This is a genomic window from Dryocola baronae, from assembly GCF_051297175.1.
GTDB lineage: Bacteria > Pseudomonadota > Gammaproteobacteria > Enterobacterales > Enterobacteriaceae > Dryocola.
The window spans coordinates 4,910,346-4,967,761 of record NZ_JBINNY010000001.1; the positions used below are offsets into that span (position 1 = coordinate 4,910,346).

Sequence of the window (57,416 nt, forward strand, 5' to 3'; positions counted from 1 at the left end):
CCCGCCGTGGAAGGTGGCAATTTCGTCCATGCCGTCTTTGTGGCGGCCGTAGCTGTGGTCGTTGTTCGGGTTGCCGTTTTCGAAACGGTCGGTCAGCACGAAGTAGACCGTCGCGTTGTGCCAGCTAAACGGCGCGATTTTCTCCGTCGACGCGCTTTCCAGCAGCAGCAGTCCGTTGCCGTTTGCCGCAGGCATCATGCTTATCTGGCCCTGCTTAACGGTGGCCGTCTGGCCGCTGTAGAAATCACGCACCCGCTGGCCTTCGGCGAAAGTTTTGCTGACGTCCAGCGTCAGGGGCTTGCCGTCCCATTTCGGGCACTGGCGGGTGACGTCAACGGGCGCGGCGGCTGCGGTGCTTTTTACGCTCAGCATCAGGGTTGGCGTGCCGCTTCGCGTGTCGATTTGCACCTGATAGTCCCCGGCGCGGAAAAGCTTCCACTGCGGCGCGTCGCCTTCACAGGGTTTGAGCGAGAGCATCTGATTGAGCCTGATGGTTTCGGCGGGCTGCCAACATGCCTGGTCAAGCTTCAGGCTAAGCGGCAGCGCCCCTTTTTCAAGCTTTGAATCGCTCACAAATAGCCCAGGGCTTTGTTCTTTAAAGCTTTCCAACCCCGCAGCGGACCAGTTGGCCAACGCGAGCCCCGGGAACAGCAAAAGCAGCAGAGGAATTTTTTTCATTTTTTTTGCCCATGGGTATCTTTTAACCAGTGTGGCATTGTTTTCGCTTGGGATATTCATCCTGAAAAGGGGCTGCGGAGGGAGGAGAGAGCAGGATGAGTGATCTGGGTATCATTTCGTTAAAATATGCGATAACTCTCGCATATTGCGATACTTTTCGCCGTCATAAGAAGATCGTACGTGACAACGTTTCAGATTGGGATTATTTCTTTTGGTGCCCTGGCAGGTTATTTTTGTTAGTATTCGCCTTTACTTTTTCCGAATCCTTTGACGATTAAGGCACACGAGACGCAACGATCCGCCCAGGAGATCTAATGATATCAACCCCAATCCGACGATTTGGGGCTGCGATACTTATGTTACTCACCTTCAGTTTTTCAACTGGGGTAATAGCAAGTAAACATGAGCCAAAATCGCATAAAGCCCATGTAGTTAAAACAAAAAGTACCAAGATACACAGCACGAAAAAACCAAGTAAGAAACTGGCAAGTAGTAAGAAAGAGTATTCTCGCAATAGTGAATTGGCATCGCTCCCTGATTTGCGAAAATACCCTTCCGGAACACCTAGAAAAAAAGCGTTTCTCCGGACGGTCATGCCATACATTACTAGTCAAAATGCTGCTATCACCGCCGATCGTAACTGGCTTGTCTCTAAGCAGTACGAAAAGCGCTGGTCGCCGTCTGAGCGCACGCGCCTGAAAGGCATTACTCAGCGCTACAAAATTGCATGGAACGGTAATACCAGCCGTGTGCCGTGGAATCAGCTGATGGAAAAAGTCGACATCATCCCTACCAACATGGTGGCAACGATGGCGGCGGCTGAGAGCGGTTGGGGTACGTCCAAACTTGCGCGCAGCAACAATAACCTTTTCGGCATGAAATGCGGCACGCGTCACTGCAACAGCGGTTCCGGCAAGGTAAAAGGTTACCAGCATTACGATTCAGTGAAGGAAGGCGTGAGCGCTTACGTTACTAATCTGAATACGCATGCGGCATACAAATCATTCCGTAAATCGCGCGCGCAGCTGCGTAAAGCCGATCAGGAAGTAACGGCCAGCAATATGATTCATAAGCTGAAAGGCTACTCGACGAAAGGTAATAGCTATAACAATTATCTGTTTGCTATGTATCAGAGTAACCAGCGATTAATGGCTGCTAACTAATTACAAAAATAGCGTTGTTAAAACTAAGTTAATAATAATAGATACATTTGAACGCCTTCCTTCAGAAGGCGTTTTTTTTTATTTAAACCATAATCTCGCTGTAGCGTTCGCGGTGATCTTTCGGCGTGGCGTCATACTCTTTTTTAAATACCGAATAGAAATACTGCAAAGACGGATAGCCGCACATTTGCGATATCTCGTTGATCGACAAGGACGTGGAAATCAATAAACTCCGCGCTTTCTCAAGCTTTTCCGCATGAATGACCGCGTGAATGGTTTCACCCACCTCTTCTTTGAAGCGCTTTTCCAGATTGGACCGTGAAATGCCCACCGCGTCCAAAACCTGCTCCACCTTAATGCCCTTGCAGGCATGATTGCGGATGTAGTGCATCGCCTGAATCACCGCCGGATCGTGCAGCGAGCGGTAATCCGTCGAGCGCCGTTCCACCACCCGCACCGGCGGCACCAGCACCCGTTGCAGCGGCAGCGCTTCGTTATCCAGCAGGCGATGCAGTAGTTTGGCGGCCTGATAGCCCATCTGCCTGGTGCCTTGCGCCACGGAAGACAGCGCCACGCGCGACAGGTAGCGCGTCAGCTCCTCGTTATCAATACCGATAACGCACAGCTTTTCCGGCACCGGAATATGCAGATGCTCGCAGACCTGTAGCAAATGGCGCGCCCTGGCATCGGTGACCGCGATAATCCCCGTCTGCGGCGGCAGGGTTTGCACCCAGTCTGCCAGCCTGTTTTGCGCGTGCTGCCAGTTTTCCGGCGCGGTTTCGATTCCCTGATACACCACGCCGCGATACTTTTCCTCCGCAACCAGCTCGCGGAAGGCGTGTTCACGCTCGACGGCCCAGCGCTTATTGCTGGAGCCAGGCAGCCCGTAAAACGCGAAACGATGCACGCCCTTTTCTTTCAAATGCAAAAACGCGCTCTGCACCAGGGCATGGTTGTCCGTGGCGATGTAATGCACCGGCGGATAATGCTCAGGCCGATGGTAGGAGCCGCCTACGCCGACAATCGGCACGTTAGCGCCTTTGAGCAATCTTTCAATTTCCGTATCGTCGAAATCTGCAATCACGCCGTCGCCCAACTCCTTTATGTTGTCGATACGCGCGCGAAAGTCCTCTTCGATAAAAATGTCCCATTCTGATTGAGACGCCTGCAAATATTCGCCCACGCCTTCGACCACCTGGCGGTCGTAGGCCTTATTGGCATTGAATAACAACGTAATGCGATGACGTTTCTCAAACATGCTAAAGATTCCCAAAATCACCCCGTGTTTGAATACCACAGCGACGGCAAAGCCGGGGAAGATTGCCCCGGCATTGTGATCGCTTACACACTCTCAGGCCCGGCGTTTCGTTGCCGAGTCCATCCATACCGCCAACAGCAAAATGGCCCCTTTGACGATGTACTGCCAGAACGTCGGGACGTCCATCATACTCATGCCGTTGTCGAGAGAGGCCATAATAAATGCGCCCATCACCGCTCCGGCGACGCTGCCCACGCCCCCGGCGAGGCTGGTGCCGCCAATAACGCAGGCGGCGATAGCATCCAGCTCGGCGATGTTCCCCGCCGAGGGAGAACCGGCCCCCAGGCGCGAGCTGAGGATCAGCCCGGCGATTGCCACCATCAGGCCATTAATGGCAAAGACGGCGAGCTTGGTGCGCTCAACGTTGATGCCCGAAAGGCGCGCCGCCTCGATGTTGCCGCCGATGGCGTAGATTCTGCGGCCAAAGGCGGTACGCGTCGCCATAAACATGCCCGCAAGCAGCAGCAGCGCCAGAATCAGCACCGGCGTCGGCACGCCGCGATAATCGTTCAACAGCCAGATAGCGCCAAGCACAATAACCGCGGTGATAGCCTGACGCCCGACCACGCCGGTGGACGCAGGTGCAGCAAGCCCAAGCGCCTGGCGACGTACCCGCAGCCTCCACTGCCACGCCACGAACGCCATCAGCCCCAACACGCCGACGCCGAAACCTATCCCATCCGGCAAATAGCTTTGGCCAATCTGCGACATCGCCGCGCTGGTTGGCGAAACCGTGGTGCCGTTGGTGATCCCAATCAGCACGCCGCGAAACGCCAGCATGCCTGCGAGAGTCACAATAAAGGATGGAACCTTGCGATACGCCACCCACCAGCCGTTCCAGGCCCCCAACAGCAGGCCGAGCGCGAGCGTCACCGCGATGGTCAGCGGCAGCGGCCAGCCCAGCCAGACGTCGAAAATCGCCGCCACGCCGCCCAGCAGGCCCATCATCGAGCCAACCGACAGGTCGATTTCCGCCGAGATAATCACAAACACCATGCCGACGGCTAGAATCCCGGTGATCGCCGTCTGGCGCAGCAGGTTGGAGATGTTACGCGCGCTGAGATACGAGCCGTCCGTCATCCAGGTAAAAAACAGCATGATGACGATAATGGCGGCAATCATTACAAACACCTGCAGGTTCAAGGACTTCAGGCCGCCAAACGACAGCCCCGGCCCGGACGCGGCAAGTTTGATTTCAGACGGGTTGGTTTTCGACATGATGGTCACTCCTCAGTGCCGCTTCCATGACCTGTTCCTGGGTCAGGTTGTGGTTAATCAGGTTGGCTTTGATACGCCCCTCGTGCATTACCAGCACCCGGTCGCTCAGGCCGAGCACCTCGGGCAGTTCGGAAGAAATTACAATCACCGCAATTCCCTGCTGAACCAGGAGATTAATGAGCTTGTAGATTTCGTATTTCGCGCCAATATCGATGCCGCGCGTGGGCTCATCAAGAATGAGAATGCGCGGGTTAAGCAGCAGGCAGCGGGCAAGAATCGCCTTTTGCTGATTGCCGCCGCTAAGCCGCCCGATGGCCAGCGCCGGGGAAGACGTTTTAACCTTCAGCCGCTGGATGAACTGCAAAATGCAGTTCTGTTCTGCGGCGTCGTCAAGGTGGCTCAACGCGCCGGAGAACTGGCCGAGCGAGGCGAGCGTGATGTTCTGCCCCACCGCCATCACCGGCACGATGCCATCTCTTTTGCGATCTTCCGGCACCATGGCGATACCGTGGGCGATAGCCTGCTGGCAGCGGGTAATAGTGACCGGCTGGTTGTCGATGTAGACCTTTCCTTCCGATTTACCCGGCCATACGCCAAACAGGCACTGCACCGCTTCGGTACGCCCCGCGCCCACCAGCCCCGCGATGCCGAGAATTTCCCCCTTGCGCAGCGAGAACGAAATATCGTTTACCCGTTTGATGTGCCGGTTAACCGGGTGCCAGGCGGTAAGATGCTCAACGCGCAGAATCTCCTCGCCCGTTTGGTGCGGTTCGCTCGGGTACAGCGCCGTCAGTTCGCGGCCCACCATCATGGTGATAATGTCCGCCTCGCTCATGAGCTCCGCATCGCGCGTGCCGATGGGCTGCCCGTCGCGGATCACGCAGATGGAATCCGAGATGGCTTTCACTTCATTGAGCTTGTGGGAGATGTAAATGCAGGCGATGCCGTGATCCTGCAAATCGCGGATTATCCGCAGCAGCACCGCCGTTTCCTGTTCGGTCAGCGAGGCCGTTGGCTCATCCAGAATCAGCAGGCGCACCTGTTTGTTCAGCGCTTTGGCTATCTCAACAAGCTGCTGTTGCCCAAGGCCTAAATCCCCCACGCGGGTATCCGGCGAAAGCGTCAGGTTTACCTGCGCCAGCAGCTTCTGGCAGCGCAGCGTCATGCTGTCATAGTCCAGCACGCCGAAACGCGACATTTCCGCGCCGAGGAAAATATTCTCCAGAATGGTCAGATGCTTCACCAGCGCCAGCTCCTGGTGAATGATGGCGATCCCTTTGCGTTCGGTATCGCGGATGTGGCTCGCCTCAAGCTTCTCCCCGGCAAACCAGATTTCGCCCTCATAGCTGCCGTAGGGATAGATGCCGCACAGCACCTTCATCAGCGTCGACTTGCCGGAGCCGTTTTCGCCGCACAGCGACATCACTTCCCCGGCGTTAACCGCAAGGCTGACGTTATCCACCGCCTTCACCACGCCAAAAGCCTTGGTGATATTTTTCATTTCCAGCAGGTAAGCCATAACTCCCCCGTATTTAAAGATTGCCGCCCGCAGCGGACCGCGGGCGATATGGGTTAGAGCTCGCTCTTTTTATGGAAGCCGTCGGCAACCACGGTGCTGTCGATATTGGCTTTATCCACTTCGACAGGCGTTAACAGGCGGGACGGAACGTCTTTCAGGCCGTTATTAAGCACGGCGTCGGACGCGGGCTGCTTGCCTTCGCCTAATTCCACGGCAATTTCCGCGGCGGTATTTGCCAGTTTGACGATGGGCTTATAGACCGTCATAGTTTGCGTTCCGGCGATAATGCGCTTCACGCCCGCAAGATCCGCATCCTGGCCGGATATCGCCACCTTGCCCGCCAGCCCCTGCGCGCTCAGCGCCTGAATTGCACCGCCCGCCGTGGCATCGTTGGAGGCGACAACCGCATCGATTTTGTTATTGTTCGCCGTCAGGGCATTTTCCATAATTTTCAGCGCGTTTTCCGGCAGCCAGCCATCCGCCCACTGATCGCCGACAACGTTAATTTTTCCGCTGTCGATATAGGGTTTTAATACTTTCATCTGGCCTGCGCGGAACAGTTTGGCATTATTATCAACCGGCGAGCCGCCCATTAAGAAATAATTCCCGGACGGGACTTTATCGACGAGACTTTGCGCCTGTAATTCACCAACTTTTTCATTATCAAACGAGATATAAAAATCGATATCCGCGTTATTAATCATGCGGTCATAGGCTAATACTTTTATGCCCTCGCGCTTTGCTTCGGCGACAACGTTACTTAATACCTGGCCGTTGTAGGGAATAATAACCAGCACGTCTACGCCACGATTGATCATGTTTTCAATTTGCGACATTTGGGTTTCTTCGTTGCCGTTCGCCGACTGGACAAATACTTTTGCGCCCAGCGACTCGGCCTTTTTAACAAAAATATCGCGGTCCTTCTGCCAGCGCTCAAGGCGCAGGTCGTCTATCGCCATGCCGATTTTCACTTCTTTAGCGATGCCGCTCATGCTGGTAAGAACGAGCGAGGCACACAGAGTCAGTAAGATGTTCTTAATCTTCATATTATTTTTACCTGTAGGGTGGCCCGTTATACTTCGAGCTGTAGGGGTGTTAGCTACTCTCACTTACCCCAGTCACTTACTGAAGTAAGCTCCTGGGGATAAGCTCCCTTGCCGCCAACCTACAACTTGAAATATTTAGGGCCTGATTATTCGGATTTAAGAATGAAATATTTCCGCAGACCGAACGAATTGTTGTCGCTGAATGAAAAAGCGGCAATTACAGATTTTCATCTTCCCATTATGGAATTTGGTTTAATTCTCAATTTATGATGGGGATCTTCTTTTAAATTAGCGCGCTCATCATTTTGCTTAATTTTTGGAATAGAGCTCGAATGATTTCTTTGTATATTTTCACCAGTTTTTGCGAGGTGGCGCACATTTGGGTATTCTCTAAAGCGCAGTGTGAAATAACGTAATTGAGCAACGGCGATGGAAAACCCAGGATAAGTACACATTCGCCTGGCAGCAGTTTTCCTGATTACGGAGTCCACTATGCAAGCCTATTTCGACCAACTCGATCGCGTTCGTTTCGAAGGCACCAAAACCACCAACCCGCTGGCGTTCCGCCACTACAACCCGGACGAGCTGGTGCTCGGTAAACGCATGGAAGAACACCTGCGCTTTGCCGCCTGTTACTGGCACACCTTCTGCTGGAACGGCGCGGATATGTTCGGCGTCGGTGCCTTTGAGCGCCCATGGCAGCAGGCCGGTGACGCAATGGCGCTGGCAAAACGTAAGGCCGACGTCGCCTTTGAATTTTTCCACAAGCTGAACGTGCCGTATTACTGCTTCCACGACGTGGACGTGTCGCCGGAAGGTGCCTCCCTCAAGGAATATCAAAACAACTTCGCGCAGATGACCGAAGTGCTGGCGCAAAAACAGCAGGAAACCGGCGTGAAGCTGCTGTGGGGCACGGCAAACTGCTTTACTAACCCTCGCTACGGCGCGGGTGCGGCCACCAACCCGGACCCGGAAGTGTTCTCCTGGGCGGCTTCGCAGGTGGTTGCGGCGATGAACGCAACGCACCAGCTGGGCGGCGAAAACTACGTGCTGTGGGGCGGGCGTGAAGGCTACGAATCCCTGCTGAATACCGATCTGCGTCAGGAACGCGAGCAAATTGGCCGCTTCATGCAGATGGTGGTTGAACACAAACACAAAATTGGCTTCCGCGGCACTCTGCTAATCGAACCGAAACCGCAGGAACCTACCAAGCACCAGTACGATTACGACGTCGCGACGGTGTACGGCTTCCTGAAACAGTTTGGTCTGGAAAAAGAGATCAAGGTAAACATCGAGGCGAACCACGCCACGCTTGCAGGCCACTCTTTCCATCACGAAATCGCCAGCGCCATTGCCCTGGGAATCTTCGGCTCGGTGGATGCCAACCGTGGCGATGCGCAGCTGGGCTGGGATACCGACCAGTTCCCGAACAGCGTTGAAGAAAACTCGCTGGTGATGTACGAGATCCTCAAGGCGGGCGGCTTCTCCACCGGCGGGCTGAACTTTGATGCCAAAGTGCGTCGCCAGAGCACCGACAAATATGACCTGTTCTACGGCCATATCGGCGCGATGGACGTGATGGCGCTGTCGCTGAAAATCGCCGCGCGCATGATTGAAGACGGCGAGCTGGATAAGCGTGTCGCGAAACGTTACGCAGGCTGGAATGGTGAACTGGGCCAGCAAATTCTGAAAGGACAGATGTCGCTGGCGCAGATTGCGCAGTACGCTGAACAGCATAATCTGGCACCACAGCACCAGAGCGGCCACCAGGAGCTGCTGGAAAACCTGGTAAATCACTACCTGTTCGACAAATAACCCCAGGCCTTAGTAGCGGTGGATGGCGCTAACGCTTATCCACCCTACGAATATTTCATAGGTCGGGTAAACGAAGTGCCACCCGACATGATGTGGTAGATGGCACTAAAGTTTATTCACCCTACGGATATTTCATAGGTCGGGTAAACGAAGTGCCACCCGACATGATGTGGTAGATGGCACTAAAGTTTATTCACCCTACGGATATTTCGTAGGTCGGGTAAACGAAGTGCCACCCGACATGATGTGGTGGATGACACTAACATTTATCTACCCTACGGATATTTCGTAGGTCGGGTAAACGAAGTGCCACCCGACATGATGTGGTGGATGACACTAACATTTATCTACCCTACGGATATTTCGTAGGTCGGGTAAACGAAGTGCCACCCGACATTTAGCGCCAGGCCTTCAGCAATCTAGTCGGTTTTAAGGAACTGCCATTATGTATATCGGAATCGATCTCGGAACCTCGGGCGTAAAAGCGATTTTGCTCGGCGAGCAGGGCGAGGTATTGGCCTCGTGCACTGAACCGCTAACCGTTTCGCGCCCGCATCCGCTGTGGTCGGAACAGGATCCAGAGGACTGGTGGCAGGCAACCGACCGGGCAATGAAAGCGCTTGGCGAACAGCATTCTCTTACGGGCGTGAAAGCGTTGGGTATTGCCGGGCAAATGCACGGCGCAACGCTTATCGACAGCAAGCAGCAGGTGCTGCGCCCGGCGATTTTATGGAACGATGGCCGCAGCGGCGAAGAGTGCGCCCTGCTAGAAGCCAACGTTGAAGATTCCCGCAGCATCACCGGCAACCTGATGATGCCGGGCTTTACCGCGCCAAAACTGCTGTGGGTTGAACGCCACGAGCCGGATATCTTTGCGCAGATCAACAAGGTTCTACTGCCGAAAGACTATCTGCGCATGCGCATGACAGGCAAGTTCGCAAGCGACATGTCCGATGCGGCTGGCACCATGTGGCTGGACGTGGCAAAACGCGACTGGAGCGACACCATGCTCGACGCCTGTCGCCTGAGCCGCCAGCACATGCCAGAACTCTTTGAAGGCAGCGAAATCACCGGCGTTCTGAAAGCCGAGGTGGCCGAGGCGTGGAAAATGTCTGCCGTGCCCGTGGTGGCCGGCGGCGGCGATAATGCAGCAGGCGCCGTTGGCGTTGGCATGGTAGACGCGGGCCAGGCGATGCTATCGCTCGGTACGTCCGGCGTTTATTTCGCGGTCAGCGACGGTTTTCGGAGCAAGCCAGAAAGCGCGGTGCACAGCTTCTGCCACGCGCTTCCCAACCGCTGGCATTTAATGTCCGTGATGCTCAGCGCCGCGTCCTGCCTGGACTGGGCGGCAAAACTCACCGGCTTAGGCTCGGTTCCCGCCCTGCTGGCGGCGGCGGAAAAAGCTAACGAAGATGCGGGCGTTGTCTGGTTCCTACCTTATCTGTCCGGGGAACGTACACCGCACAATAACCCACAGGCAAAAGGCGTGTTCTTTGGCTTAACGCATCAGCACGGCCCGGCGGAGCTTGCGCGATCGGTGCTGGAAGGCGTGGGCTACGCGCTGGCAGACGGCATGGACGTAGTGCATTCCTGCGGCATCACGCCGAAAAGCATTACGCTTATCGGCGGCGGCGCGCGCAGCCCGTACTGGCGGCAAATGCTGGCGGATATCAGCGGGCAAACGTTGGATTACCGCACCGGCGGCGACGTAGGCCCGGCGCTCGGCGCGGCGCGCCTGGCGCAAATTGCGATGTCACCGGGAAAATCCCTGCAATCTCTGCTGCCACAGCTGGAGCTGGAACAGCAGCACATCCCGGATATGGCACGTCACCAGCGCTATGCCGGGCGTCGGCAGGTATTTAACCAGATTTACCAGCAGCTTCTGCCGCTGATGTCCTGATTTAACCCGTAGCGGTGGATGGCGCTTGCGCTTATCCACCCTACAAAATCCTCGATTCCGTATAACCGTAGGTCGCGTAAGCGCAAGCGCCATCCACCCTACAATACCCTCGATTCCGTATAGCCGTAGGTCGCGTAAGCGAAGCGCCATCCACCCTACAAAATCCTCGATTCCGTATAGCCGTAGGTCGCGTAAGCGAAGCGCCATCCACCCCACAAAATCCTTGATTCCGTATAGCCGTAGGTCGCGTAAGCGAAGCGCCATCCACCCCACAAAACCCTCGATTCCGTATCGTCGTAGGTCGGATAAGCGCAAGCGCCATCCGACACTGCCACAAGCAAATCCGCAAACTCGTCCCGATTCACCCTCACCCTGTCCGTTTTTGGTATTAGCAACCGCGATACCCCTTGTCACAATGTAATCCTACCCACCGACGAGGAGTCCGAAAATGTCACGTTCCGCGCTTATTAATATTGATACGCAGCAGTCCTTCTTTCACCGTGACTACTGGCAGGAGGACGACGTGCCGGCTTTTCAGCAGGCGATTTTGCGGCTGATTTCCGGCTGTCAGGATTTGGGCGTGCCGGTGGTGGATATCTTCCACGTTGATGATGAAGGCCCGTTCTCGCTGGCCTCGGGCTCGGTGAAGGCGATGCCGTTCCTCAGCCATAAAGCGGACGTCACGTTCGAGAAGCACGTGCACAACGCGTTTACCGATACCGGGCTGGATTACTGGCTGCGGACGCAAGGTATCAACCACCTGATTATCTGCGGGCTGCGCACGGAACAGTGCTGCGAAACCACAACCCGCGTGGCGTCGGACCTCGGCTATCGCGTTTCTTTTGTCAGCGAGGCTATGCTCACCTTCCCGATGCGCTGGAAAGGCGTTACGCTGGACGCCGCAACCCTGCGCCACCGTACTGAAACGGTGCTGGCGGGGCGTTTTGCGGATGTTCAAACCGTCGCCGAGTGCCTGGAGTCTTTATCGTGAGTGTTGGGGTCTGGTTCGTTGTTTTGCCTGGTGTACTGTCGCTCGATCTCACGGGGCCTGCGGAAACGCTGACGCTTGCCGGGGACGCGTTTCACCTGCATTTCATTGGCCCCGACCCGCAGGTAACAACCTCTATCGGGCTGAGCTTTGGCGGCATTGAACCGCTGCCGGAAAGCTTCCCGCCCGGTAGCCTTCTTGTGCTGCCGGGCGTTTGCGACTCCAACCGCTATTTTGATACCCCTCAGGCCGAGGAGGTGCGCCGCTGGCTCACCCGCCTGCAGCCGCAGATCCACAGCCAGCGGCTCAATCTGATGTGCGTTTGCTCCGGCTCGCTTCTGGCGGCGAAGGCCGGGCTGATGAACGGCGTGCAGTGCACCACCCATCACGACGTGCTGGCAAGGCTGCGCGCCGCAGCCCCCACCGCTCAGGTGAAAGATAACCGTATTTTTGTTGAAGACCGGAGCATCTGGACCAGCGCGGGGATCACTTCAGGCATTGATCTGTCGCTGCACCTGATAAACCGCTACTGCGGGCCGAAAGCGGCGCTGGACGTGGCCCGCGAGATGGTGGTGTGGTTCCGCCGTTCGGGCGACGACCCGCAGCTTTCGCCGTGGTTGCGCTATCGCAATCATATTCACCCGGCGGTGCATCGCGCGCAGGATCTGCTTTCTGCCGCCCCGGAACTGGCCTGGGGCGTAGAGGAAATAGCCGATAAGGTGCACGTAAGCGCGCGCCATTTATCGCGGCTTTTTCAGCAACATCTTGGGATATCGGTGCGGGACTATCTTGAACAGCTTCGTCTGGCGGTCGCCGAACAGCGTTTATTGCAGGGCCAGCGCATGGAGCAGGCGGCGGTGGCGGCCGGGTTTTCCTCACCTCGCCAGCTGCACCGCGCCCGCGCCCGTAATGCCTAACTCACCAGCTTGCGCGTGTCGATGCGCTGTAATCCCATCGACAGCAACAGGCTACAGGCCAGCGTCATGCCGAAGATCCACAGAATATCCAGCACCGGCGAGCCGGTGATTTGGTAGCCGTGGGTGCGCAGGAAGTGAATAATCAGCGCGTGAAACCCGTAGATGCCGAGCGAGTGGCGCGAGATAAACGCCAGCCCCGGCAGCGGGCGGGAGTTCAGCGTGTTCTTCACCAGCACCAGCAGGCTGATAGCGGCGATAAAGACCAGCGGGCCACAGTAAACGTAAAAGGTATCCGCAAAATTACCGTTGATTTCCAGCTGCTTATGCGTGCCCATTGATATCGACACCACGCAAAGGGCGAACAGCCCGCCCGCCAGTCCGCTGATCCAGCCCTTTTCGGTTTCAAGCATGCCTATCGCCCGGCCCAGCAGGCCATACAGCACGTAATAGAAGGTGTCGCCGCGAATGTAGAGGTTGATCGGCAGCCATTTTACGCCTTCCAGCGTCTGCGGCACGGTGTTGGGGTTGGCGATAACGCCCAGCAAAACCATCAGCCCGAGCACGGTCACGGCGCTGACTTTTTTCACCTGTATCAGCGGCGAGAGCAGGTAAATCACGATAATCGCGAAGAAGAACCACAGGTGATAAAACACCGGTTTTTGCAGGATGTAGCGCAGAGAAAGCCCGGCGTTAATCGGCGTGAAGAAGTGGATATAAATCAGCGAAATGACGCTATAAAACAGCAAACATAGCGCAATGCGCAGGAAATGGCGCTGCTGGGCGCTGCGTTCGCCGAAGAACAGGTAGCCGGATATCATAAAGAACAGCGGCACGCTCACCCGCGAGGCGGAATTCAGCACGTTGGAGAAGTCCCAGCTAAACGGAGTGACAAGGCTCGCGTTGGTGATGTACCAGCTCGTGGTGTGAATCATCACCACCATCAGACAGGCGATGCCGCGAAGGTTATCAATCCAGTTAATTTTTTGCTGCATGCGTTCCTCTGTTCGCAATCTACAAAAGCAAAAGGGCGTTTTGCGTTTGCAGAATATAAATAGCTGGTAAATAGTGAATAACAATAATTATTTTAACGTAGCGTAAGCTAATGATGATGCGACAGATAAAAAATACCCGTTGGGCGTTAGCCCTTACCGTTTTCCTGCTGAGCGCCTGTAGTTCGCCGGAACAGCACACCCAGTTTGCCCAGCAGGCTCACGCCCCAGCGGTACAAAGCAGCGCAATGGTGGAAACCTGCAAGCAGGAGGCCGCGCACCGTTATAACACCCGCGCCCAGCGGGTAAGCGTCATTGATATCGAACAGTACCAGGGAAGTTACGAGATAAAGGGCAGCACCGCGCGTCAGGAAGGTTTCACCTGCTCCTTCGACGAAAGTGGTCAATTCTTACACCTTTCGACGACATAAAGCCGCAACCATAGGCAAACAGCCCCTTAATGCGCGCGGATTCGGGCTGTATATCTTGCGGTCAACGGGTATACTGACCGCTTCTCTTTAAACCCACTCGAACGCGTGCGAAATCAACATGCAAAAGTTTGATACCAAGACCTTTCAAGGCCTGATCCTGACTTTACAGGACTACTGGGCTCGCCAGGGCTGCACCATTGTTCAACCTCTGGACATGGAAGTCGGCGCCGGTACCTCTCACCCAATGACCTGCCTGCGGGCTTTAGGGCCAGAACCGATGGCTACCGCCTACGTGCAGCCGTCCCGCCGTCCTACCGATGGCCGCTACGGTGAGAACCCGAACCGCCTGCAGCACTACTATCAGTTCCAGGTGGTGATTAAGCCGTCACCGGACAATATTCAGGAACTGTACCTCGGGTCTCTTAAAGAGCTGGGTATGGATCCGACCATTCACGATATTCGCTTCGTAGAAGACAACTGGGAAAACCCAACGCTGGGTGCCTGGGGTCTGGGTTGGGAAGTGTGGCTCAACGGCATGGAAGTGACGCAGTTCACCTACTTCCAGCAGGTTGGCGGCCTGGAATGTAAGCCTGTCACCGGGGAAATCACCTACGGTTTAGAGCGCCTGGCGATGTATATCCAGGGCGTGGACAGCGTTTACGATCTGGTCTGGAGCGACGGCCCGTTGGGTAAAACCACCTACGGCGACGTGTTCCACCAGAACGAAGTTGAGCAGTCCACTTATAACTTCGAACACGCCGATGTGGATTTCCTGTTCTCCTGCTTCGAGCAGTATGAGAAAGAGGCGCAGCACCTGCTGGCGCTGGAAAACCCGCTGCCTCTGCCAGCTTACGAACGCATTCTGAAAGCGGCGCACAGCTTTAACCTGCTGGATGCGCGTAAAGCCATCTCGGTAACCGAGCGTCAGCGCTACATTCTGCGTATTCGTACCCTGACCAAAGCCGTGGCCGAAGCCTATTACGCTTCTCGTGAAGCGCTTGGCTTCCCGATGTGCAATAAGAATAAATAAGAGGCTGCCATGTCTGAAAAAACTTTTCTGGTGGAGATCGGCACTGAAGAGCTGCCACCAAAAGCCCTGCGCAGCCTGGCGGAATCCTTTGCTGCGAACGTAACGGCGGAACTGGACGCGGCAAACGTCGCGCACGGTGAAGTGAAATGGTTTGCGGCTCCGCGTCGCCTGGCGCTGAAAATCGCCAACCTTGCCGCCGCACAGCCCGATCGCGAAGTTGAAAAGCGCGGCCCGGCTATCTCCGCCGCTTTTGATGCAGAAGGCAAACCGAGCAAGGCCGCTGAAGGCTGGGCTCGCGGCTGCGGCATCACGGTCGATCAGGCAGAACGCCTGGCAACCGACAAAGGCGAGTGGCTGATGTACCGCGCGCACGTCAAAGGCGAAAGCGTGCAGGCACTTCTGCCAGCCATGATCGCCACGGCGCTGACCAAACTGCCCATTCCTAAGCTGATGCGCTGGGGTGACAAAAACACCCAGTTCGTGCGTCCTGTTCACACCGTGACCCTGCTGCTGGGCGAAGAAGTGATTCCGGCCACCATTCTCGGCATTGCGTCCGATCGCGTGATTCGCGGCCACCGCTTTATGGGCGAGCAGGAATTCACCATCGATAACGCCGACCAGTATCCGCAAATCCTGCTGGAGCGCGGCAAAGTTATCGCCGACTACGAACAGCGTAAAGCGGCCATCAAAGCCGGTGCGGAAGAAGCGGCGCGCAAAATTGGCGGCAACGCCGATCTGAGCGAAAGCCTGCTGGAAGAAGTCACTTCTCTGGTGGAATGGCCGGTGGTTCTGACCGCGAAATTCGAAGAGAAATTCCTCGCGGTGCCTGCGGAAGCGCTGGTTCACACCATGAAAGGTGACCAGAAGTACTTCCCTGTTTACGCAAACGACGGCAAGCTGCTGCCAAACTTTATCTTCGTCGCCAACATCGAATCGAAAGATCCGGTGCAGATTATCTCCGGTAACGAGAAGGTCGTTCGTCCGCGCCTGGCGGATGCCGAGTTCTTCTTCAATACCGACCGCAAAAAGCGTCTGGAAGATAACCTGCCGCGTCTGGAAACCGTGCTGTTCCAACAGCAGCTCGGTACGCTGCGCGACAAAACTAACCGCATCGAAGCGCTCTCAGGCTGGATTGCCGGGCAGATTGGCGCGGACGTAAACCACGCGACCCGCGCTGGCCTGCTGTCCAAGTGCGACCTGATGACCAACATGGTGTTCGAGTTCACCGACACTCAGGGCGTGATGGGCATGCACTACGCGCGTCACGACGGCGAAGCCGAAGACGTAGCCGTTGCGCTGAACGAACAGTATCAGCCGCGTTTTGCGGGCGATGCGCTGCCGTCTAACCTCGTGGCCTGCGCCGTAGCGATTGCCGATAAGATGGACACCCTCGCGGGCATCTTCGGCATCGGCCAGCATCCAAAAGGCGACAAAGACCCGTTTGCCCTGCGTCGTGCCGCCCTTGGTGTGCTGCGCATCATCGTTGAGAAAAACCTGCCGCTGGATCTGCAAACCCTGACCGAAGAAGCCGTGCGCCTCTACGGCAGCAAGCTGACCAACGAGAAGGTTGTCGACGAGGTGATCGACTTTATGCTGGGCCGTTTCCGCGCCTGGTATCAGGAAGAAGGCCACAGCGTGGATACCATCCAGGCCGTGCTGGCACGTCGTCCAACCAAACCGGCAGACTTCGACGCGCGCATGAAGGCCGTTTCCCACTTCCGTACCCTGGAAGCGGCAGCGGCGCTGGCGGCGGCAAATAAACGCGTTTCCAACATTCTGGCGAAGTCAGACGAACAGCTGAACGACCACGTTCACGCGTCCGTGCTGAAAGAGGCCGAAGAGATTCGCCTCGCGACTAACCTGGTCGTGCTGCGCGACAAGCTGGAGCCGTTCTTTGCCGAAGGCCGTTACCAGGAAGCCCTGGAAGAGCTGGCCAACCTGCGCGAGCCGGTTGACGAATTCTTCGATAAGGTGATGGTTAACGCGGAAGATAAAGACCTGCGTATCAACCGCCTGACGCTGCTGTCCAAGCTGCGCGAGCTGTTCTTGAAGGTTGCGGATATCTCCCTGCTGCAATAATCCTGACGCTTGACGATAAACCCGCTTCGGCGGGTTTTTTTTGCGATTTAATTACCTTACGTTATCAACGCATTAACACCCAGCCCACGCCACGGCGATTAAAGTAAACATTAGTAACACCGATATGTTTACTATCTCCCTTAATTACAGGCGTGTTGCGCACCATGAAAAATATCAAAGTTATCACCGGGATCATTATCACGCTGGCCATTTTCAGCGTGTTGCTGCTGGTCACCGGCTCGCTGTTCTACTCCTCCGTCAGCAACGATCGGCAAAACTTCCAGAATACCGGCATGCTGAACTACCAGCAGCAGCAGCTCGGCGGCAGCTTCCAGACGCTGGTGGAAACCCGCGTCACGATTAACCGCGTTGCCATCCGCATGCTGAAAAACCAGCGCGATCCGGCTTCGCTTGAGGCGATGAACAAGCTGCTGGCGACGGCTGGCGTCTCGCTGGGTAAGGCGGAAAAATACTTCGCCAACTATATGAATTCCCCGGACGTTAACGGCCAGGACAGCGCGCTGGATAGCAAAGCGGAAGTTGGCTTTAACAAATTGCACGACGTGCTCAAGCAGTCGATTGCCTTCCTACAGGCCGATAACTACGCGGCCTACGGCAACCTCGACGCCCAGCAGGCGCAGGACGACATGAAGGCCATTTACGATGAGTGGCTGGTTCAAAATACCCGCCTGCTGAAGGCGGCGAGCGAAGAAAACCAGCGCAGCTTCACCGGCATGCAGTGGACGCTCGGCACCATTCTGCTGATTGTTATCGCCGTTATCGTGCTGATCTGGCTCGGCCTGCAGCGCGTGCTGCTGCGCCCTCTGCAGGGGGTGATGGAGCATATTCAGGCGATTTCCGAAGGCGATCTGACGCGCCGCATTGACGCCGAGGGCCGCAGCGAGATGAGCAAGCTTGCCGCCGGGCTGAGCGTTATGCAGCAGTCTCTGGTGCGTACCGTCAGCACCGTGCGCGACAACGCCGATTCGATCTACACCGGCGCGAGCGAAATCTCTGCGGGCAGCAACGACCTTTCTTCCCGCACCGAGCAGCAGGCTGCGTCACTCGAGGAAACCGCCGCCAGCATGGAGCAGCTCACCGCGACCGTGAAGCAAAATACCGATAACGCCCGCCAGGCGACGGGGCTTGCTAAAAACGCCTCTGAAACCGCGCTTAAAGGCGGCCGCGTGGTGGATAACGTGGTGAGCACGATGAGCGAAATCGCCGAGAGTTCCGAGAAAATCGTTGATATTACCAGCGTGATCGACGGCATTGCCTTCCAGACTAACATTCTGGCGCTGAACGCGGCGGTAGAAGCCGCTCGCGCGGGCGAGCAGGGTCGAGGATTTGCGGTGGTCGCAGGCGAAGTGCGCACGCTGGCAAGCCGCAGCGCGCAGGCGGCGAAAGAAATCAAAGTGCTGATCGAAAACTCGGTCGCGCGTATCGGCACCGGCTCAAGCCAGGTGCGCGAGGCGGGCGATACCATGAAGGAAATCGTTTCGGCGGTGACGCGCGTGACCGATATTATGGGTGAAATCGCCTCCGCGTCGGACGAACAAAGCAAAGGGATTGAGCAGGTCGCGCTCGCCGTTTCAGAAATGGATAGCGTGACGCAGCAGAACGCCGCGCTGGTCGAAGAGTCGGCGGCAGCGGCGGCGGCGCTGGAAAGCCAGGCCAGCCAGCTTCGTGAAGCCGTGGCAGCGTTCCGTATTCAGCAGGCAGAGAAACGAGCGATTACGACGGTGGCAACGCTGCGTCCCAAACCAACGGCTTTAAAACCGCAGGCCATAAACGCGGGTTCAGATGCAAACTGGGAAACGTTTTAAGCGTTAGTCGGCTTTTTTACGGCGGGTGGCACTTGTTCTACTCGCCTTGAAAATAGCGCCACCCGGCCAGTCAGTTCATCAACGCACAACCAGCACCGAGCATTTCGCATGGCGGACAACCGCGGCGGCGTTCGAGCCGAGGAGATAGGTCGACATGCTCGGCCTGTGGGACGCCAGGATCACAACATCGGCATCAATATCTTCAGCCAGTTGCAAAATGTGGTCTTTCGGCGTGCCGCTCATAACGTGCTTTTCAACACGGTCAGCGGGCAGGTTGAACTTAGCGACGATGTCGCCTAACGCCTCCATGGCTGCGGCCTCCCGTTCTTTGACGTCGGGCGCAATCGACGCGTAGCCCAGGCCGTAGGCGGCAAAATAGGTATAGTCAGGGATGACGGCCAGGAAGTGGATCGTGGCATCGTCGATCTTCGCGTAGTTTTCAACGTGGGGAATGACCTGCTGGGTAAGTTCCATTTCTGAGATATCGATAGGAACCAGGATTTTCTTAGACATACAACCTCCTTTTGCTTGCTTGGTAATAACCCTCACTTAGTTATGGCTAAAATTTGCCGTTTGGGTCGTGACCCATGTCCGGTTTCGGGGAATTTAGAAAACGACTTTAGCCATAGAGGCCCGGATAGTGTGGTTGTCTATATCCACCCCTTTGTGGCGGTCGGGGGTATAATCTAGCGCCGGCATGATCTGTCGAATACTGTATGAGGAGCGCACGCTGCCGAGATATCCCGTCACCTGGATATTTTTATAACCCAGCTTTCGCATTTCTTCAGCCAGCAGTTGGGCGAAAGAAGCCTCGACGCCCTCTTTGTTTGGGACAATGCCACTGCCGCAGGCAAAAACGCGTAAATCGATAAAATTAAATGGCAGCTTTTCGCGTATTAAGAGTAACGCCAACTCCAGGGGACTGTATTTTTTTAAGGTGCCGCCAGTCCATTGCGTAATACCGCGCACGACAATTTTCCTATTGCCCCTGTCTGCGCCGATAAAAGACGAACCTGTTGCAGCGCCATGAGAAAGAATATAGAGCTTGTCCTGAGGCGTGAGCCGATGCAAAACACCCCCGCCAAAATGACGCCGCGCGGACTTTAATAAGCCTGAGTGTTGATTAAATAAGATGGGATAAGAAGTTTTGCCCTTGGCTTTTTGCCCGTTGGCCCAGTCGCTGCAAAACTCCATCATTTCGGTTGTTGGGACGGGGAGATAAATATAGCCTGCCATAATGTATACCCCTTATTATATCCTTGAAATATATAAATAATCCATTAAGCGCTGCCTTATAATACATAACTCAGCGGGGGATTGATTATTTTTGTGCGGAAGGGATATCGGTAGGGGAGCGCCACACCCGAATGCGCTGGAACCGGTCCAGCGCTGGGTGCAGATTATTTTAGACTGTTACTATTCCATCAACTGCTTACTAAGCATCGGATTCGCCTGGATGAGGCGCATCAGCTTCAGTTCGGTACTGGAGGGTCTGATTCGTTTTGATTCCCACTCCTGCACCATCGAAACGCTGACTCCCATGACGCGCGCGAAATCGTCGATTTTCAATCCTGTACTCTTACGCAGCTGCTCGAATTCAGAAAACGCGTTGGGTTTGTTTTTGAAAGCTATCGTCTCATTTTTAAAAACTATCTGCTCTAGGCTGCTCAGCAGTTCAATCATTGGATCTTTATATTCCATTGAGAACTCCTCATAAATCACACATTGACCTCGTGAAGGTTAAGAAGCCCCTTAAGCGTAGACGGAAAAAAGTGTGCTGATGATTTCCCATGAAACTATTTTCTATTCGAAGCGCTGCTTATGCGTTTCAGCTGAAAATTTAATCGGTGTAACAGATTGAAATTCAAGCCGGGGAAGGTGCTTAGTATAAATTTGTAAATAGTTATGCATTTTCGCCTACGGCGGTGAGTTTCGCCCCACCGCCGTTTGAGGGAAAATCACGCCTTTTGCGTGGCCTTATCCAGTTCGCTGTTGCCAAGATGATTTTCGCGCGGCGCGCGCGTTGCCGCCCAGGATTTCACCATTAAAGCGATGGCGGAGAGCACCGCCGGAATTGCCAGCAGCATGAAGATGGTTTTGAAGGACAGCTCGGCCTGCATCAGGAACGCGCCGCTAAATGCTCCGAGTATCCCGCCGAAGCGGCCAAGGCCCAGCATCCACGCCACGCCGGTGGCGCGGCCCTGCGTTGGGTAAAACCCGGCGGCAAGTGCGGGCATCGAAGACTGCGCCCCGTTCATGATGGTGCCCGCGATAAACACCATGACGCCCATAAGCACCAGGCTTGACGTCGAGAAGCCAACGAGGCAGACGAACAGGCCGGTCAATAAATAGCCCACCGCCACGACCTTGTTCGGGTTCAGCTTGTCCATCAGCGCGCCGATGATTAGCACGCCAATGCCGCCGCCAAGCGGGAACAGGGCGGTGATGATAGAAGCCTGGCTTAGGGACGCGCCGGTTTCGCGGATCAGCAGCGGCAGCCAGCTGGTCAGGAGGTAGAAAATCAGCAGGCCCATAAAGTACGTCAGACACAGCATCAGGGTGCCGACCAGGTAGCGCGGCGAGAAAATCACGCCCAGCGCCGTCTTGTCTTTTATATGTCCGCCCGCTTCGTTGAGCACAAAACGCACGTTATCGCCCGCCGGGAGCGGAGCAATGCGTTTCAAAATGGCGGCGATGTCCTTTTGCGGCTTGTTTTTTACCACCAGATAACGAGCGGATTCCGGCAGCCAGAAAATCAGCACGACGGAGAGAATCAGCGGCATCACGCCGCCGAGAACCAGCACGCTCTGCCAGCCAAAATGCGGGATCATCCACGCCGAGATGAAGCCGCCCATCGAAGAGCCAATCGGGAAACCAACGAACATCAGGTTTACCAGCAACGCGCGCTTGCGCTCGGGGGCATATTCAGACATGAGCGTTGCCGCGTTGGGCATCGCCGCGCCCAGACCAAGGCCGGTGAGAAAGCGCAGCAGCGCGAGCATGGTCAGGTTAGTGGCGAAGGCCGTCAGCAGGCTGAAGCCCCCAAAGACCAGAATCGACAGCACCAGCACCTTTTTACGCCCGATGCGGTCAGCCATCGGCCCTGCCGTAAGCGCGCCGACCGCCAGCCCCACGAGTGCGGCGCTCATGACCGGGCCGAGGTCAGATTTCTGCACGCCCCACTCCTGCACGAGGTCGGAGGCGATAAAACCAATAATTGCGGTATCGAATCCGTCCATCGCGACGGTGACAAAGCAGAGGACAAGAATCATCCACTGGAATTTAGAAAAACGGTGCTCGTTGATAAATGCCTGAATATCGGTGGTTGAATTTGTCATAAGGCAAGTCCTGCGAAGGCAGCAAGCCACGGCCAATTGTAGGGTGAGCCGAAGCGGGCCAGAGTTAAGCAAATGTGCGATTATCGAACAAAGATTCGTTAATCGTTCGTTAAATCAAACCATTCGTCAGGCTATTCGGCAATCATCCGGCGGGTGTAAGTGTACGATTATCGTACTGACAGGGGCATCAAAGCCGTAACGTAAGAAATAATATATTAAATATTAATAAGTTAAATTCAGACTCGCGCAACGTATCGCAGCACGGATTTGTGAGTAGGTTAACATTTACGCAACAATCAACCTTTTGTGCGAAAGGCGATAAAAGGCGGCCGAAAAAGCCCATAACGCCACGGTTGCCGCGTTTATTTGCCCTAAAGAGATTGCTGCGAAAGGGTATCTTGCGAGGGCGGCTTGGACTATTCTTAGCAACATTATCGGGTACGCTTCGTGCGTAAGCTTTGAATGGTGAAAGGAGTAAAAAAGATGGCGACAGGTAAGTCCTGCTCTCGCTGGTTTGCGCCGCTTGCGGCGTTATTGATGGTGGTGAGCCTGAGCGGTTGCTTCGACAAAGAAGGCGATCAGCGTAAGGCGTTTATCGATTTTCTGCAAAACACGGCTATGCGTAGCGGCGAACGTCTGCCAACGCTGACTGCCGATCAGAAGAAACAGTTCGGCCCGCTGGTTTCTGATTATGCCGTGCTGTACGGCTTCTCTCAGCAGGTTAGCCAGGCGATGGACGAAGGCATGAAGCCGGTTGTCGATAGCGTGAACAGTATCCGCGTTCCGCAGGATTATATGAATCAGCGTGATGCGCTGCGCCAGGCGAACGGCTCTCTTAACGTGCTGGGTCAGCAGGTGCAGAATGCAAAAATGCAGGCGGATAGCGCGCGTTCGACGCTGAAACAGCCTGACGATCTGAAAACCGTTTACGACCAGGTGTATCAGAAAGTGGTTACCGCTCCGGCAAACGCTATGGCTCCGCTGATCCCAGCCGCGCAGACGTTTACTCAGCAGCTGGTGCAGGTGGGTGATTTCATTCAGCAGCAGGGAACGCAGGTTGCCTTCTCCGCAGGTGGCATCCAATTCCCAACCTCGCAGCAGGCTAGCCAGTACAACACACTGATCGGCCCGCTGGCCTCGCAGCATCAGGCATTTATGCAGGCTTACTCAAGCGCGCAGAACGCCATGCAGTAATGAATTTCCCCGTCGCAAGGCGGGGATTTTTAGGGCGGCTTTAGCTCCAGCCCTATGGATGGCTGAAATAGTTCTTGTCATCCATACGTTAAATATGCGTTAATGCCTCCATCGGTTTGACATACAGACCTTTCGAGCAGTCTAGTAAAGCAGTCCTCCAAGAGTTATCCCTAGATACCCTTCGACGTGCGCTTATCCTTTCTCGCTTTAAAAAATCTGTAAGCACACCAATGCACTACGCCGAAAGGCAAACTCAATCTAAAAGGTAATATCTATGTCTGCTAAAATGACTGGTCTGGTAAAATGGTTCAACTCTGACAAAGGCTTCGGCTTCATCACTCCTGACGATGGCTCTAAAGATGTGTTCGTACACTTCTCTGCTATCCAGAACGATGGCTACAAGTCCCTGGACGAAGGCCAGAAAGTATCTTTCACCATCGAAAGTGGTGCTAAAGGTCCAGCAGCTGGTAACGTAACTAGCCTGTAAGCCTCGCTTAAAAGCAAAAATTCTAAAACCCGCCTTTGGCGGGTTTTTTCGTTTCTGAGATCTGCAAACCTATCTGCCCACCAGCCGCCGCGAATTATCTTCCATTTTTCCTGAAAGACGACGTTTCTGCATGGTGCGCGTCCAGCTCGTCGACAGCCCAGCCGCCGACAGCAGGCGATGATACTGCTCATCATCAAATGGCATATGCCAGGCGATTGCGATAGCCTCCGCCACGCTGACGTCACTTACGCGCGATACCAGCTCAAGCCTTGAGTCCGTAGAAACATTGCCCGCCATCACCACGCGATACAACCAGCCGCAGTACCCCGACTTCTGCATTAACGCCGCCATATCGCTGACGCCAAAATGATAGTTAAGCTTAAAGCACGGCGAGCGAGGCTGCGTGACCTGAATCAGCGCGTTCCCCCAGCGGAAAATATCGCCGATATAGACGTCTTTTTCCGTCATTCCCTCGATTGAGAGGTTTTCGCCAAAGGCCGGTGCGGTAAACAGTTCGGCCTGTTCGGGAAATTCCCGAGCCCAATAGCGGTAGTGTTCGCGAGGATAGTGACACAGCGCGCGGTCAGGCCCGCCGTGAATGACTTTCTCAGCCTGCTGGTCGCCCTCCAGGCCCAGCTCGTTCAGGCGCAGCTCGCCGTCGACCTGATATTTGGCAATCGCGCTTGGCCGGCTGCCTTCATAGTCGCGAACCTTGCCGATAAAAACCTGTAGCGGATAGTGCATCTGCTCCTCCCTGTTCCTGCAACAGACATAAAAATCGAGTCCACAGGCTCGCCTGTCGCCTGGCGCAATGCAACAGATTTTTTAACCCCGGCTCCCCGGCGGACTCCTTTACTGGAAACTACTGGAACCATTAATTTCATTAAAATACGAATGCGAAATTTGTGAAATTGCATTTCAATATATTCCATTCTGTGCCACTTTCGAGGCCGGAGTGGCAACCATAGAAAGGTTTAACCGGGGCGCATAACGTATTTTCACGCTGAAATTAACTCATGATGAGGCTCAGATGAAATTACTACGGATAGTCACGGTGTTTTTATGTTGCGTTGCCTTCACCCCCTTCTCTACCTCCGCCAAAACCGTTCTCCGCCTGGCTTACGCGGAAAACAGCCAGCCGGTTAAAGATGCCCTGCGCTTCCTCGGCCAACAAATCGAAGAGAAAACCCACGGCGACGTTCAGGTGATGTTTTTCCCGGACGGCCAGCTGGGCGGCGAACGCGAGCTGGTTGAGCTGGCTCAGGCGGGTGTGGTGGACATCACCAAGGTTTCGTCCGGCCTAATGGAAAGCTTCTCACCCCTTTACGGCGTATTTTCTCTGCCCTACCTGTTCGCCGATAAAACCGAGTTTTACCGGGTGATGGACAACGACGCGTTGATGGGCCCGGTGTATCAGTCCACCGCCGCGCAGGGCTTCGTGGGCGTCGGCTGGTATGACTCCGGGTCGCGTAACTTTTACATGAGCAAAGCGCCGATTCGCAGCATCGACGACCTCAAGGGCAAGAAAATCCGCGTCATGCAAAGCGACACGGCGATCCGCACCCTCAAGATGCTCGGCGCTTCGCCTATCGCGATGAGCCAGGCTGAGGTTTACACCTCGTTGCAGCAGGGCATTCTCGACGGCGCTGAAAACAACGAGTTCGCGCTGACCATCGCGCGCCACGGCGAAGTCGCCCGTTTCTACACCTACGACATGCACACCCGTATCCCCGACATCCTTCTGATGAGCTCGCTCACCTTTGAAAAGCTCACTCCCGCGCAGCTTGGCGTGATCCGCGAAGCGATTAAAGACTCCATCGAGTTTGAAAAAGCCGCCTGGGAAGCCGAAATAGAAAAAACCAAAAAAGAAGCGGTAGAAAACTTCAACGTTGAGTTCTTCGACATCGATAAAAAACCCTTCCAGCAGGCCGTGCAGCCTATCTATGAAGGGTTGAAGAAAAATCCCCAGCTCGACGGTCTTTACCAGGCCATTCAGTCAGCAAAATAAACAGCCCCACAGGAAAAACAATGGAAACGATAAGAAAAGGATTCGACAGACTGCTCGAGGCCGTCTGTAGCGTGTTACTGGCCTTAATGGTCTGCGTATCGTGCTGGCAGGTTATCAGCCGCTACGTGGTGGGGGTGCCCAGTACGGTCACCGAAGAAATGCTGCGCTTCTCGCTGGTCTGGCTTTCCATGCTCGGCATGGCCTACGTTGCCGGTAAACAGCAGCACATCAGCCTGACGCTGATGGTCGATAAAGTCTCGCCAACGGTTCGCGCCTGGTGGACGGTGGCCCTGCAGATGGTGTTTATCGCCTTCTCTGTCTGGATTTTGATTATCGGCGGCCTGCGCATCTCGTCGATTTCGATGCTGCAAATCTCCCCTGCGCTGGGCGTGCCGATGGGCCAGATTTACTACGCCCTTCCGGTATCAGGCGCGCTGATCATTATCTACAGCGTGATGAACATCATCGACATCCTCCGCACGCGCTTTGCGCCTGCGAACGCCTCCGCTATGCCTCTGGAGAATCAACATGATTGATCCCGTTTACGCCTCGTTCATTCTCATCGCCGTCTTTGTGGTGCTGCTGGCGCTGAGTGCGCCTATCGGTATTTGTATCGTTATCGCCTCGTGCAGCACGATGATGCTGGTGTTGCCGTTCGAAATTTCCATGTTTGCCACCGCGCAAAAAATGTTCTCAAGCCTCGACAGCTTTGCCCTGCTGGCGGTGCCGTTCTTCGTGCTTTCCGGGGTGATCATGAACAGCGGCGGCATCGCAAGCCGCCTGGTGAACTTTGCCAAGCTGTTTACCGGCAGGCTGCCCGGCTCCCTTTCCTATACCAACATCATCGGCAATATGATGTTTGGCGCAATTTCCGGCTCGGCAATCGCGGCCTCTACGTCTATCGGCGGCGTTATGGTGCCGATGAGCGCGAAAGAGGGCTACAACCGCGGATTCGCCTCGGCGGTAAACATTGCTTCAGCGCCAACGGGAATGCTGATCCCACCGACCACCGCTTTTATTCTCTATGCGTTAGCCAGCGGCGGCACGTCGATTGCGGCGCTGTTTGCAGGCGGCATGGTTGCCGGGACGCTCTGGGGAATTGGCTGCATGGTCGTCACCTGGGTGGTGGCGAAGCGTAATAACTACCGCGTGTTTTTCGCGCTGCAAAAGGGCGTGGCGCTAAAAGTGACCGCCGAAGCCGTGCCAAGCCTGCTGCTGATCGTCATTATCGTCGGCGGGATTGTGCAGGGGATATTTACCGCTATCGAAGCCTCGGCCATCGCCGTGGTATACACGCTGTTCCTGACCGTCGTCCTCTATAAAACCTTAAAGCTCAAAGACCTGCCGTCTATTCTTGTGCAAACCACGGTAATGACCGGCATTATTATGTTCCTGCTGGCCACCTCGTCGGCAATGTCGTTTTCCATGTCGATAACCAATATCCCGACCGCCCTGAGCAACATGATTTTGGGCATCTCGGAGAATAAGATGGTTATCCTGCTGGTGATCACCGTCTTCCTGCTGGTGATCGGCGCATTTATGGATATCGGCCCGGCGATTCTGATTTTCACCCCGATACTGCTGCCCATCATGATTAAGCTTGGCGTAGACCCGGTTCACTTCGGTATTCTGATGGTTTACAACCTGGCTATCGGCACCATTACGCCGCCGGTTGGCAGCGGCCTTTACGTCGGGGCAAGCGTCGGGAAGGTTAAAGTAGAAGAAGTGATTAAACCGCTGATGCCGTTTTATGTCGCCATTATCAGCGTCCTGCTGCTGATAACGTTCATTCCGGAAATGACGTTATTCTTACCAAGACTGCTTGGTGTAATGTAATTACGTTTTAGCGAGATAAAAAAATCCGGTTGTTTATAAGCAACCGGATAAAATCACAAGCGAAAACAAGTAAGGACCTTACATTTAAATCAGTTTTTAATTATCAGAACGTATAACCTAAGCCGATGCGGAAACGCGTCTGGCGCTCATCGGTATTGCTTCTTACGCCCACGTTACCCACTTCAACAAACGGCGACCACGCGTCAATTAAATAGGCCGTTCTGAAGTTATATTCGTAATTATCTTTACCGCCGTCATACAGATCGTATTTATCGGCTTTCTTATAAATGCCTTCAACAACCCAGTCAAAGTTACCCCACTTATATCCGGCCCACACGTCCATATGGTTAATGGTGTCATCTTCGCGGGTGTCAGACTCGGCCGAGCGGCGAATATATTCGAAGCGGTAGCGGGCGCCGAGCCACCAGGCGTCGTTGAGTGTCCAGGTTGCACGCAGATAAGGCTTATAAACCGAATAGCCATTGCCCGTTTCCAACACTGCGCCCGGCTGCCAGGCCACGGAGCCGGTAGTAAACTGGTAGCTGGCGGTATATTCATTGCCCTGCACTTCCATATCGTTGAAGGCTTTGTTGGTGTCGTCACCGCCAGATTTAGAAATGGCTTCAATCGCGAAGCCAAAGCCGCTGCCAAAGCGATGGGAAATATAGGCACGATCGTAGTTTGCTTTGCTGTCATCTAAATATTCATGACGAACGTCAACGTAAACCGCATGCGCGCTTGTTACAACAAGAGGTAATAATAACAGGAGAGCTTTTTTCATTAGAATTTCCCTATAAAATATTCACTAAGTGAATAATGCATTGAATGATACCCAACGCTAAAACTACCCTCGTTGAAATAATGTTTCAATATAAGTAAAAGGTTTAATGGAAAAATTGAATGCGCATCATAAATAGAGAAAAAGACGCTAAAACCTTTGTTTTATTGCCAGGGGGAATCGGTTTATGTCTTTAAGCTTAAGGCAAAATGAGAATATAAAAAAAACCCCTGCGTTTATTACGCAAGGGCTGAATAAGCTTAAAGTAAAGGCTTATTTTTTAGCAGCGAAACGTGCTGCTGCTTCGTCCCAGTTAACTACATCCCAGAATGCTTTGATGTAGTCAGGGCGACGGTTTTGGAATTTCAGGTAGTAAGCGTGTTCCCACACGTCCAGGCCCACGATTGGGAAGCCAGAAACGCCGGAAACGGCTTCGCCCATCAGCGGGCTGTCCTGGTTTGCGGTAGAAACCACGGCCAGTTTGTCACCTTTCAGAACCAGCCACGCCCAGCCGGAGCCGAAACGGGTAGCGGCTGCTTTTTCAAACTCAGCCTTGAAGTTGTCAACGCTACCGAAGTCGCGCTCGATAGCCGCTTTCAGGTCGCCCTGCAGGGTGGTACCGGTTTTCAGGCCTTTCCAGAAGAAGCTGTGGTTAGCGTGGCCGCCGGCGTTGTTACGCAGAACGGTTTTCTTGTCTGCTGGCAGCTGGTCAAGCTTAGCGATCAGCTCTTCAACAGGCAGGCTTGCGAACTCAGGCAGGGATTCCAGCGCTGCGTTAGCGTTGTTGACATACGCCTGGTGGTGTTTGCTGTGATGGATTTCCATCGTTTGCTTGTCGAAGTGTGGTTCCAGGGCGTCGTAGGCGTAAGGCAGGGATGGCAGTGTATAACTCATGTTCATCATCTCCATTATTGTCGGGCGGCGCGGAAGCTGTTAACGCCGCGTAATCAGTTGGTTCATTATAGTTAATTAAATGATATTGAAAATGTTTATCAATGCCGCACTTTTAATAAGGTTATAACTTTTTGTCATGATTAAGAAAAAATGAGTCTTGTCATGACGATAAAAGCCTCTGCCGCACCGCCTCATTCCTTTTTCATCACCTTCGCGAAATTATCCTGACGCGAAGAACTAAAAAATTGTGATCGCAAACCTCCCCACTCGCTGAATATTGCCAAAATCACCGCCGCGACGGCAGCCCGCCGAAGGTGCACCAGTTGCTCACTCTTTAGACTCAATGACATTGGGGTCGTCAGCGGTCGCCCCTGTGTTTTTTCAATAAAACTAAAGGGATAGAAAATGAGTAACGCGATAACCATGGGGATACTTTGGCATCTGGTCGGTGCGGCGAGCGCCGCCTGCTTCTACGCCCCGTTCAAAAAAGTGCAGCGCTGGTCCTGGGAGACCATGTGGGCGATTGGCGGTTTCGTCTCGTGGATAATCCTGCCGTGGCTGGTCAGCGCTATCCTGCTGCCTGATTTCTGGGCCTACTACGGTTCATTCAACCTCTCTACCCTGCTGCCGGTGTTCCTGTTCGGCGCGATGTGGGGCATCGGCAACATCAACTACGGCCTGACGATGCGCTATCTCGGCATGTCGATGGGCATCGGCATCGCCATTGGCATCACGCTTATCGTCGGCACGTTAATGACGCCGATCCTCGCCGGGAAGTTTGACGTGCTGATTGGCACTCCGGGCGGGCGCATGACGCTGCTGGGCGTGCTGGTCGCCGTTATCGGCGTTGGCATTGTGACCCGCGCAGGCCAGCTAAAAGAGCGCGAAATGGGCATCAAGGCGGAAGACTTTAATCTTAAAAAAGGTCTGATCCTGGCCGTGCTGTGCGGCATTTTCTCCGCCGGTATGTCATTTGCGATGGACGCCGCAAAACCGATGCACGAGGCGGCGGCGGCGCTTGGCGTTGACCCACTCTACGTTGCGCTACCAAGCTATGTGATCATCATGGGCGGCGGCGCGGTGATTAACCTCGGCTTCTGCTTCATTCGTCTGGCAAAAGTTAAAAACCTGTCGGTAAAAGCAGACTTCTCACTGGCAAAACCGCTGATTATCAGCAACGTGCTGTTCGCCGCGCTCGGTGGCACCATGTGGTATTTACAATTCTTCTTCTACGCCTGGGGCCACGCAAAAATCCCACCGCAGTACGATTACATCAGCTGGATGCTGCACATGAGCTTCTACGTGCTGTGCGGCGGCATCGTTGGCCTGATTATGAAGGAGTGGAAATCGGCGGGTCGCCGTCCGGTTGGCGTGCTGAGCCTGGGCTGCGTGGTGATTATCCTCGCGGCGAATATCGTCGGCCTCGGCATGGCGAACTGATCAGGCTTCTAACGTGTACCTCTGACGCCACATTCGTGGCGTCATTCCCGTCTCTTTAGTAAACACCACCGAAAAGTAGTTACTGTCCTCAAAGCCGCAGCGCGTGGCGACGTCGCCGATGAGCATTTCGCTATGGCGCAACAAATCCTGCGCCTGGCAGATGCGCAGCTGGCGCAGATACTGGCTAACGGTCATGCCGGTTTGCTGACGGAAAAGCTGACGCAGATGGCGTTCGGTCACCTGATGCTGCTGGCAAAACTGCTGGATATCAAAAGACGTTTCCAGGCTTTTGCCCAGCGCCGCCATCAGTAAATCCAGCGTTTCGCCGCTGTCCGGTCCGGCGGCATCAAGCATCTGATAGCGGTGGCGGCGCAGCAAAATGCACAGCTGCAGGAACAGGCTTTCGGTCAGGCACAGCGACAGCGCGTCCTGCTTCGGGCTTTCGTGCTCCAGCTGGCCGATGAGCTGGCGGGCCTGCGCCATTCCCTGGCTGCAAAGCCGCCAGCGCGGGTCTTTGCCCTGCGCCGTGTGGCTGTGCAGCAGATCGTTCCAGTCGACGTTGAGCTTGAGCCGTTCGGGGCAATAAATGATGTTGTGCAAGACGAGATCGTTCACCGATTCGTAGCTGTGGCGGTCTTCAGCGCGGATATAAAACAGGTCGCCGCAGGTGATGCGATAAGGCCGGTCGTTAAGCACGTGCAGCCCGTTGCCGCGCCAGACCAGCACCAGCTCGCAGAAGTCGTGGGTGTGCTCGGCAAAGACGTTTTGCGGATAGCGGTCGGCCACCGCCACGGGCTGGGCGGCTGACGCAAAGAAATCCATTTTCTTCAGAATGAGGTGTTCGGCCACCGTTTTATCTCCATGCCAACGTCCAAAAAGGGGATGGCGCTGCGCTTACCCGCCCTACAAAACCGACAAAACATCGAACCGGGAAGTATTGGCGTTATCGCGCAAAAAAACGGTGATTCCCTTCGCGATTACAGCATCTGCACATCCCGGCCCTGGCGGATCTCGCGCGGTGACCAGGCAAACTCGCGTTTGAACAGCGTGGAGAAGTGGTTACTGTCGCCAAAACCGCACTGGAAGGCGATTTCGGTGACGCTTTCTTCCCCGTGGCGCAGCAGATGGCGGGCCTTCATCAGACGCAGACGGTTGAGATAGCGCTGCGGCGTGAGGCCGGTTTGCTGCTTTAGCTGGCGGTGCAGCGTGCGCAGGGAAAGCGTGAACTGCGAAGCCAGCTGGTCCCAGCAAATTTCCTCGGCGAAATGATCTTCCAGCCAGGCCATCAGCTGGTTTAAGCGCCCTTCGCTGTTCGTCGCCCCTTCGACCATGCTGCCTTTGCGCAGCAGCACCAGCAGCTGCATGAAGAGGATTTCACGGTTGGCGACGGCATGGGTTTCGCCGCTGTCGCCAATACGTTCAAACTGTTCAATTAGCCCGCGCACCTGCTGCAAAACGGACTGGCTCACCCGCCAGTGCGACGGATAGTTGCCGTCCTGCTCCTGCGGCAGCAGCTTATCCAGCCCGGACAGGAAGCAAAACGCATCCGGCGCGCGGTAGAGGACGTTGGTCAGGCACAGGTTTTCGGTGTGCTCGTACAGATGGCGGTCGTGATCGCGCACGAAGCAAACCGACCCGCCGCTCAGGGTGTAAGGTAGGCCGTTAAAAACGTGCGTGCCGGTGCCGTGTTCCACGATCACAATTTCATAAAAGTCGTGGTGGTGTTCTGGAAACGCCGCCTGCGGCAGGCGAGGTTCAATCGCTACCGACGCCTTTCCTGACGGGAAGAAATCAAAGCCGTGCAATATTGTCATTTTCATACCCACCACGCTGATTAACACCCGGCAGATAGTAGAGAACCCTTCTCATTCCCACCTTGAATTTTCGACACAAAAATCGCTAAAAACCGTCCTTTTTTCAAGAAAAGGCGGGAATTATCCGGAAATGCGGGAAGCGTCACAGGCCGTGCTTTCCGCTTGCAGATATTTATTTGTGACATGGCTCACGTTCATCTTTGCTTCTTTGCCAGCGGTGCATTTGCGCTGTCCGCTACGAGAAGGTGTACGCCAGCGTTACTTTTTAGAGTGGGGGCAATTAATTCTGCAAGGACCCCACAATGACTCTTCGCCATAGTGTTGCGGTTGATCTCGGCGCCTCAAGCGGCCGCGTTATGCTGGCTCGCTTCGAACGTGCAACCCGCGGCATCAGCCTGCGTGAAATCCACCGCTTTTCAAACAGCCTCAAGCAGGTCGACGGTTTTACGACCTGGGATTTGGACGCGCTGGAACACGAAATTCGTACCGGCCTGCAAAAAGCCTGCGATGAAGGCATCAAAATCGACAGCATCGGTATTGATACCTGGGGCGTTGACTACGTGCTGATTGACCGCGACGGCAACCGCGTCGGGCTGCCCGTTTCCTATCGCGATAACCGCACCGAAGGCGTGATGGAAACGGCGTTCAGCCAGCTGGGCCGTGAAGATATTTATCGTCGCACCGGCATTCAGTTCCTGCCTTTTAATACCCTTTACCAGCTCCGCGCCTTTGCCGAAGAACAGCCTGAACTGCTTGATAAGGTCGAACACGCGCTGCTGATCCCGGACTACTTCTGTTACCGCCTGACCGGCGCGCTTAACTGGGAATACACCAACGCCACCACCACCCAGCTTATCAATATCAACAGCGATAGCTGGGACGAAACGTTGCTCGACTGGGTCGGTGTGCCGCAAAAATGGTTCGGCACGCCGACGCATCCAGGCAACGTTATCGGCCAGTGGGTTTGCCGTGAAGGCAACAAAATCCCGGTTGTTTCGGTGGCGACCCACGACACCGCAAGTGCGGTCATCGGCGCGCCGTTGAAAGATAAAAATGCTGCCTATCTCTCGTCCGGCACCTGGTCGCTGATGGGCTTCGAGAGCAAAACGCCGTACGCCAGCTGCCAGGCGCTGGCCGCCAACATCACCAATGAAGGCGGGGCGGAAGGCCGCTACCGGGTGCTGAAAAATATCATGGGCCTGTGGCTGTTACAGCGCGTGACCAAAGAGCTGGCGATAACCGATCTGGCTGACCTCATCGCCCGTACGCAGACCATTCCGGCCTGCACGTTCGTGATCAATCCGAACGACGAGCGCTTTATCAACCCAGAAAACATGACCCGCGAAATCCAGGCCGCCTGCCGTGAAAGCCACCAGCCGATCCCGCAAAGCGACAGCGAAATCGCGCGCTGCATTTTCGACAGCTTGGCGCTGCTGTACGCCGACATTCTGCGCGAGCTTGCCGACCTGCGCGGCCAGCCGGTGAGCTGCCTGCACATCGTGGGCGGCGGCAGCCAGAACGCGCTGTTAAACCAGCTTTGCGCTGATGCCTGCGGCGTGCCGGTGCTGGCCGGGCCGATTGAAGCCTCCACGCTCGGCAATATCGGCTGCCAGCTCATGGCGCTGGACGAAATTACCGACGTCGACGACTTCCGCAACATCGTCGCCGCCAGCTACCAACTCAAATCTTTTACCCCACAAACAGACAGCGAAATTGCCCGCTACGTGGCGCAGTTAACGCACAACCGTCAAACCTGTAAGGAGTTTTGCGCATGACCACACCTATTGATCAAGCCTGGGAACTGGCAAAGCAGCGCTTTGCTGCCGTCGGCGTTGACGTCGAAGAGGCGCTGCGCCAGCTCGACCGCCTGCCCGTTTCTATGCACTGCTGGCAGGGCGATGACGTTGCTGGATTCGAAAACCCGGAAGGCGCGCTGAGCGGCGGCATTCAGGCAACCGGTAACTACCCTGGCAAAGCGCGCAACGCGGGCGAACTCCGCGCCGATCTGGAACAGGCGCTGAGCCTGATCCCAGGGCCAAAACGCCTGAACCTGCACGCCATTTATCTCGAATCCGACACGCCGGTTTCCCGCGACAAAATCAAGCCGGAACACTTCAAGAACTGGGTGGAATGGGCGAAATCCAACAGGCTGGGCCTGGACTTTAACCCGTCATGCTTCTCGCACCCGCTGAGCGCCGACGGTTTTACCCTCTCCCACGCGGACGATAAAACCCGCCAGTTCTGGATCGACCACGTGAAGGCGAGCCGCAAAGTCTCTGCCTACTTTGGCGAGCAGCTCGGCACGCCGTCGGTGATGAATATCTGGATCCCGGACGGCATGAAAGACATCACCGTTGACCGCCTGGCTCCGCGCCAGCGCCTGATGGCTGCGCTCGACGAAGCCATCAGCGAGAAGCTGAACCCGGCGCACCACATCGACGCCGTAGAAAGCAAGCTGTTCGGCATCGGCGCTGAAAGCTACACCGTCGGCTCCAACGAGTTCTACTTCGGCTATGCCACCAGCCGCCAGACCGCGCTGTGCCTGGATGCGGGCCACTTCCACCCGACCGAAGTGATCTCCGACAAAATCTCCAGCGCCATGCTCTACGTGCCGCGCCTGCTGCTGCACGTAAGCCGCCCGGTACGCTGGGACAGCGACCACGTGGTGCTGTTGGACGATGAAACCCAGGCGATTGCCAGCGAAATCATCCGTCACGACCTGTTCGACCGCGTTCACATCGGCCTCGACTTCTTCGATGCGTCCATCAACCGCATCGCGGCGTGGGTTATCGGCACCCGCAACATGAAGAAAGCCCTGCTGCGCGCCCTGCTGGAGCCAACCGCAACCCTGAAACGCCTGGAAAACGAAGGCGATTACACCGCGCGCCTGGCGCTGCTCGAAGAGCAGAAATGCCTGCCGTGGCAGGCCGTGTGGGAAATGTACTGCCAGCGTCACGACACCCCGGTGGATGCGCAGTGGCTGGAAAACGTGCGCGGCTACGAGAAAGACGTTTTAAGCCAGCGCGGGTAATGAACTTGCGGTGGATGGCGCTCGCGCTTATCCCCCCTACGAAGGTTGAGCGGGTGTAGGTCGGATAAGCGTGAGCGCCATCCGACGTCTGCCACCCGACATTCAAAGATTAAGGAATCACAAGACTATGCAAAACATCCTCAACGCCTGGTTTGTAGAAGGCATGATCAAAGCAACGAGCGATGCCTGGCTGAAAGGCTGGGATGAACGCAACGGCGGCAACATCACTATGCGCCTGAGCGAAGCGGACATCGCGCCTTTCCAGGCTGATTTCCACGCCGAGCCGCGCTATATCGCGCTGAGCCAAACCATGCCGGAACTCGCCAACACGCCGTTTATCGTTACCGGCTCCGGCAAATTCTTCCGCAACGTGCAGCTCGCCCCGGCCGCCAATATCGGCGTGGTGAAAGTGGACAGCAAAGGTACGGGTTACCACATTCTGTGGGGTCTGGAAAACGAAGCGGTGCCAACCTCCGAGCTGGCCGCGCACTTCCAGTCGCACTGCGTTCGCATTAAAGCGACCGACGGTCGCGACCGCGTGATCATGCACTGCCACGCCACCAACCTGATCGCCCTGACCTACGTGCTGGAAAATCGCACCGACGTCATCACCCGCAAACTGTGGGAAGGCAGCACCGAGTGTCTGGTGGTGTTCCCGGACGGCGTGGGCATCCTGCCGTGGATGGTGCCGGGCACCGACGAAATCGGTAACGCCACCGCCGACGAAATGGCAAAACATTCTCTCGTGCTGTGGCCGTTCCACGGCGTCTTCGGCACAGGCCCTACGCTTGACGAAGCCTTTGGCTTGATCGACACCGCCGAAAAATCTGCGGAAGTCCTGGTGAAAGTCATTTCGATGGGCGGCATGAAGCAGACCATCAGCCGCGATGAGCTTATCGCACTCGGCAAACGCTTCAACGTCACCCCATTAGCTAGCGCATTAGAGCTTTAACCCTGTTTTCCCCCTCTCCTCTATGGGGAGAGGGCCGGGTGAGGGGCAAGCACTCAAAACAGCAATATTAAGGAAAATAACCATGAGCTTTATGTTGGCCTTACCAAAAATCAGCCTTCACGGCGCGGGTGCAATCGGCGATATGGTGAAGCTGATCGCAGGAAAAAACTGGGGTAAAGCGCTGGTCGTTACCGACGGGCAGCTGGTGAAAATGGGCCTGCTCGACAGCCTGTTCACCGCCCTTGACGTTCACCAGCTCTCCTGGGAGCTGTTTGATGAAGTCTTCCCGAACCCGACTGAAGAGCTGGTGCAAAAAGGCTTTGCCGCTTATCAGGCGGCAGACTGCGACTACATCATCGCCTTCGGGGGCGGCAGCCCAATCGATACCGCCAAAGCAGTCAAAATTCTGACCGCCAACCCAGGCCCGTCAACCGCCTATTCCGGCGTCGGCAAAGTTGTCCACGCGGGCGTGCCGCTGGTCGCGATTAACACCACCGCAGGCACCGCCGCTGAAATGACCAGCAACGCGGTGATCATCGACTCGCAGCGCCAGGTTAAAGAAGTGATTATCGACGCGAACATCATCCCGGATATCGCCGTTGACGACGCCAGCGTGATGCTCGACATCCCGCCAGCCGTCACCGCCGCCACGGGCATGGACGCGCTGACCCACGCCATCGAAGCCTATGTTTCCGTTGGCGCGCACCCGCTCACCGACGCCAACGCGCTGGAATCCATCCGTCTTATCAGCGAGTGGCTGCCGAAGGCCGTGGATGACGGGCATAACCTGGAAGCGCGCGAAATGATGGCCTTCGGGCAATATCTGGCGGGCATGGCGTTCAACAGCGCGGGCCTTGGCCTGGTACACGCTCTGGCGCATCAGCCAGGCGCAACGCACAACCTGCCGCACGGCGTATGTAACGCCATCCTGCTGCCGATTATCGAAGCCTTTAACCGCCCGCAGGCCGTGGCCCGCTTTGCGAAAATCGCCGTAGCGATGGGTGTGAACACACAGGGCATGAGCGAAGATCAGGCCAGCCTGAAGGCGATCGAAGCGATCCGCGCGCTGTCCACCCGCGTGGGGATACCTTCAGGCTTCAGCGAGCTTGGCGTGAAATCGTCCGACATTGAAGGCTGGCTGGACAAAGCCCTCGCCGACCCGTGCGCACCGTGCAATCCGCGCACGGCGACGCGTGAACAGGTGCGCGAGCTGTACCTGGAGGCACTATGATCCGTAAAGCCTTCGTTATGCAGGTGAACCCCGACGCGCACGAAGAATATGAGCGTCGCCACACGCCGATCTGGCCTGAGCTTGAGGAGGTTCTTAAGCGGCACGGCGCTCACCACTACGTTATTTATCTCGACACGAAGCGCCATCTGCTTTTTGCCACGGTAGAAATTGAGTCCGAAGAGCGCTGGAACGCGGTAGCCCAAACGGAAGTCTGCCAGCGCTGGTGGAAACACATGGCCGATATTATGCCGAGCAATCCGGATAAAAGCCCGGTCAGTGCAGAATTAAAAGAAGTATTTTATTTAGAATAAATTTCTCTCTAATTGCCTCGTGGGATGGCCACGGGGTAATTTCTTTTTAATATCATTCACCCGCCGTTATAAATATTCTCTCCATCCAAAACTTAAGCATAGCTTAAACAACATTGTTTTTTTCAAAGAAAATAATAAGTGAGAAAATTAATTTCCATTGATGCAAATGAATAAGGAAATTATATGTTTCTTAAATTAAACACGGCCGCATTTCTGACGTTATCCTGCCTTGCAGGTGCTGCTAATGCTCAGGTAATCAGCGAACACGTATTTTTGAAAAATGGAGGTGATTTAAATAATATTACCGGAACTATTGTTGCTGCCAATGAATCACTTAGAGAAAAGAGTTACGACCCAGCGTTTAATGCCGTCGGCCACATTTATGGCTGTACCGCAACCTGGTTAGGCGACGATGCAGAATGGGTTTATATCCTCTCTGCGGCACACTGCAATAAAGCCACTGCCGATCTAGCGCAGACGACTTATAAATTCTATGCCGATGATGATAAAACGGTGATTGCCTCCGGCGGCACGATTCACACCGTTCCACAGCGCAATAATCGCCCTGCAGGTTACGGCGGCGCTTCAACCGATCTTGAAATTCTAAAATTAAAGAAAATCGCCGACTATCGCGATAAAAATGGCAAGAAAATCGCCAAGCCCGTGCTGTATGACGGTAAAGACGAAATGGGGTCGCCGGTGACTTTTGTAGGCTACGGTCTGTGGGGCGTTAACGCCGCCAGCAGTGAAAACTACTCACCTAAAACCGGGCAGCGCCGCCTGACCAGCATGAGCATTATCGATGATATTTTCGAACAAAATCACGGGATCGGTGCAGGATACGAGCCGGTTAAAGAAAGCGCTAAATGGGGGCGCGTTTCCCCAGGCGATAGCGGCTCCGCGTGGTGGCAAACCCACATGAATATTCCAACCATTATTGCGGTAACGAACGGTCATGGCAAAGGCAGCACCGGAGCCCGAGTTTCCCAGTATATTGACTGGATCAAATCCGTTTATCCTGAAGTCGACGTTCTTTCTGAACATGCGTTTAATTGGGAAGATAACGATCAGAAAGGGATTGTGGGTACGCTCTATCACTATGCAAACCCTATTAACGGCGATACCGAATATTTCATGCTTAAGAATACGTCATACAGCCATTTCCCTACCGATAAAACTAATAACCAGGACTGGGTTTATTTAGGCACGGATAAGAAAAAGGCGCTGCGAAATATTCAAATGCTTAATCTGTATAAGCGTTGGGATGGCACCAACCAGGTTGGGAGAGCAGAAGATCTGTATATCTACTTCAACCCGAATAACTATGCTACCGAAATATTCTCTCTGAAAGAGTCAGAAAATTATGGTTACTTCCCTGTAAACCACCGCGATAACGATGAGTGGTATTACTTCGGCGATATTACCTTTAAATAATATGTTCGGTTAGCCCCCTTCGATGGGGGCTATTTTTTTACTCCATCCTCAAGATCAATTCAGCGCAGCATCCTCCAGCGCTTTATGAATGACCGCCGAAAGCTCATTCACATCGAACTTCGCCACGTAACCGTTGGCACCGACCTTGCGGACGTGATCTTCGTTGGCGCTGCCCGACAGGGACGAGTGAATCACAACCGGGATCTGCTTTAAGGTCGCGTCGGTTTTGATGTTGCGCGTCAGGGTAAAGCCGTCCATTTCCGGCATTTCGATATCGGTGAGCACCATACCGATGCGGTCGGTGATCGGCTGGCCTGCGGATTTGGCCTCTGCCGCGATGACCTTAATCTTCTCCCAGGCTTCCAGGCCCGTGGAGTGCATGATGGCCGGGATACCCATGCCTTTCAGGCCCTGTTCCAGCATCGAACGGGCGACTTTGGAATCCTCCGCCACAATGGCTACCGCGCCAGGCTTCAGGGTGTAGGTTTTTTCTTCGATGGCCGACACGTCCACGTCGCGCCCGGCGGGGATGATGTCATAAAGGATTTGTTCGACGTCCAGCACCAGGGCAAGGTCGCCCTTGTACTCGTCGCTATCAAGCTGGGCGATGCTGGTGATGTTGCGGCTGCTGACGCCCGATTCGGCGGCGTGCACCTGGCTCCAGTCCAGACGGATAATGTTCTCAACGGATTCCACCGCGAAGGCCTGCGTGCTGCGGGCGTATTCGGTGATGAGCAGCAGGTTCAGGCCGGTTTGCGGCGTACAGCCGGTGACGGCAGGTAAGTCGATAACAGGGATAATCTGGTCGCGGATATTTGCCATGCCCAGCAGCGGCGACTCCATGCCCGCCGCGCGGTTGATTTTCGGCATCGGCACGATTTCGCGCAGTTTAAAAACGTTTATGCCGTACAGCTCAGACTTGTCGGCGTGCTGACCTTTCCCTAACCGGAACAATAACAGCTCAAATTTGTTGGATAACGCGAGGTTAGCCCTCTCATCGATATCTTTCTGAAAACTATCCATTTTAACCTCGATTGATAACCCGGCGGGTCATGTCGCTCTGCGTTGCAGATGCCCTGTATAAGTTATCGGCAGAATGAGGAAAAAGTAGAGTCTGGCGGGCGAAATGTGCGGAAAAGAAAACACCCGGCGGGCCGGGTGTTTTAAAGAAGAGGGATTTTTTTAACGCTTATGCAGCAGGCTTAGCCGTCGGTGCTACAGCCGGTTTAGCGGCTTTTTTGTGGTGTTTTTTAGCGGCCTGGGCTTTCTGAGCGGCAGGTTTAGTCGCTTTTTTGTGGTGCTTTTTAGCAGCCTGCGCTTTCTGCGCTGCAGGGGCCTTATGGTGTTTTTTATGGTGCACTGTGGTGGTGTGTTTAACTGGAGCAGGCGCTGCGGTGGTGTCAGCGGCGAAAGCTACAGAGGACAGACCCATTACAGCGACAGCAATCAGCGTTAATACTTTTTTCATTTTGGTCGTCTCGTCTTTGTTTATAGGTGAACCTGTCGGCCCGGTGAAATAACTCTATTCCACTAAACAAAAACGTTCCGTGAGTGATTGGTGTCGGTAAGTAACGGAATGTACAACTCGTTAACAAAGACGCTGAGGATGAGTATAAACCGTGGCGCGGCCCGGTTTGCTAAAGCCCACCAGCGTGAGGTTACAGCGCTGCGCGACATCGACGGCAAGCGTCGTCGCGGCAGAAACGGCAAACAGGATCTCGACGCCGCACTGCGCGGATTTCTGCACCATTTCGTAGCTGGCGCGGCTGGACACCAGCACCGCGCCGTTTTGCCAGCCCTGCCCGGCGCGTGCGCCGAGCAGTTTATCCAGCGCCACGTGGCGGCCAATGTCTTCCCGGCCATCCTGAATTTCGCCCTGCTCGTTCAGCCAAAGCGCGACGTGCGTGCAGCCCGTCAGCTCGCCCACCGGCTGGTAGCCGCGCATTTTGCTGATTGCAGCGTCAAGCTGGCTCAGGTCAAAAGTCTGGGTAAAGGGCAGTGGCGCGATGGGCCGACCGATGTCGTTAAGCTGTTCAACGCCACATACGCCGCAGCCGGTGCGCCCGGCAAGAGAGCGGCGACGCTCTTTGAGGCCCATAAAGCGGCGGCTGGACAGCTCGATCTGCACTTCAATACCGTTGCAAACCGGCACAACGTCAATGCCAAAGATATCCGCCGGCGTCTCTATAATCCCTTCGGATAAGGAGAACCCAACGGCGAACAGTTCCAGGTCTTTGGGCGAAGCCATCATCACGACGTGGGAAATCCCGTTGTAAACCAGAGCCACCGGCACTTCTTCAGCCAGCCAGTCCGCCTTTGCGTGCTGCAAATCGCCTCGTTGCCATAATTCGACCGAATGGGTTCCTGTGACTTTGTTCACATTATTGTCCTGATTAAGATGGATATTGTTCACTTTGTTTTAACCTGGTTAGAACAGCCTTAATACCAATGTGGTATTCTTGAAGCACTGTCCCTTCTGGAAGGAGGGGTATCACCAGTTTCGGGGTCAATTGTGAACCTTTGCGATTACCACCGCAAAAATTAAACCTATAAATATTGTGAAAATGTCGATTAAGGAGCAATCCATGCAGGTCAGCAGAAGACAGTTCTTTAAGATCTGTGCTGGCGGTATGGCAGGCACCACGGCAGCTGCGCTGGGCTTTGCCCCGGGCGTGGCGCTTGCGGAAACACGGCAATATAAACTGCTGCGCACCCGTGAAACCCGTAATACCTGTACATACTGTTCCGTTGGTTGTGGGCTACTGATGTATAGCCTCGGCGACGGCGCGAGAAATGCCAAAGCATCTATCTTCCATATCGAAGGTGACCCCGATCACCCGGTCAACCGGGGTGCGCTCTGCCCTAAAGGGGCTGGCCTTGTGGACTTTATCCACAGCGAAAGCCGCCTAAAATACCCTTCTTACCGTGCGCCCGGCTCGGATAAGTGGGAGCAAATCAGCTGGGAAACGGCGTTTGACCGCATCGCCAAGCTGATGAAAGAAGACCGCGACGCCAACTTCATTGAAAAGAACGAGCAGGGAACCACGGTTAACCGCTGGCTCTCTACCGGCATGCTTTGCGCGTCAGCTTCAAGTAACGAAACCGGCTATTTAACCCAGAAATTTACCCGCGCCCTCGGCATGCTTGCCGTGGATAACCAGGCGCGTGTCTGACACGGACCAACGGTAGCAAGTCTTGCTCCAACATTTGGTCGCGGTGCGATGACCAACCACTGGGTTGATATGAAGAACGCCAACCTCATCATTGTGATGGGAGGGAACGCGGCAGAAGCGCATCCGGTGGGGTTCCGCTGGGCGATGGAAGCCAAAATCCACAACGGCGCGAAGCTGATTGTTATCGATCCTCGCTTTACGCGAACCGCGTCGGTGGCGGATTTCTATACCCCGATTCGTTCCGGTACTGACATTGCCTTCCTGTCAGGCGTGCTGCTGTACCTGATCAACAACAATAAATTCAACCGCGAGTACGTTGAGGCCTATACCAACGCCAACCTGATTGTGCGTGAGGATTACAGCTTCGACGACGGCCTGTTCTCCGGCTACGACGCGGCAAATCGCAAGTACGATAAGACCACCTGGAACTACGAGCTGGATGAGAAAGGCTTCGCGAAGCGCGATCTGACGCTAAGCCACCCGCGCTGCGTGTGGAACCTGCTTAAAGAGCACGTTTCCCGCTACACGCCGGACGTGGTTTCCAACGTCTGCGGCACGCCAAAAGACGATTTCCTGAAGGTCTGCGAATACATCGCTGAAACCAGCGTTAAAGACAAAACCGCCTCGTTCCTGTACGCGCTGGGCTGGACGCAGCACTCCGTGGGGGCGCAGAACATCCGCACCATGGCGATGATCCAGCTGCTGCTCGGCAATATGGGCATGGCGGGCGGCGGCGTGAACGCCCTGCGCGGCCACTCCAACATTCAGGGTCTGACCGACCTCGGCCTGCTGTCCACCAGCCTGCCGGGTTATATGAACCTGCCGAGCGAAAAGCAGACGGATATCCAGACCTATCTTGCCGCCAACACGCCTAAGCCGCTGCTGGAAGGCCAGGTCAACTACTGGGGCAACTATCCGAAGTTCTTCATTTCGATGATGAAAGCCTTCTACGGCGACAAATCCACCGCGGAAAACAGCTGGGGCTATGACTGGCTGCCGAAGTGGGACAAGCCGTACGACGTGCTGCAATACTTCGAGATGATGAACCAGGGCAAGGTGAACGGCTATTTGTGCCAGGGCTTCAACCCGGTGGCATCTTTCCCGAACAAAAATAAGGTGATCGCGTCGCTGTCGAAGCTGAAGTTCCTCGTCACCATCGACCCGCTGAACACCGAAACCTCGAACTTCTGGCAGAACCACGGCGAGATGAACGACGTTGACCCGTCGAAAATCCAGACCGAGGTGTTCCGCCTGCCGTCCACCTGCTTCGCCGAAGAGAACGGCTCGATCGTGAACTCCGGCCGCTGGCTGCAGTGGCACTGGAAGGGTGCGGACGCCCCGGGGGAAGCGCTGAACGACGGCGAAATCCTCTCCGGCATCTTTACCCGCCTGCGCCATATGTACCTGCGCGAAGGCGGCAAGGTGCCTGAGCAGGTGCTGAACATGACCTGGAACTACCTGACGCCTGACAACCCGGCGCCGGAAGAAGTGGCGATGGAGAGCAACGGTAAAGCGTTGCAGGACGTCGTCGACCCGGCAACCGGCGGCGTGCTGGTGAAAAAAGGCCAGCAGCTTAGCTCGTTCGCCCAGCTGCGCGACGACGGCACCACCTCAAGCGGCTGCTGGATCTTCGCCGGGAGCTGGACGCCGGACGGCAACCAGATGGCGCGTCGCGACAACGCTGACCCGTCGGGCCTTGGCAACACGCTGGGCTGGGCATGGGCGTGGCCGCTCAACCGCCGCATTCTGTATAACCGCGCTTCTGCCGATCCGGCGGGTAAACCCTGGGATGAAAAACGCCGTCTGATTTCCTGGGACGGCGCGAAGTGGGGCGGTGCGGATATTGCAGACTACAGCACCGCCGCACCGGGCACCGATGTTGGGCCGTTTATCATGCAGCCGGAGGGCTTAGGCCGCCTGTTCGCTATCGATAAAATGGCGGAAGGGCCGTTCCCGGAGCACTACGAGCCGTTTGAAACGCCGCTGGGCACCAACCCGCTGCACCCGAACGTTGTCTCCAACCCGGCCGCCCGCGTGTTTAAAGGCGACCTGGAAGCGATGGGCAAGCACGATAAGTTCCCGTATGTCGGCACCACCTATCGCCTGACCGAGCACTTCCACTACTGGACGAAGCACGCGCTGTTAAACGCCATCGCCCAGCCGGAGCAGTTCATTGAGATAGGCGAGAAGCTCGCCAACTCGCTGGGCATCGCGCACGGCGACACGGTGAAAGTCACCTCCAATCGCGGCTTTATTAAGGCCAAAGCGGTGGTGACCAAGCGTATTCGCCAGCTGGATGTGAACGGGCAAAAGGTGGACACCATCGGCATTCCTATCCACTGGGGCTACGAAGGGGTGGCGAAAAAAGGCTTTATTGCCAACACCCTGACGCCGTTCGTCGGTGATGCCAACACGCAAACGCCGGAGTTTAAGGCGTTCCTGGTCAATGTGGAAAAGGTGTAACGGAGACGAATTATGGCTTATCAATCTCAGGACATTATCCGTCGTTCCGCTACTAACGGCTTCACTCCCGCGCCGCGCGCGCGGGAACATCAGGAAGAGGTCGCCAAGCTTATCGACGTCACCACCTGCATCGGCTGCAAGGCCTGTCAGGTGGCGTGTTCGGAATGGAACGATATCCGCGATGAGGTCGGGCACAACGTCGGGGTTTACGATAACCCGGCGGATCTGACCGCCAAATCCTGGACGGTGATGCGCTTCTCGGAAGTGGAGCAAAACGACAAGCTGGAGTGGCTTATCCGCAAGGACGGCTGCATGCACTGCGCGGATCCGGGCTGCTTAAAGGCCTGTCCGTCGGAAGGGGCGATCATTCAGTATGCCAACGGCATCGTCGACTTCCAGTCCGAGCAGTGCATCGGCTGCGGCTATTGTATTGCGGGCTGCCCGTTTGACGTGCCGCGCCTGAACCCGGAGGACAACCGCGTCTACAAATGCACCCTGTGCGTAGACCGCGTGACCGTCGGCCAGGAGCCTGCCTGCGTGAAGACCTGCCCAACAGGGGCGATTCATTTCGGCTCGAAAGACGATATGAAAACCCTGGCTGGCGAACGCGTGGCGGAGTTGAAAACGCGCGGCTACGACAACGCAGGCCTTTACGATCCGGCAGGCGTAGGCGGTACGCACGTGATGTACGTGCTGCATCACGCGGACAAGCCGACGCTGTATCACGGCCTGCCGGAGAATCCGTCCATCAGCCCAACGGTGAAATTCTGGAAAGGCGTCTGGAAGCCGCTGGCCGCCATCGGCTTTGCTGCGACCTTTGCCGCGAGCGTTTTCCACTATGTTGGGGTCGGCCCGAACCGCGCCGAAGAAGAGGACGATAACCTGCACCATGACGATGACGAGGTGCGCAAACCATGAAAAAACAAGTGACCATTCAGCGCTACAGCGCGCCTGAACGTATCAACCACTGGATCACCGCCTTCTGCTTTGTGCTGGCGGCGGTGAGCGGGCTGGGCTTTTTCTTCCCGTCTTTCAACTGGTTGATGCATATTCTTGGCACGCCGCAGCTGGCGCGCATCCTGCACCCGTTCGTGGGCGTGGTGATGTTTGCCTCGTTTATCATCATGTTCTTCCGTTACTGGCACCATAATCTAATCAATCGGGATGATATCTTTTGGGCGAAGAATATTCGTAAGATCGTCGTCAACGAGGAAGTAGGTGACACCGGGCGGTATAACTTCGGCCAGAAATGCGTGTTCTGGGCGGCGATTATCTTCCTGGTGCTGTTGCTGGCCAGCGGCGTGGTTATCTGGCGTCCGTACTTTGCCCCTGCTTTCTCAATCCCGGTGATTCGCGTAGCGCTGATGGTGCATTCATTTGCCGCCGTGGCGTTAATTGTGGTTATTATGGTCCACATCTACGCAGCCCTATGGGTGAAAGGCACGATTACCGCAATGGTGGAAGGCTGGGTCACCACGACCTGGGCGAAAAAACACCATCCGAAGTGGTATCGTGAAGTTCGCCAGAAACAGGAAAAAAGATCGGAATGAGTATTCGCATAATCCCGCAAGATCAGCTGGAGAAGAGCGATAAACGCACGGCGGAGATGATTCCGCCGTTGTTGTTCCCCAGGCTGAAAAATCTCTACAACCGCCGCGCAGAACGCCTGCGCGAGCTGGCAACCAATAATCCATTGGGCGACTACCTGCGCTTCGCCGCGCTTATCGCCCACGCGCAGGAAGTGGTGCTTTACGATCACCCGCTGCAGATGGATTTAACCGCGCTGATTGAAAAGTCCGCCGAAACCGGCAAGCCGCCGCTGGATATTCACGTGCTGCCGCGCGATCCGCACTGGCAGCGCCTGCTGAATTCGCTGATTGCCGAGCTGAAGCCAGAAATGGACGGCCAGGCGTTGGCGGTCATCGAAAACCTTGAGAAAGCGTCTTCGCTTGAGCTTGAGGAGATGGCGACGGCCTTGTTCAACGCCGACTTCGCGCTGGTTAGCAGCGATAAAGCCCCGTTCATCTGGGCCGCGCTGTCGCTTTACTGGGCGCAAATGGCAAGCCTGATCCCCGGCAAAGCGAAAGCGGAATACGGCGAACAGCGCCAGTTCTGCCCGGTTTGCGGATCGATGCCGGTTTCCAGCATCGTGCAAATCGGTACGACCAACGGCCTGCGCTATTTGCACTGCAACCTGTGCGAAACCGAATGGCACGTGGTGCGCATCAAGTGCAGCAACTGCGAGCAAACCCGCGATTTGAACTACTGGTCGCTGGACAGCGAGCAGTCGGCGATTAAAGCCGAAAGCTGCGGCGACTGCGGCACCTACCTGAAGATCCTTTATCAGGAAAAGGATGCCAAAGTTGAGGCCGTGGCGGACGACTTAGCGACGCTGGTGCTGGACGCGCGCATGGAGCAAGAAGGCTTTGCCCGTAGCAGCATCAATCCTTTCCTGTTCCCGGGCGAAGGTGAGTAGTTATTAAGGCGGTTAGCGGTGGATGGCGTTTGCGCTTATCCACCCTATTCGTTCGTAAGCTCATCATAAAGATTGCGTAGACGCGTCCTGAGATACAGCACGGCTTTGTGTTTCCGGGACAGCAGCGCCTGGACGCTAACGCCGGTTTCTTCCGCCAGCGCCTTGAAGCTGTAGCCCTGGAGTTCGGTTTTCTCGAACGCCTCGCGCTGCGCTATGGGAAGCCCCGATAGCGCGTCCTCCAGCTCGTTCCACAGCAGCTCTCGCAGATACTCGTCTTCAGGCGTTTGCGGGACGCCGAACAGCGTTTCCGCCAGTTCGTCTTCCACCAGAAAGCCATCGTCGTCGCTAGAAAAGTAGTCAGCCAGCGGCAGCTCGCGCTTTTTACGCGCCCGGTCGGTCATTTCGTTGCGCGCCGCGCGAAACAGCCAGGCGGCGACGTTTTCCACGGGCTGTTCGACCTTCATCAGCTGCCAGGTCACTTCCTGCAGAATATCGTCGGCATCGGCCCGGACGGCGGTGCGGCCGACGATAAAAGCTTTCAGCCTTGATCGACACGCGTTGAGCGCAGACATTACCAGCGAATTTCCCGCCGCACCGGCTTTCATTGCGGTCACTCAGCGTCCGTCGGTTTCGGAGCGCCGTCCTCCGGCTTTTGACGAGAATGCTCGTGTTCACCGCAACGCTCGTGGTGGCCGCCGTGATGTTCACCGTGGCGAGAATGGCAATGCCCGCGGCCATGGCCCCGGAAGCCGCCCCGACGCTGCTGGACGAACTGTTCGCGTTCTTCCGGCGACATCTGCATCCAGCGCTCATGCATACGGCGACGTTCGCGGCCACCGAACATGCCGGGGCGGAACCCAAGGCCGCCGAACAGAATGCGGCACAAAACTAACAGCCCCAGCGCCTGCCAGTAGCCGATGCTTTTTACGCCAATAATCCCCGGCAGTAGCGCGTTCCACAGCGACATTACCACAAGGCCCAGCACCGCAAACAAAACAGCGCCAATCACCAGAGGTTTCGCCATGGGATGGCCGCCAAACCCGTGACCGTGGCCCCGGCCATGTCCGTGCATATCAAAATTTCTCATTTTCTACTCCTCAGCAGATTCGTTGATTATCGCTTCTGATGAGGTAGACGAATGAGAAAAGAAAATATTGTCGGGAAAAGAAAACTTTTTTGAATGTCGGGTGAGCACGATGTCACCCGACATGCGTTAGATTACGCGTGAGAACTGCTGCAGGCGCGCTTTCTGCCTGAGGTAGACATCAAAACACATGCAGATATTGCGTATCAGCAGGCGGCCTTTGGCGGTGACCTGGATGTGGTGCTCGTCAACAACCACCAGCCCGTCTTTTGCAAGCGGGGCCAGCAGCTTGAGGTCTTCCGCGAAGTATTCCGCAAAATCCACGTCCCACAGCCGTTCAACGTCGGCAAACTTCAGCTGGAAGTTACAGATCAGCCATTTGATAACGTCGCGGCGGATGCAGTCATCGCGCGTTAACGCGAGGCCGCGCCACAGCGCATCGCCACGCTCGTCAACCTGCTGGTAGTAGGCTTTCAGCTCTTTCTGGTTTTGCGCGTAGCAGTCGCCAATCATGCTGATGGCGGAAACACCCATGCCGAGCAGGTCGGTGTCGCCCTGCGTGGTGTAGCCCTGGAAATTGCGATGCAGTTTTCCTTCGCGCTGGGCGATGGCCAGTTCGTCATTCGGGCGGGCAAAGTGATCCATACCGATAAACTGGTAGCCTGCCGCCGTCAGCGAGCCGATGGTTTCCTGCAGGATATCGAGCTTCTGCTGAGCGTTCGGCAGGTCTGCGTCTTTGATTTTGCGCTGCGCGGCGAACAGCGTCGGCAGGTGGGCATAGTTGAAGACGCTGAGGCGGTCCGGGCTGAGCTCGGCAACGCGGTTTAAGGTGAACGCGAAGCTTTCCGGCGTTTGCTTGGGCAGGCCGTAAATCAAATCGATATTCGTCGAGGTAAAACCGAGGTCGCGGGCGCGCTTAATCAGGGCAAAGATAAACTCTTCGTCCTGCTCGCGGTTCACCAGGCGCTGCACTTCTTTGTTGAAATCCTGCACGCCCATGCTCAGGCGCGTGAAGCCTTCGTGACGCAGATGATCGAGCACATCAAGCTCGATTTCGCGCGGGTCCACTTCAATCGACAGCTCGGCGTCATCGTTAAAGTCAAAATGGCCGCGTAGCAGGCCCATCAGGCGACTGATTTGCTCTTTGCTAAGGTAGGTAGGCGTTCCGCCACCCCAGTGCATCTGGCTTACGTGACGGCCTTTAAAGAGCGGTGCGCGATGGGCTATCTCTTGCTCAAGCGCGTCCAGATACTGGTCTGCCTTGTGGGTCTGGCGGGTGACAATTTTATTGCAGCCGCAGAAGTAGCAGAGCTTGTGGCAAAACGGGATGTGAACGTAAAGCGACAGCGGGCGCTCGGGATAACGGGCAACCGCCTGTAGAAACGCCGCCTCGCCGAAGTCTTCAGAAAACTCCAGCGCGGTGGGATAAGAGGTGTAACGCGGCCCTGAATAATTATATTTCTGGATCAGGGCCAGATCCCAGTCGATTAACTGCTCAGACATACTCACTCCTTCCGGTGATGCCGCCTGCGTTGACGAAGCGTTGGCGGCACGCCCTTCCTTTGGGCGAAGAGCCTACGGCGCAACGAATTTTGCAATCGCGACAACCGCCGTAGTTTAACGAATAACCACAGCAGATAACACACCAGCGGAATAACCATGAAAAAAACAGGTAATCCCATAGGAGTACCGCTAGTTACCGCCCTTCAGCAAACGCATCAGGTCGTCGGTCTTCTCTTCGTCTTCTTCTTCGTCATCATAAGAGATGCCGAGTTCTTCCATCAGCGCATCGATACGGTCGAGTTTGGCATTAACCCAGGATTGCTCTTCCGCGCTTAACGCTTCGCCTTCTTCAAGGCGTTCCAGCAGCGCGTCCAGGCGCTCATCGTTCTCCAGCAAATCCAGCTCGGCCTGTGGTGTTAGCATAGGTTTCTCGCTCTTTGGTTTGTGCTGTTTTGGTTTTGCAGCAGGCGTTTCGGTTACGCCCAGTGCGATAGGTTTTTTGCTGCCGATACGCGGATCTTTTGGCTGTCCTGCACCTTTGCCACCCTGAGCCGAAGTACCACCAGTGGCACGGCTACCCGCCGAGTGACCACGGTGTTTCTTCTGACGCTTACGGTCGCGTGCTTCCTGGTCTATCTCTTCGCGTGATTTACGACGAACTTTCGCCGGTTTGCTGCCTTGTGGTGCTGAGTTTTGTTGCTTCATGGTGAGTTGTCTTAAGCCGTTTCATTCAGTATAGAATTGCGGCGGAATCTAGCAGAAAGCAAGCAAAGAAAAAAGGCGGCAGGTTAACCTGTCGCCTTTTTCTTGTCTCTCGACCCATTTGGGTCACGCAATCCGTGTCAGCTATCAACGCCCTGTTCTTTCCTTCGCTAACAACTTCCGGTGTTGTGTCCTTATCCTTTTACAGCATCTCCTGACGCTCGCTCCTGCGATTTCCCAGTTCTCCGCCATCCTGGCGTTCCTGAACCCTCGTCCTGAGTTGATATCCTTTCCGGCTCCCTTGCCTGTGCCGCTTACTTTACGCTTACCCCTAATTTCAGCAAGGCTATGATTTACGATAAGTACGAGGTCGTGTAAGAGTCATTAGGCTAATTCATTGTTATTTAATATATAAGTTATAATTTTCATTCGAAAGTAACCGCGATCTCTGTCAGCTACTATGGCAAATGTCTTACACGGGAGAAGGGAATATCTGCACAACGTGAGAAACACGGTCTTTTCTGCCCGTTCAGGTATAATCCCCCCAATGCTCATCCTGACGGAGACAACCTTTTGACAAACTGGAACTATCAACTGACTCACTTCGTGCTTAGCGCACCGGACATTCGCCATTTACCTTCTGATACCGGTATTGAGGTTGCTTTCGCAGGCCGCTCCAACGCGGGGAAATCGAGCGCATTAAACACGCTGACCAATCAGAAAGGCCTGGCGCGAACCAGTAAAACGCCGGGGCGAACGCAGCTTATCAACCTGTTCGAGGTTGCCGATGGCAAACGTCTGGTGGATTTGCCGGGTTACGGCTATGCCGAAGTGCCGGAAGAAGTAAAACTCAAATGGCAGCGCGCGCTTGGCGAATATCTGCAAAAGCGTAATAGCCTGAAGGGTCTGGTAGTGCTGATGGACATTCGTCACCCGCTTAAGGATCTCGATCAGCAGATGATTCAATGGGCCGTGGCGAGCGATATTCAGGTAATGCTGCTGCTGACCAAAGCAGACAAACTGGCTTCCGGCGCGCGTAAAGCCCAGCTCAATATGGTGCGTGAAGCGGCGGTGTCGTTCGGCGGGGATATCGAAATTGAAGTGTTCTCTTCGCTCAAAAAGATCGGCGTCGACAAGCTGCGCCACAAGCTGGACAGCTGGTACAACGACATCCCACCAGCGGTAGAAGAAGAAATTGCAGAAGAGTAAAAACTGACGGGGAATCCCGTCTTTTTTTTGGCTCGCGCCCAATAAAAAACGCCCCAGTCATTACTGACTGGGGCGGCTAAAATATTCAGCCAAATCCGATTACGTGAAGTAAAAGGTCTGAAAGATAGAACATCTTACCTCTGTACCCTACGCGAATAACTCTACTCCTTTTTATCCGGTTGAAAAAGCATTTTTTGTAGTTTTTTTTCACTATTTACATACCGTTCTTGAAGCATCATCACAAAAAGCTATGACTTATGTTGCTTAGTTACAAAAAAGCAAAATCAAAACTGCTGCATTAATGCGCTTCATCCCAGTTGGCACCGCTGCCGACCTCAACCAGTAATGGCACGTCCAGCTTCATGCTGCCTTCCATAAGTTCATGAACTTTTTTGGACACGGCTTCAACGTCGTCTTTATGCACCTCGAACACCAGCTCATCGTGTACCTGCATTATCAGCTTCACGCGCGGCTTGTCTTTTTGCAGCCAGCCATCAACGGCGATCATAGCCCGTTTGATGATGTCTGCCGCCGTCCCCTGCATAGGGGCGTTGATCGCTGCACGTTCAGCGCCAGCGCGGCGTGCGGCATTGCTGGAGTTGATGTCCGGCAGGTATAAACGGCGGCCATCCAGCGTCTCGACGTAGCCCTTCTCCTTGGCCTGCGCGCGGGTACGCTCCATGTATTCCAGCACGCCAGGATAACGTTCAAAGTAGAGATCCATATACTTCTGGGACTCTTTACGCGGAATGTTGAGCTGACGCGACAGGCCGAAAGCGCTCATGCCGTAAATCAGACCGAAGTTAATCGCTTTCGCGCTGCGGCGCTGCTCGCCAGATACGCTGTCCAGCGGCAGGCCGAATACTTCTGCCGCCGTAGCACGGTGGATATCCTTACCTTCGGCAAACGCCGTCAGCAGGCCTTTATCACGTGACAGATGCGCCATGATGCGCAGCTCAATCTGCGAGTAGTCGGCGGAAACAATCACGTAATCTTCCGGCGCGATAAACGCCTGACGGATACGTCGCCCTTCTTCGTTGCGCACCGGGATGTTTTGCAGATTCGGATCGGTTGACGACAGGCGCCCCGTGGCCGCAACGGCCTGATGGTAAGAGGTATGCACGCGGCCGGTTTTCGGGTTGATCATCAGTGGCAGCTTGTCGGTGTAGGTCGACTTTAGCTTGGCGAGGCCGCGATGCTCCAGAATGACCTTCGGCAGCGGATAATCCAACGCCAGCTCTTCAAGCACTTCTTCCGAGGTGGACGGCGCGCCGCCCGGCGTTTTTTTCAGCGGCTTAATACCCTGCTTTTCGAACAGGATCGTTTGCAGCTGCTTCGGCGATGAAAGGTTAAACGGCTCGCCCGCGATTTCGTGCGCCTTAAGCTCAAGCTCGGCAAGGCGTTTGGTGAGCTGCTCGGAATGCGTGTGCAGAATCGCCGGATCGATTTTCACGCCGTTACGTTCGATGCGCGAAAGTACCGGCACCAGCGGCATTTCGATATTGTTGAAGACGTTCAGCGGCCCTTCGCTTTTCTCAAGTTTTGGCCACATTTTGAGATGCAGCTGAAGCGTAACGTCGGCGTCTTCTGCGGCGTAACGGCCCGCCTGCTCCAGATCGATCTGGTTGAAGGTGAGCTGTTTTTTGCCTTTGCCGGCAATCTCTTCGAAGGTGATGGTTTTATGCTTGAGCCAGCGATCGGACAGGCTATCCATGTCATGGCGACCCGCCACGCTGTCGAGAATGTAGGATTCGAGCATGGTATCAAAGGCGATGCCGCGTAGCTCAATGCCGTAGTTTCCAACGATGCCGCGATCGAATTTCAGATTCTGGCCGACCTTAAGGGCTTTTTCGTCTTCCAGCAGCGGCTTGAGTAATTCAAGCACGCGATCGAGCGGAAGCTGGTCTGGCGCATCGATATAATCATGGCCAACCGGAATGTAGCAGGCAACGCCCGGTTCAGTGGCAAACGAAAGCCCAACCAGATTTGCGCTGACGTTATCCAGGCTGTCGGTTTCGGTATCAAAAGCAAAGAAAGGCGCTTTTTTCAGGCGTTCGATCCATTCAACCAGCACGCTTTCTTCAAGGACAGTGACGTAATTCTCATGAGAAAGAACCGCGGCAGCTTCTTCCGGCTCAGCTTCAGCTTCAATCGTTTTCTGAGGCTGTGCGGCAGCTTTCGCGCCTTTGGCCTGGAGCCACTTACCCGCTTCAACATCGGTGATCCAGCGTTTGAACTCATAATGTTTGAACAGGCCAAGCAGCTCTTCTGCTGCGGGCTGCTGCACTTCAAGCTGCTCGCAGGTGAGCTCCAGCTCAACGTCAGTTTTAATGGTCGCCAGCTGGTAAGAGAGGTAAGCCACCTCTTTATTTTGCTCAAGCTTGGCGGCCATGGTTTTCGCGCCGCGGAAGCTCAAATCAGCAATTTTTTCAGGATTAGCGTATAGCGTATCCAGCCCACCCAGGCCTTGCAGCAGAGCCTGAGCCGTTTTCTCGCCCACGCCCGGAACGCCCGGAATGTTGTCTGAGGAATCCCCCATTAGCGCCAGGAAATCAATAATGAGCTCTGGCGGCACGCCGTATTTAGTACCGACTTCTTCTGGCCCGAGGATCGTGTTGGTCATGGTGTTGATGAGCGTCACGCCAGGCGTGACCAGCTGCGCCATGTCTTTATCGCCGGTGCTGATTAGAACCGGCCGCCCCGCCTTTTCGGCTTCCAACGCCAGCGTACCGATCACATCGTCAGCTTCGACGCCAGAAACCGCTAACAGCGGCAGGCCCATTGCTTTCACCATGGCATGCAGGGGTTCGATCTGCGCGCGCAGGTCGTCCGGCATCGGCGGGCGATGGGATTTATAGTGCTCAAATAGCTCGTCGCGGAAGGTTTTGCCCTTCGCATCGAAAACAACGGCAGCATGGGTCGGCTGATATTGCAGAAGCAGACTGCGCAGCATGTTTAATACGCCATACATCGCGCCTGTCGGTTCGCCACGACTGTTGGTCAGCGGGGGGAAGGCGTGATAGGCCCGATAAAGATAGGAGGAGCCATCAACGAGGATAAGCGGGTTTTGCGCGATCTGAACCATAGTGTTCCGTTCCATGCCTGGTTTTTAATTTATGGGTAAAGGATGCCATAGCCTGGCCAAAAACATGAGCTTTTGGGGCAGATTAGGTAAAAACTTTTCCCGATCCGCGAGATCTCACGCAAGATCAAGATTGTGGATAACTTTGTGCATAGTTTTATAACCAACTAATATCTTGAGATAATTAGCTTCAGAGGCCAATCTTAAGGCAATAAAAATCAATAGGTTATGAATTATTATACGAACACGGAATACGATCTTATATAGCGCACCAATGTGGATATAAAAACAATTTGCGTTATAAGGCACGAGCTTTTTCGCTTATCACGAATCCAGATGGTGCCAACCGCATCTTTTTGAGTAAGGGCGGCTGACGATCTCTGATAAAATTCTTCACTTATTGCCTTTTATCCGCCAACCGCGCTATCTAACCTTCTGAAATTTATCTTTATGTCGAGATTGCTTGCCGCGATCACATTGTTTTTCAGTGTCGCTCTCACCATCGTACTTACGGTTGCTTGCTCCGTGCCCATTATTATTGCTGGCGTAATCAAGCTGCTTTTGCCGGTGCCTGCAGTCTGGCGTTCCATCTCTTTGTTTGCTGATTTTATGATGTCCTGCTGGTGCGCCGGCCTCGCCGTGCTGCTACGCCTTAATCCGCGCCTTAAGTGGGATGTTCAGGGGCTTGAAGGTCTGGATAAGAAAAGCTGGTATCTGCTGATTTGCAATCACCGCAGCTGGGCAGACATCGTGATTCTGTGCGTACTGTTCCGCAACCATATTCCGATGAACAAGTACTTTCTAAAACAGCAGCTGGCATGGGTGCCCTTTATGGGGCTCGCCTGTTGGGCGCTCGACATGCCGTTTATGCGGCGCTATACGCGCGGCTATCTGCTTCGCCACCCAGAACGTCGCGGGAAGGATGTCCAAACAACGCGCCGGTCCTGTGAAAAATTCCGCTCTCATCCCACGACCATCGTTAACTTTGCAGAAGGTTCACGTTTTACTCAGGATAAACGGCTTGAGACACATTCGGTATTTCAGAACCTGTTGCCGCCGAAAGCGGCTGGAATTGCGATGGCGCTTAGCGTGCTGGGAGAGCAATTCGATAATTTGCTGGACGTTACGCTCTGCTATCCGGAGAACATGGGTTCTCCGTTTTACGACATGCTTTCCGGGAAGATGACGAGAGTTGTGGTACGCGTTTCGCTCATACCTGTGTCGGAAGATCTGCACGGGGATTACGTCAATGACAAAAGCTTCAAACACCACTTCCAGACCTGGCTTAATACGCTTTGGCATGAGAAAGATGGCTTGCTGGGCAGCATGATGCAAAAAAACAAAGCCGGTCAGTGACCGGCTTTTTAATTACTTCTTCTCAACCAGGAATTTGGTGACGTCTGCGTACTGCTTGACCATCGCATCCATACTGCTGGTGTCCATACCCTGCGGGTTCAGCTGGTATTTGCCGTTAACAAAGATAGCTGGCACACCCTGCAGCTGCAGATCGGCTGCGGCTTTCTCTTGTTGAGCAACCAGAGATTTCACCACGAAGCTGTTCCATGCCGCGTCGTACTCTTCCGGCTTCACACCTGCATCAATGAAGACCTGGCGGATATCCGCTACGTTCTGCACGGTCTGCGTTTTCTGCACGGCTTCAAACATAGGAGCGGTGATTTTATCTTCCACGCCCAGAGCCTGCGCTACGGCCCATGCCTGAGTCAGATCTTTGCCCAATGGGCCAAGGAACTCGACGTGGTACTTGGTCATTTTCGTGCCTTCCGGCAGATTTTTCTTCACGTTGTCGGAAACATGAAGCACTTCTTCAAACTGATAACAGTGCGGGCAGTAGAAAGAGAAAAACTCTAACACTTGCGGTTCGCCTGCTACGGGTTTATCGATGGTGACGTATTCTTTACCATCGGTGAACTGGGCAGCCGAGGCACTGAATGCCAGAATCATGCCCGCTAGTGCCAGCCAAATCTTTTTCATAATCCACTTTCTCCTGAATTGTACTGATTAATACATTGGCGTTAATTTTAAAGGGGGTTCACGTAGA

53 protein-coding genes (2 of these 53 cut by a window edge) are annotated in these 57,416 nt (G+C 55.0%); 27 read left to right on the forward strand and 26 right to left on the reverse strand.

The features are described 5' to 3' along the window. Window positions 1-678, reverse strand: the 5' portion of a protein-coding gene (locus ACSPHG_RS23180; protein ID WP_435955817.1) for an alpha-amylase. Its footprint begins 1,341 nt before the window's first position; only the first 678 of its 2,019 coding nucleotides appear in the window; its start codon is at window positions 676-678; its stop codon lies off the left edge, out of view. A gap of 314 nt (window positions 679-992) precedes the next feature. Here ACSPHG_RS23180 and ACSPHG_RS23185 point away from each other — a divergent pair, with 314 nt between their 5' ends. Beyond that, window positions 993-1,841, forward strand: coding sequence for a protein bax (locus ACSPHG_RS23185; RefSeq protein ID WP_435955818.1), 849 nt, complete (start codon window positions 993-995; stop codon window positions 1,839-1,841). An 82-nt stretch (window positions 1,842-1,923) separates the two neighbouring features. On the opposite strand, the gene xylR is transcribed toward ACSPHG_RS23185, so the two are convergent. The 4 genes from xylR to xylF form a co-directional block, all read right to left on the reverse strand. Beyond that, on the reverse strand, window positions 1,924-3,099 hold the full coding sequence (xylR, locus tag ACSPHG_RS23190; protein WP_435955819.1) for a D-xylose utilization transcriptional activator XylR: 1,176 nt from the start codon (window positions 3,097-3,099) through the stop codon (window positions 1,924-1,926). Window positions 3,100-3,192: 93 nt separating this feature from the next. Further along, on the reverse strand, window positions 3,193-4,377 hold the full coding sequence (gene xylH, locus ACSPHG_RS23195) for a xylose ABC transporter permease XylH (RefSeq protein ID WP_435955820.1): 1,185 nt from the start codon (window positions 4,375-4,377) through the stop codon (window positions 3,193-3,195). Beyond that, window positions 4,355-5,896, reverse strand: coding sequence for a xylose ABC transporter ATP-binding protein (locus tag ACSPHG_RS23200; RefSeq protein ID WP_435955821.1), 1,542 nt, complete (start codon window positions 5,894-5,896; stop codon window positions 4,355-4,357). Before ACSPHG_RS23200 ends, xylH begins: the two co-directional genes overlap by 23 nt. 53 nt (window positions 5,897-5,949) lie before the next feature. Further along, a complete protein-coding gene (xylF, locus tag ACSPHG_RS23205; RefSeq protein WP_435955822.1) occupies window positions 5,950-6,942 on the reverse strand; it encodes a D-xylose ABC transporter substrate-binding protein in 993 nt (330 codons plus the stop codon). A gap of 492 nt (window positions 6,943-7,434) precedes the next feature. Between xylF and xylA the strand changes: the two genes are divergently transcribed. From xylA to ACSPHG_RS23225, 4 genes are all read left to right on the forward strand, one after another. Next, complete coding sequence (gene xylA, locus ACSPHG_RS23210; RefSeq protein WP_435955823.1) at window positions 7,435-8,757, forward strand: xylose isomerase; 1,323 nt, start codon at window positions 7,435-7,437, stop codon at window positions 8,755-8,757. Between the two features lie 445 nt (window positions 8,758-9,202). Continuing rightward, entirely contained in the window at window positions 9,203-10,657 is a 1,455-nt protein-coding gene (gene xylB, locus ACSPHG_RS23215) for a xylulokinase (protein WP_435955824.1), read from the forward strand. Window positions 10,658-11,105: 448 nt separating this feature from the next. Next, window positions 11,106-11,648, forward strand: coding sequence for an isochorismatase family protein (locus ACSPHG_RS23220; protein WP_435955825.1), 543 nt, complete (start codon window positions 11,106-11,108; stop codon window positions 11,646-11,648). Then, a complete protein-coding gene (locus ACSPHG_RS23225; RefSeq protein ID WP_435955826.1) occupies window positions 11,645-12,562 on the forward strand; it encodes a GlxA family transcriptional regulator in 918 nt (305 codons plus the stop codon). The genes ACSPHG_RS23220 and ACSPHG_RS23225 overlap by 4 nt, the downstream gene beginning before the upstream one ends. Here ACSPHG_RS23225 and ACSPHG_RS23230 read toward each other — a convergent pair. Continuing rightward, window positions 12,559-13,554: an acyltransferase gene (locus ACSPHG_RS23230; protein WP_435955827.1), complete on the reverse strand. Its 996-nt coding sequence runs from the start codon at window positions 13,552-13,554 to the stop codon at window positions 12,559-12,561. The two genes, ACSPHG_RS23225 and ACSPHG_RS23230, sit on opposite strands and share 4 nt — an antisense overlap. Window positions 13,555-13,667: 113 nt before the next feature. On the opposite strand from ACSPHG_RS23230, the gene ACSPHG_RS23235 reads away from it, so the two are divergent. From ACSPHG_RS23235 to tcp, 4 genes are all read left to right on the forward strand, one after another. Next, window positions 13,668-13,982: a YsaB family lipoprotein gene (locus ACSPHG_RS23235; RefSeq protein WP_435955828.1), complete on the forward strand. Its 315-nt coding sequence runs from the start codon at window positions 13,668-13,670 to the stop codon at window positions 13,980-13,982. 118 nt (window positions 13,983-14,100) lie between these two features. Beyond that, window positions 14,101-15,012, forward strand: a complete 912-nt coding sequence (gene glyQ, locus ACSPHG_RS23240) for a glycine--tRNA ligase subunit alpha (protein WP_034460421.1) — start codon at window positions 14,101-14,103, stop codon at window positions 15,010-15,012. A gap of 9 nt (window positions 15,013-15,021) precedes the next feature. Continuing rightward, window positions 15,022-17,091 carry a glycine--tRNA ligase subunit beta gene (gene glyS / locus ACSPHG_RS23245; RefSeq protein WP_435955829.1) on the forward strand — a complete coding sequence of 690 codons (2,070 nt, stop codon included), beginning with the start codon at window positions 15,022-15,024 and terminating at the stop codon, window positions 17,089-17,091. A gap of 164 nt (window positions 17,092-17,255) precedes the next feature. Beyond that, window positions 17,256-18,917 (forward strand): methyl-accepting chemotaxis citrate transducer, encoded by a 1,662-nt coding sequence (tcp, locus tag ACSPHG_RS23250; protein WP_435955830.1) that lies wholly within the window; start codon window positions 17,256-17,258, stop codon window positions 18,915-18,917. A 78-nt stretch (window positions 18,918-18,995) separates the two neighbouring features. On the opposite strand, the gene uspF is transcribed toward tcp, so the two are convergent. The 4 genes from uspF to ACSPHG_RS23270 form a co-directional block, all read right to left on the reverse strand. Beyond that, window positions 18,996-19,430 carry a universal stress protein UspF gene (uspF, locus tag ACSPHG_RS23255; RefSeq protein WP_435955831.1) on the reverse strand — a complete coding sequence of 145 codons (435 nt, stop codon included), beginning with the start codon at window positions 19,428-19,430 and terminating at the stop codon, window positions 18,996-18,998. Window positions 19,431-19,523: 93 nt separating this feature from the next. After that, the gene (locus tag ACSPHG_RS23260) at window positions 19,524-20,153 is read right to left on the reverse strand and encodes a hypothetical protein (RefSeq protein WP_435955832.1); all 630 of its coding nucleotides are present in this window, start codon (window positions 20,151-20,153) and stop codon (window positions 19,524-19,526) included. A 180-nt stretch (window positions 20,154-20,333) separates the two neighbouring features. Further along, complete coding sequence (locus tag ACSPHG_RS23265) at window positions 20,334-20,618, reverse strand: HTH-type transcriptional regulator (protein WP_435955833.1); 285 nt, start codon at window positions 20,616-20,618, stop codon at window positions 20,334-20,336. 257 nt (window positions 20,619-20,875) lie between these two features. After that, window positions 20,876-22,255, reverse strand: a complete 1,380-nt coding sequence (locus tag ACSPHG_RS23270) for an MFS transporter (RefSeq protein ID WP_435955834.1) — start codon at window positions 22,253-22,255, stop codon at window positions 20,876-20,878. A 483-nt stretch (window positions 22,256-22,738) separates the two neighbouring features. Here ACSPHG_RS23270 and ACSPHG_RS23275 point away from each other — a divergent pair, with 483 nt between their 5' ends. Both ACSPHG_RS23275 and cspE read left to right on the forward strand, forming a co-directional pair. Then, on the forward strand, window positions 22,739-23,449 hold the full coding sequence (locus ACSPHG_RS23275) for a DUF3053 domain-containing protein (protein ID WP_435955835.1): 711 nt from the start codon (window positions 22,739-22,741) through the stop codon (window positions 23,447-23,449). 274 nt (window positions 23,450-23,723) lie between these two features. Beyond that, on the forward strand, window positions 23,724-23,936 hold the full coding sequence (gene cspE, locus ACSPHG_RS23280) for a transcription antiterminator/RNA stability regulator CspE (protein ID WP_121264842.1): 213 nt from the start codon (window positions 23,724-23,726) through the stop codon (window positions 23,934-23,936). Window positions 23,937-24,005: 69 nt separating this feature from the next. On the opposite strand, the gene yiiM is transcribed toward cspE, so the two are convergent. Then, window positions 24,006-24,680 (reverse strand): 6-hydroxyaminopurine reductase, encoded by a 675-nt coding sequence (yiiM, locus tag ACSPHG_RS23285; RefSeq protein ID WP_435955836.1) that lies wholly within the window; start codon window positions 24,678-24,680, stop codon window positions 24,006-24,008. Window positions 24,681-24,966: 286 nt separating this feature from the next. Between yiiM and ACSPHG_RS23290 the strand changes: the two genes are divergently transcribed. From ACSPHG_RS23290 to ACSPHG_RS23300, 3 genes are read left to right on the forward strand one after another with little or no spacing between them, the layout of a single operon-like run. Then, window positions 24,967-25,944, forward strand: a complete 978-nt coding sequence (locus ACSPHG_RS23290) for a TRAP transporter substrate-binding protein (RefSeq protein ID WP_435955837.1) — start codon at window positions 24,967-24,969, stop codon at window positions 25,942-25,944. Window positions 25,945-25,964: 20 nt separating this feature from the next. Then, complete coding sequence (locus ACSPHG_RS23295) at window positions 25,965-26,480, forward strand: TRAP transporter small permease (protein WP_435955838.1); 516 nt, start codon at window positions 25,965-25,967, stop codon at window positions 26,478-26,480. Continuing rightward, window positions 26,473-27,780 (forward strand): TRAP transporter large permease, encoded by a 1,308-nt coding sequence (locus ACSPHG_RS23300; protein WP_435955839.1) that lies wholly within the window; start codon window positions 26,473-26,475, stop codon window positions 27,778-27,780. Before ACSPHG_RS23295 ends, ACSPHG_RS23300 begins: the two co-directional genes overlap by 8 nt. Window positions 27,781-27,883: 103 nt before the next feature. Here ACSPHG_RS23300 and ACSPHG_RS23305 read toward each other — a convergent pair whose 3' ends face one another. Together ACSPHG_RS23305 and sodA are read right to left on the reverse strand one after the other, a co-directional pair. Further along, window positions 27,884-28,561, reverse strand: coding sequence for an oligogalacturonate-specific porin KdgM family protein (locus tag ACSPHG_RS23305; RefSeq protein ID WP_435955840.1), 678 nt, complete (start codon window positions 28,559-28,561; stop codon window positions 27,884-27,886). A gap of 270 nt (window positions 28,562-28,831) precedes the next feature. Continuing rightward, window positions 28,832-29,452 carry a superoxide dismutase [Mn] gene (sodA, locus tag ACSPHG_RS23310; RefSeq protein WP_034460735.1) on the reverse strand — a complete coding sequence of 207 codons (621 nt, stop codon included), beginning with the start codon at window positions 29,450-29,452 and terminating at the stop codon, window positions 28,832-28,834. A 405-nt stretch (window positions 29,453-29,857) separates the two neighbouring features. On the opposite strand from sodA, the gene rhaT reads away from it, so the two are divergent. After that, a complete protein-coding gene (gene rhaT / locus ACSPHG_RS23315) occupies window positions 29,858-30,892 on the forward strand; it encodes an L-rhamnose/proton symporter RhaT (protein ID WP_435955841.1) in 1,035 nt (344 codons plus the stop codon). Here rhaT and rhaR read toward each other — a convergent pair whose 3' ends face one another. Both rhaR and rhaS read right to left on the reverse strand, forming a co-directional pair. Next, window positions 30,893-31,741, reverse strand: coding sequence for an HTH-type transcriptional activator RhaR (gene rhaR, locus ACSPHG_RS23320; RefSeq protein ID WP_435955842.1), 849 nt, complete (start codon window positions 31,739-31,741; stop codon window positions 30,893-30,895). Window positions 31,742-31,869: 128 nt separating this feature from the next. Continuing rightward, window positions 31,870-32,706 (reverse strand): HTH-type transcriptional activator RhaS, encoded by an 837-nt coding sequence (gene rhaS, locus ACSPHG_RS23325; protein ID WP_435955843.1) that lies wholly within the window; start codon window positions 32,704-32,706, stop codon window positions 31,870-31,872. Between the two features lie 302 nt (window positions 32,707-33,008). On the opposite strand from rhaS, the gene rhaB reads away from it, so the two are divergent. The 6 genes from rhaB to ACSPHG_RS23355 all read left to right on the forward strand — a co-directional run bounded on the left by rhaB (window position 33,009) and on the right by ACSPHG_RS23355 (window position 39,665). Beyond that, complete coding sequence (rhaB, locus tag ACSPHG_RS23330; RefSeq protein WP_435955844.1) at window positions 33,009-34,481, forward strand: rhamnulokinase; 1,473 nt, start codon at window positions 33,009-33,011, stop codon at window positions 34,479-34,481. Further along, on the forward strand, window positions 34,478-35,737 hold the full coding sequence (gene rhaA, locus ACSPHG_RS23335; RefSeq protein WP_435955845.1) for an L-rhamnose isomerase: 1,260 nt from the start codon (window positions 34,478-34,480) through the stop codon (window positions 35,735-35,737). Before rhaB ends, rhaA begins: the two co-directional genes overlap by 4 nt. Before the next feature lie 127 nt (window positions 35,738-35,864). After that, entirely contained in the window at window positions 35,865-36,689 is an 825-nt protein-coding gene (gene rhaD / locus ACSPHG_RS23340; RefSeq protein ID WP_435955846.1) for a rhamnulose-1-phosphate aldolase, read from the forward strand. Between the two features lie 82 nt (window positions 36,690-36,771). Beyond that, complete coding sequence (gene fucO, locus ACSPHG_RS23345) at window positions 36,772-37,920, forward strand: lactaldehyde reductase (protein WP_435955847.1); 1,149 nt, start codon at window positions 36,772-36,774, stop codon at window positions 37,918-37,920. After that, window positions 37,917-38,231, forward strand: coding sequence for an L-rhamnose mutarotase (gene rhaM, locus ACSPHG_RS23350; RefSeq protein ID WP_435955848.1), 315 nt, complete (start codon window positions 37,917-37,919; stop codon window positions 38,229-38,231). Before fucO ends, rhaM begins: the two co-directional genes overlap by 4 nt. A gap of 183 nt (window positions 38,232-38,414) precedes the next feature. Further along, window positions 38,415-39,665 carry a hypothetical protein gene (locus tag ACSPHG_RS23355; protein WP_435955849.1) on the forward strand — a complete coding sequence of 417 codons (1,251 nt, stop codon included), beginning with the start codon at window positions 38,415-38,417 and terminating at the stop codon, window positions 39,663-39,665. Window positions 39,666-39,719: 54 nt separating this feature from the next. Here ACSPHG_RS23355 and ACSPHG_RS23360 read toward each other — a convergent pair whose 3' ends face one another. The 3 genes from ACSPHG_RS23360 to fdhD form a co-directional block, all read right to left on the reverse strand. Further along, complete coding sequence (locus ACSPHG_RS23360) at window positions 39,720-40,688, reverse strand: chemotaxis protein (RefSeq protein ID WP_435955850.1); 969 nt, start codon at window positions 40,686-40,688, stop codon at window positions 39,720-39,722. A gap of 166 nt (window positions 40,689-40,854) precedes the next feature. Further along, window positions 40,855-41,133: an acid resistance repetitive basic protein Asr gene (gene asr / locus ACSPHG_RS23365; RefSeq protein WP_435955851.1), complete on the reverse strand. Its 279-nt coding sequence runs from the start codon at window positions 41,131-41,133 to the stop codon at window positions 40,855-40,857. A 120-nt stretch (window positions 41,134-41,253) separates the two neighbouring features. Then, entirely contained in the window at window positions 41,254-42,078 is an 825-nt protein-coding gene (fdhD, locus tag ACSPHG_RS23370) for a formate dehydrogenase accessory sulfurtransferase FdhD (protein WP_435955852.1), read from the reverse strand. A 172-nt stretch (window positions 42,079-42,250) separates the two neighbouring features. Between fdhD and fdnG the strand changes: the two genes are divergently transcribed. Genes fdnG through fdhE form a run of 4 tightly spaced genes read left to right on the forward strand, consistent with a single transcriptional unit; the run spans window position 42,251 to window position 47,777 of the window. Further along, the gene (gene fdnG, locus ACSPHG_RS23375; protein ID WP_435955853.1) at window positions 42,251-45,301 is read left to right on the forward strand and encodes a formate dehydrogenase-N subunit alpha; all 3,051 of its coding nucleotides are present in this window, start codon (window positions 42,251-42,253) and stop codon (window positions 45,299-45,301) included. Between the two features lie 12 nt (window positions 45,302-45,313). Next, window positions 45,314-46,219 (forward strand): formate dehydrogenase subunit beta, encoded by a 906-nt coding sequence (fdxH, locus tag ACSPHG_RS23380; RefSeq protein ID WP_435955854.1) that lies wholly within the window; start codon window positions 45,314-45,316, stop codon window positions 46,217-46,219. Next, window positions 46,216-46,851, forward strand: a complete 636-nt coding sequence (gene fdoI / locus ACSPHG_RS23385; RefSeq protein WP_435955855.1) for a formate dehydrogenase cytochrome b556 subunit — start codon at window positions 46,216-46,218, stop codon at window positions 46,849-46,851. The genes fdxH and fdoI overlap by 4 nt, the downstream gene beginning before the upstream one ends. After that, complete coding sequence (fdhE, locus tag ACSPHG_RS23390) at window positions 46,848-47,777, forward strand: formate dehydrogenase accessory protein FdhE (RefSeq protein WP_435955856.1); 930 nt, start codon at window positions 46,848-46,850, stop codon at window positions 47,775-47,777. Before fdoI ends, fdhE begins: the two co-directional genes overlap by 4 nt. Before the next feature lie 44 nt (window positions 47,778-47,821). Here the strand turns inward: fdhE and ACSPHG_RS23395 are convergent, their stop codons facing one another. From ACSPHG_RS23395 to yihI, 4 genes are all read right to left on the reverse strand, one after another. Continuing rightward, window positions 47,822-48,382: an RNA polymerase sigma factor gene (locus tag ACSPHG_RS23395; RefSeq protein ID WP_435956083.1), complete on the reverse strand. Its 561-nt coding sequence runs from the start codon at window positions 48,380-48,382 to the stop codon at window positions 47,822-47,824. A gap of 5 nt (window positions 48,383-48,387) precedes the next feature. Next, a complete protein-coding gene (locus tag ACSPHG_RS23400; RefSeq protein WP_435955857.1) occupies window positions 48,388-48,864 on the reverse strand; it encodes a hypothetical protein in 477 nt (158 codons plus the stop codon). 126 nt (window positions 48,865-48,990) lie between these two features. After that, window positions 48,991-50,364, reverse strand: a complete 1,374-nt coding sequence (hemN, locus tag ACSPHG_RS23405) for an oxygen-independent coproporphyrinogen III oxidase (protein WP_435955858.1) — start codon at window positions 50,362-50,364, stop codon at window positions 48,991-48,993. 189 nt (window positions 50,365-50,553) lie between these two features. Then, on the reverse strand, window positions 50,554-51,069 hold the full coding sequence (yihI, locus tag ACSPHG_RS23410; RefSeq protein WP_435955859.1) for a Der GTPase-activating protein YihI: 516 nt from the start codon (window positions 51,067-51,069) through the stop codon (window positions 50,554-50,556). A gap of 570 nt (window positions 51,070-51,639) precedes the next feature. Here yihI and yihA point away from each other — a divergent pair. Next, entirely contained in the window at window positions 51,640-52,275 is a 636-nt protein-coding gene (gene yihA, locus ACSPHG_RS23415; protein WP_435955860.1) for a ribosome biogenesis GTP-binding protein YihA/YsxC, read from the forward strand. A gap of 85 nt (window positions 52,276-52,360) precedes the next feature. Here yihA and spfP read toward each other — a convergent pair whose 3' ends face one another. Then, window positions 52,361-52,408 carry a small protein SpfP gene (spfP, locus tag ACSPHG_RS24295; protein ID WP_071892919.1) on the reverse strand — a complete coding sequence of 16 codons (48 nt, stop codon included), beginning with the start codon at window positions 52,406-52,408 and terminating at the stop codon, window positions 52,361-52,363. A 165-nt stretch (window positions 52,409-52,573) separates the two neighbouring features. Next, window positions 52,574-55,360, reverse strand: coding sequence for a DNA polymerase I (gene polA / locus ACSPHG_RS23420; protein ID WP_435955861.1), 2,787 nt, complete (start codon window positions 55,358-55,360; stop codon window positions 52,574-52,576). A 447-nt stretch (window positions 55,361-55,807) separates the two neighbouring features. On the opposite strand from polA, the gene yihG reads away from it, so the two are divergent. Then, window positions 55,808-56,713, forward strand: coding sequence for a 1-acylglycerol-3-phosphate O-acyltransferase, YihG family (yihG, locus tag ACSPHG_RS23425; protein WP_435955862.1), 906 nt, complete (start codon window positions 55,808-55,810; stop codon window positions 56,711-56,713). A gap of 12 nt (window positions 56,714-56,725) precedes the next feature. On the opposite strand, the gene dsbA is transcribed toward yihG, so the two are convergent. Further along, window positions 56,726-57,349 (reverse strand): thiol:disulfide interchange protein DsbA, encoded by a 624-nt coding sequence (gene dsbA / locus ACSPHG_RS23430; protein ID WP_435955863.1) that lies wholly within the window; start codon window positions 57,347-57,349, stop codon window positions 56,726-56,728. A gap of 27 nt (window positions 57,350-57,376) precedes the next feature. Continuing rightward, a protein-coding gene (locus ACSPHG_RS23435; RefSeq protein WP_435955864.1) for a serine/threonine protein kinase crosses the window boundary here: on the reverse strand, window positions 57,377-57,416 show its final stretch. The gene runs 947 nt beyond the window's last position; 40 of the gene's 987 nt are visible here — the last part of the coding sequence; its start codon lies beyond the right edge, outside the window; it ends in the stop codon at window positions 57,377-57,379.

Bases quoted from the DNA above. Each gene is read 5' to 3' on its own strand.
- ACSPHG_RS23295 (WP_435955838.1), top strand. From the start codon at position 25,965: ATGGAAACGATAAGAAAAGGATTCGACAGACTGCTCGAGGCCGTCTGT.
- ACSPHG_RS23360 (WP_435955850.1), bottom strand. From the start codon at position 40,688: ATGGATAGTTTTCAGAAAGATATCGATGAGAGGGCTAACCTCGCGTTA.
- xylH (WP_435955820.1), bottom strand. From the start codon at position 4,377: ATGTCGAAAACCAACCCGTCTGAAATCAAACTTGCCGCGTCCGGGCCG.
- ACSPHG_RS23260 (WP_435955832.1), bottom strand. From the start codon at position 20,153: ATGGCAGGCTATATTTATCTCCCCGTCCCAACAACCGAAATGATGGAG.
- dsbA (WP_435955863.1), bottom strand. From the start codon at position 57,349: ATGAAAAAGATTTGGCTGGCACTAGCGGGCATGATTCTGGCATTCAGT.
- polA (WP_435955861.1), bottom strand. From the start codon at position 55,360: ATGGTTCAGATCGCGCAAAACCCGCTTATCCTCGTTGATGGCTCCTCC.
- yiiM (WP_435955836.1), bottom strand. From the start codon at position 24,680: ATGCACTATCCGCTACAGGTTTTTATCGGCAAGGTTCGCGACTATGAA.
- ACSPHG_RS23200 (WP_435955821.1), bottom strand. From the start codon at position 5,896: ATGGCTTACCTGCTGGAAATGAAAAATATCACCAAGGCTTTTGGCGTG.
- ACSPHG_RS23305 (WP_435955840.1), bottom strand. From the start codon at position 28,561: ATGAAAAAAGCTCTCCTGTTATTATTACCTCTTGTTGTAACAAGCGCG.
- xylB (WP_435955824.1), top strand. From the start codon at position 9,203: ATGTATATCGGAATCGATCTCGGAACCTCGGGCGTAAAAGCGATTTTG.
- ACSPHG_RS23265 (WP_435955833.1), bottom strand. From the start codon at position 20,618: ATGGAATATAAAGATCCAATGATTGAACTGCTGAGCAGCCTAGAGCAG.
- tcp (WP_435955830.1), top strand. From the start codon at position 17,256: ATGAAAAATATCAAAGTTATCACCGGGATCATTATCACGCTGGCCATT.
- ACSPHG_RS23220 (WP_435955825.1), top strand. From the start codon at position 11,106: ATGTCACGTTCCGCGCTTATTAATATTGATACGCAGCAGTCCTTCTTT.
- asr (WP_435955851.1), bottom strand. From the start codon at position 41,133: ATGAAAAAAGTATTAACGCTGATTGCTGTCGCTGTAATGGGTCTGTCC.
- ACSPHG_RS23355 (WP_435955849.1), top strand. From the start codon at position 38,415: ATGTTTCTTAAATTAAACACGGCCGCATTTCTGACGTTATCCTGCCTT.
- ACSPHG_RS23235 (WP_435955828.1), top strand. From the start codon at position 13,668: ATGATGCGACAGATAAAAAATACCCGTTGGGCGTTAGCCCTTACCGTT.
- glyQ (WP_034460421.1), top strand. From the start codon at position 14,101: ATGCAAAAGTTTGATACCAAGACCTTTCAAGGCCTGATCCTGACTTTA.
- fdhE (WP_435955856.1), top strand. From the start codon at position 46,848: ATGAGTATTCGCATAATCCCGCAAGATCAGCTGGAGAAGAGCGATAAA.
- ACSPHG_RS23300 (WP_435955839.1), top strand. From the start codon at position 26,473: ATGATTGATCCCGTTTACGCCTCGTTCATTCTCATCGCCGTCTTTGTG.
- uspF (WP_435955831.1), bottom strand. From the start codon at position 19,430: ATGTCTAAGAAAATCCTGGTTCCTATCGATATCTCAGAAATGGAACTT.
- yihI (WP_435955859.1), bottom strand. From the start codon at position 51,069: ATGAAGCAACAAAACTCAGCACCACAAGGCAGCAAACCGGCGAAAGTT.
- xylA (WP_435955823.1), top strand. From the start codon at position 7,435: ATGCAAGCCTATTTCGACCAACTCGATCGCGTTCGTTTCGAAGGCACC.
- yihG (WP_435955862.1), top strand. From the start codon at position 55,808: ATGTCGAGATTGCTTGCCGCGATCACATTGTTTTTCAGTGTCGCTCTC.
- glyS (WP_435955829.1), top strand. From the start codon at position 15,022: ATGTCTGAAAAAACTTTTCTGGTGGAGATCGGCACTGAAGAGCTGCCA.
- ACSPHG_RS23275 (WP_435955835.1), top strand. From the start codon at position 22,739: ATGGCGACAGGTAAGTCCTGCTCTCGCTGGTTTGCGCCGCTTGCGGCG.
- xylR (WP_435955819.1), bottom strand. From the start codon at position 3,099: ATGTTTGAGAAACGTCATCGCATTACGTTGTTATTCAATGCCAATAAG.
- ACSPHG_RS23185 (WP_435955818.1), top strand. From the start codon at position 993: ATGATATCAACCCCAATCCGACGATTTGGGGCTGCGATACTTATGTTA.
- rhaT (WP_435955841.1), top strand. From the start codon at position 29,858: ATGAGTAACGCGATAACCATGGGGATACTTTGGCATCTGGTCGGTGCG.
- fdxH (WP_435955854.1), top strand. From the start codon at position 45,314: ATGGCTTATCAATCTCAGGACATTATCCGTCGTTCCGCTACTAACGGC.
- rhaS (WP_435955843.1), bottom strand. From the start codon at position 32,706: ATGACAATATTGCACGGCTTTGATTTCTTCCCGTCAGGAAAGGCGTCG.
- ACSPHG_RS23270 (WP_435955834.1), bottom strand. From the start codon at position 22,255: ATGACAAATTCAACCACCGATATTCAGGCATTTATCAACGAGCACCGT.
- sodA (WP_034460735.1), bottom strand. From the start codon at position 29,452: ATGAGTTATACACTGCCATCCCTGCCTTACGCCTACGACGCCCTGGAA.
- ACSPHG_RS23230 (WP_435955827.1), bottom strand. From the start codon at position 13,554: ATGCAGCAAAAAATTAACTGGATTGATAACCTTCGCGGCATCGCCTGT.
- rhaD (WP_435955846.1), top strand. From the start codon at position 35,865: ATGCAAAACATCCTCAACGCCTGGTTTGTAGAAGGCATGATCAAAGCA.
- ACSPHG_RS23395 (WP_435956083.1), bottom strand. From the start codon at position 48,382: ATGAAAGCCGGTGCGGCGGGAAATTCGCTGGTAATGTCTGCGCTCAAC.
- rhaA (WP_435955845.1), top strand. From the start codon at position 34,478: ATGACCACACCTATTGATCAAGCCTGGGAACTGGCAAAGCAGCGCTTT.
- fucO (WP_435955847.1), top strand. From the start codon at position 36,772: ATGAGCTTTATGTTGGCCTTACCAAAAATCAGCCTTCACGGCGCGGGT.
- xylF (WP_435955822.1), bottom strand. From the start codon at position 6,942: ATGAAGATTAAGAACATCTTACTGACTCTGTGTGCCTCGCTCGTTCTT.
- cspE (WP_121264842.1), top strand. From the start codon at position 23,724: ATGTCTGCTAAAATGACTGGTCTGGTAAAATGGTTCAACTCTGACAAA.
- ACSPHG_RS23400 (WP_435955857.1), bottom strand. From the start codon at position 48,864: ATGAGAAATTTTGATATGCACGGACATGGCCGGGGCCACGGTCACGGG.
- rhaM (WP_435955848.1), top strand. From the start codon at position 37,917: ATGATCCGTAAAGCCTTCGTTATGCAGGTGAACCCCGACGCGCACGAA.
- rhaB (WP_435955844.1), top strand. From the start codon at position 33,009: ATGACTCTTCGCCATAGTGTTGCGGTTGATCTCGGCGCCTCAAGCGGC.
- ACSPHG_RS23290 (WP_435955837.1), top strand. From the start codon at position 24,967: ATGAAATTACTACGGATAGTCACGGTGTTTTTATGTTGCGTTGCCTTC.
- hemN (WP_435955858.1), bottom strand. From the start codon at position 50,364: ATGTCTGAGCAGTTAATCGACTGGGATCTGGCCCTGATCCAGAAATAT.
- fdoI (WP_435955855.1), top strand. From the start codon at position 46,216: ATGAAAAAACAAGTGACCATTCAGCGCTACAGCGCGCCTGAACGTATC.